This window comes from Exiguobacterium sp. FSL W8-0210 (genome assembly GCF_038006045.1).
Classification (GTDB): domain Bacteria; phylum Bacillota; class Bacilli; order Exiguobacteriales; family Exiguobacteriaceae; genus Exiguobacterium_A.
Map to the genome: position 1 here is coordinate 97,672 of NZ_JBBOUK010000001.1, position 54,829 is coordinate 152,500.

At 47.2% G+C, this 54,829-nt stretch carries 72 protein-coding genes and 2 other annotated features (2 of these 74 running past the window's edge); of the genes, 71 read left to right on the plus strand and 1 reads right to left on the minus strand.

All coding sequences use genetic code 11. The annotated features are described in order from the left end of the window. The 68 genes from clpC to istB form a co-directional block, all read left to right on the plus strand. Positions 1–815, plus strand: partial view of an ATP-dependent protease ATP-binding subunit ClpC gene (gene clpC / locus MKY22_RS00540; RefSeq protein WP_023466588.1) — the end only. 1,633 nt of this gene lie to the left of the window's left edge; 815 of the gene's 2,448 nt are visible here — the last part of the coding sequence; its start codon lies off the left edge, out of view; the stop codon is at positions 813–815. Between the two features lie 76 nt (positions 816–891). After that, entirely contained in the window at positions 892–2,268 is a 1,377-nt protein-coding gene (gene radA, locus MKY22_RS00545) for a DNA repair protein RadA (protein ID WP_029343076.1), read from the plus strand. A 127-nt stretch (positions 2,269–2,395) separates the two neighbouring features. Continuing rightward, positions 2,396–3,481 (plus strand): PIN/TRAM domain-containing protein, encoded by a 1,086-nt coding sequence (locus MKY22_RS00550; protein ID WP_290780721.1) that lies wholly within the window; start codon positions 2,396–2,398, stop codon positions 3,479–3,481. Between the two features lie 132 nt (positions 3,482–3,613). Beyond that, positions 3,614–4,297 (plus strand): 2-C-methyl-D-erythritol 4-phosphate cytidylyltransferase, encoded by a 684-nt coding sequence (gene ispD / locus MKY22_RS00555; RefSeq protein ID WP_290780718.1) that lies wholly within the window; start codon positions 3,614–3,616, stop codon positions 4,295–4,297. A 2-nt stretch (positions 4,298–4,299) separates the two neighbouring features. Then, positions 4,300–4,782: a 2-C-methyl-D-erythritol 2,4-cyclodiphosphate synthase gene (gene ispF / locus MKY22_RS00560; protein ID WP_214856806.1), complete on the plus strand. Its 483-nt coding sequence runs from the start codon at positions 4,300–4,302 to the stop codon at positions 4,780–4,782. A gap of 43 nt (positions 4,783–4,825) precedes the next feature. Further along, the gene (gene gltX / locus MKY22_RS00565) at positions 4,826–6,274 is read left to right on the plus strand and encodes a glutamate--tRNA ligase (protein ID WP_290780714.1); all 1,449 of its coding nucleotides are present in this window, start codon (positions 4,826–4,828) and stop codon (positions 6,272–6,274) included. Then, positions 6,274–6,492, plus strand: a binding site (T-box leader). It overlaps the preceding gene by 1 nt. A 27-nt stretch (positions 6,493–6,519) precedes the next feature. Then, complete coding sequence (gene epsC / locus MKY22_RS00570; protein WP_155960240.1) at positions 6,520–7,221, plus strand: serine O-acetyltransferase EpsC; 702 nt, start codon at positions 6,520–6,522, stop codon at positions 7,219–7,221. Further along, positions 7,175–8,572 (plus strand): cysteine--tRNA ligase, encoded by a 1,398-nt coding sequence (gene cysS, locus MKY22_RS00575; protein ID WP_290780712.1) that lies wholly within the window; start codon positions 7,175–7,177, stop codon positions 8,570–8,572. Before epsC ends, cysS begins: the two co-directional genes overlap by 47 nt. Beyond that, positions 8,569–8,973 (plus strand): Mini-ribonuclease 3, encoded by a 405-nt coding sequence (locus MKY22_RS00580; RefSeq protein WP_035413140.1) that lies wholly within the window; start codon positions 8,569–8,571, stop codon positions 8,971–8,973. The genes cysS and MKY22_RS00580 overlap by 4 nt, the downstream gene beginning before the upstream one ends. Positions 8,974–9,139: 166 nt before the next feature. Next, entirely contained in the window at positions 9,140–9,823 is a 684-nt protein-coding gene (gene rlmB / locus MKY22_RS00585) for a 23S rRNA (guanosine(2251)-2'-O)-methyltransferase RlmB (RefSeq protein WP_369792041.1), read from the plus strand. Further along, complete coding sequence (locus MKY22_RS00590) at positions 9,820–10,350, plus strand: NYN domain-containing protein (RefSeq protein WP_035413144.1); 531 nt, start codon at positions 9,820–9,822, stop codon at positions 10,348–10,350. The genes rlmB and MKY22_RS00590 overlap by 4 nt, the downstream gene beginning before the upstream one ends. A gap of 185 nt (positions 10,351–10,535) precedes the next feature. Further along, a complete protein-coding gene (gene sigH / locus MKY22_RS00595) occupies positions 10,536–11,177 on the plus strand; it encodes an RNA polymerase sporulation sigma factor SigH (RefSeq protein WP_341085843.1) in 642 nt (213 codons plus the stop codon). Between the two features lie 155 nt (positions 11,178–11,332). Next, on the plus strand, positions 11,333–11,479 hold the full coding sequence (gene rpmG / locus MKY22_RS00600) for a 50S ribosomal protein L33 (protein WP_023466603.1): 147 nt from the start codon (positions 11,333–11,335) through the stop codon (positions 11,477–11,479). 44 nt (positions 11,480–11,523) lie between these two features. Next, positions 11,524–11,694, plus strand: coding sequence for a preprotein translocase subunit SecE (gene secE, locus MKY22_RS00605; protein WP_023466605.1), 171 nt, complete (start codon positions 11,524–11,526; stop codon positions 11,692–11,694). A 19-nt stretch (positions 11,695–11,713) separates the two neighbouring features. Then, entirely contained in the window at positions 11,714–12,265 is a 552-nt protein-coding gene (gene nusG, locus MKY22_RS00610; protein ID WP_023466607.1) for a transcription termination/antitermination protein NusG, read from the plus strand. A 149-nt stretch (positions 12,266–12,414) separates the two neighbouring features. Continuing rightward, positions 12,415–12,840 carry a 50S ribosomal protein L11 gene (gene rplK, locus MKY22_RS00615; RefSeq protein ID WP_023466609.1) on the plus strand — a complete coding sequence of 142 codons (426 nt, stop codon included), beginning with the start codon at positions 12,415–12,417 and terminating at the stop codon, positions 12,838–12,840. 117 nt (positions 12,841–12,957) lie between these two features. Continuing rightward, entirely contained in the window at positions 12,958–13,644 is a 687-nt protein-coding gene (rplA, locus tag MKY22_RS00620; RefSeq protein WP_064300983.1) for a 50S ribosomal protein L1, read from the plus strand. 55 nt (positions 13,645–13,699) lie between these two features. Further along, positions 13,700–13,851, plus strand: a sequence feature (ribosomal protein L10 leader region). A gap of 50 nt (positions 13,852–13,901) precedes the next feature. After that, a complete protein-coding gene (gene rplJ / locus MKY22_RS00625; RefSeq protein WP_023466611.1) occupies positions 13,902–14,408 on the plus strand; it encodes a 50S ribosomal protein L10 in 507 nt (168 codons plus the stop codon). Between the two features lie 76 nt (positions 14,409–14,484). After that, on the plus strand, positions 14,485–14,853 hold the full coding sequence (gene rplL / locus MKY22_RS00630) for a 50S ribosomal protein L7/L12 (protein ID WP_341085850.1): 369 nt from the start codon (positions 14,485–14,487) through the stop codon (positions 14,851–14,853). Positions 14,854–14,935: 82 nt separating this feature from the next. Then, complete coding sequence (locus tag MKY22_RS00635) at positions 14,936–15,532, plus strand: class I SAM-dependent methyltransferase (protein WP_023466614.1); 597 nt, start codon at positions 14,936–14,938, stop codon at positions 15,530–15,532. Positions 15,533–15,763: 231 nt separating this feature from the next. Next, entirely contained in the window at positions 15,764–19,321 is a 3,558-nt protein-coding gene (gene rpoB / locus MKY22_RS00640; protein ID WP_064300988.1) for a DNA-directed RNA polymerase subunit beta, read from the plus strand. Between the two features lie 20 nt (positions 19,322–19,341). Beyond that, positions 19,342–22,941 carry a DNA-directed RNA polymerase subunit beta' gene (gene rpoC, locus MKY22_RS00645; RefSeq protein WP_035413153.1) on the plus strand — a complete coding sequence of 1,200 codons (3,600 nt, stop codon included), beginning with the start codon at positions 19,342–19,344 and terminating at the stop codon, positions 22,939–22,941. Positions 22,942–23,021: 80 nt separating this feature from the next. Beyond that, a complete protein-coding gene (locus MKY22_RS00650) occupies positions 23,022–23,273 on the plus strand; it encodes a ribosomal L7Ae/L30e/S12e/Gadd45 family protein (protein ID WP_023466620.1) in 252 nt (83 codons plus the stop codon). Between the two features lie 125 nt (positions 23,274–23,398). Then, positions 23,399–23,818 carry a 30S ribosomal protein S12 gene (gene rpsL / locus MKY22_RS00655; RefSeq protein WP_023466621.1) on the plus strand — a complete coding sequence of 140 codons (420 nt, stop codon included), beginning with the start codon at positions 23,399–23,401 and terminating at the stop codon, positions 23,816–23,818. A 49-nt stretch (positions 23,819–23,867) separates the two neighbouring features. Continuing rightward, on the plus strand, positions 23,868–24,338 hold the full coding sequence (gene rpsG, locus MKY22_RS00660) for a 30S ribosomal protein S7 (RefSeq protein ID WP_023466623.1): 471 nt from the start codon (positions 23,868–23,870) through the stop codon (positions 24,336–24,338). A gap of 124 nt (positions 24,339–24,462) precedes the next feature. Beyond that, a complete protein-coding gene (gene fusA / locus MKY22_RS00665; protein ID WP_195866121.1) occupies positions 24,463–26,541 on the plus strand; it encodes an elongation factor G in 2,079 nt (692 codons plus the stop codon). A 117-nt stretch (positions 26,542–26,658) separates the two neighbouring features. Continuing rightward, on the plus strand, positions 26,659–27,846 hold the full coding sequence (gene tuf, locus MKY22_RS00670) for an elongation factor Tu (RefSeq protein WP_341085854.1): 1,188 nt from the start codon (positions 26,659–26,661) through the stop codon (positions 27,844–27,846). Between the two features lie 316 nt (positions 27,847–28,162). Then, positions 28,163–28,471, plus strand: a complete 309-nt coding sequence (gene rpsJ / locus MKY22_RS00675; protein WP_029343090.1) for a 30S ribosomal protein S10 — start codon at positions 28,163–28,165, stop codon at positions 28,469–28,471. Between the two features lie 68 nt (positions 28,472–28,539). Then, positions 28,540–29,166: a 50S ribosomal protein L3 gene (gene rplC / locus MKY22_RS00680; RefSeq protein WP_058705174.1), complete on the plus strand. Its 627-nt coding sequence runs from the start codon at positions 28,540–28,542 to the stop codon at positions 29,164–29,166. 29 nt (positions 29,167–29,195) lie between these two features. Further along, positions 29,196–29,819, plus strand: a complete 624-nt coding sequence (rplD, locus tag MKY22_RS00685) for a 50S ribosomal protein L4 (protein WP_023466630.1) — start codon at positions 29,196–29,198, stop codon at positions 29,817–29,819. Continuing rightward, complete coding sequence (gene rplW / locus MKY22_RS00690; RefSeq protein WP_023466631.1) at positions 29,819–30,103, plus strand: 50S ribosomal protein L23; 285 nt, start codon at positions 29,819–29,821, stop codon at positions 30,101–30,103. Before rplD ends, rplW begins: the two co-directional genes overlap by 1 nt. A 32-nt stretch (positions 30,104–30,135) precedes the next feature. Then, the gene (gene rplB, locus MKY22_RS00695; RefSeq protein WP_023466632.1) at positions 30,136–30,966 is read left to right on the plus strand and encodes a 50S ribosomal protein L2; all 831 of its coding nucleotides are present in this window, start codon (positions 30,136–30,138) and stop codon (positions 30,964–30,966) included. A 63-nt stretch (positions 30,967–31,029) separates the two neighbouring features. Further along, positions 31,030–31,308 (plus strand): 30S ribosomal protein S19, encoded by a 279-nt coding sequence (gene rpsS / locus MKY22_RS00700; RefSeq protein WP_012369013.1) that lies wholly within the window; start codon positions 31,030–31,032, stop codon positions 31,306–31,308. A gap of 20 nt (positions 31,309–31,328) precedes the next feature. Beyond that, positions 31,329–31,661, plus strand: coding sequence for a 50S ribosomal protein L22 (rplV, locus tag MKY22_RS00705; RefSeq protein ID WP_012369014.1), 333 nt, complete (start codon positions 31,329–31,331; stop codon positions 31,659–31,661). A 12-nt stretch (positions 31,662–31,673) separates the two neighbouring features. Continuing rightward, positions 31,674–32,330, plus strand: a complete 657-nt coding sequence (gene rpsC / locus MKY22_RS00710) for a 30S ribosomal protein S3 (protein WP_023466633.1) — start codon at positions 31,674–31,676, stop codon at positions 32,328–32,330. A gap of 33 nt (positions 32,331–32,363) precedes the next feature. After that, complete coding sequence (gene rplP, locus MKY22_RS00715) at positions 32,364–32,801, plus strand: 50S ribosomal protein L16 (protein WP_012369016.1); 438 nt, start codon at positions 32,364–32,366, stop codon at positions 32,799–32,801. Then, positions 32,788–32,991 (plus strand): 50S ribosomal protein L29, encoded by a 204-nt coding sequence (gene rpmC / locus MKY22_RS00720; protein ID WP_012369017.1) that lies wholly within the window; start codon positions 32,788–32,790, stop codon positions 32,989–32,991. The genes rplP and rpmC overlap by 14 nt, the downstream gene beginning before the upstream one ends. A 31-nt stretch (positions 32,992–33,022) precedes the next feature. Then, a complete protein-coding gene (gene rpsQ / locus MKY22_RS00725; protein WP_023466634.1) occupies positions 33,023–33,286 on the plus strand; it encodes a 30S ribosomal protein S17 in 264 nt (87 codons plus the stop codon). Between the two features lie 48 nt (positions 33,287–33,334). Further along, a complete protein-coding gene (gene rplN, locus MKY22_RS00730) occupies positions 33,335–33,703 on the plus strand; it encodes a 50S ribosomal protein L14 (RefSeq protein WP_012369019.1) in 369 nt (122 codons plus the stop codon). 34 nt (positions 33,704–33,737) lie between these two features. After that, on the plus strand, positions 33,738–34,049 hold the full coding sequence (gene rplX, locus MKY22_RS00735) for a 50S ribosomal protein L24 (protein WP_012369020.1): 312 nt from the start codon (positions 33,738–33,740) through the stop codon (positions 34,047–34,049). Positions 34,050–34,080: 31 nt separating this feature from the next. Further along, a complete protein-coding gene (gene rplE, locus MKY22_RS00740; protein WP_023466635.1) occupies positions 34,081–34,620 on the plus strand; it encodes a 50S ribosomal protein L5 in 540 nt (179 codons plus the stop codon). A 14-nt stretch (positions 34,621–34,634) separates the two neighbouring features. Then, entirely contained in the window at positions 34,635–34,904 is a 270-nt protein-coding gene (rpsN, locus tag MKY22_RS00745) for a 30S ribosomal protein S14 (RefSeq protein WP_023466636.1), read from the plus strand. A gap of 31 nt (positions 34,905–34,935) precedes the next feature. Continuing rightward, a complete protein-coding gene (rpsH, locus tag MKY22_RS00750) occupies positions 34,936–35,334 on the plus strand; it encodes a 30S ribosomal protein S8 (RefSeq protein WP_012369023.1) in 399 nt (132 codons plus the stop codon). A 31-nt stretch (positions 35,335–35,365) separates the two neighbouring features. Then, positions 35,366–35,902 carry a 50S ribosomal protein L6 gene (gene rplF, locus MKY22_RS00755; protein WP_058705173.1) on the plus strand — a complete coding sequence of 179 codons (537 nt, stop codon included), beginning with the start codon at positions 35,366–35,368 and terminating at the stop codon, positions 35,900–35,902. 37 nt (positions 35,903–35,939) lie between these two features. Continuing rightward, complete coding sequence (gene rplR, locus MKY22_RS00760) at positions 35,940–36,290, plus strand: 50S ribosomal protein L18 (protein ID WP_023466638.1); 351 nt, start codon at positions 35,940–35,942, stop codon at positions 36,288–36,290. A 22-nt stretch (positions 36,291–36,312) separates the two neighbouring features. Further along, complete coding sequence (gene rpsE / locus MKY22_RS00765) at positions 36,313–36,813, plus strand: 30S ribosomal protein S5 (RefSeq protein ID WP_023466639.1); 501 nt, start codon at positions 36,313–36,315, stop codon at positions 36,811–36,813. A gap of 18 nt (positions 36,814–36,831) precedes the next feature. After that, complete coding sequence (gene rpmD, locus MKY22_RS00770) at positions 36,832–37,017, plus strand: 50S ribosomal protein L30 (RefSeq protein ID WP_023466640.1); 186 nt, start codon at positions 36,832–36,834, stop codon at positions 37,015–37,017. Between the two features lie 35 nt (positions 37,018–37,052). Then, positions 37,053–37,493, plus strand: coding sequence for a 50S ribosomal protein L15 (rplO, locus tag MKY22_RS00775; RefSeq protein WP_035399353.1), 441 nt, complete (start codon positions 37,053–37,055; stop codon positions 37,491–37,493). Continuing rightward, positions 37,493–38,782 (plus strand): preprotein translocase subunit SecY, encoded by a 1,290-nt coding sequence (gene secY, locus MKY22_RS00780; RefSeq protein WP_058705172.1) that lies wholly within the window; start codon positions 37,493–37,495, stop codon positions 38,780–38,782. Before rplO ends, secY begins: the two co-directional genes overlap by 1 nt. Positions 38,783–38,853: 71 nt before the next feature. Further along, positions 38,854–39,501 carry an adenylate kinase gene (locus MKY22_RS00785; protein ID WP_023466643.1) on the plus strand — a complete coding sequence of 216 codons (648 nt, stop codon included), beginning with the start codon at positions 38,854–38,856 and terminating at the stop codon, positions 39,499–39,501. Then, positions 39,501–40,253, plus strand: a complete 753-nt coding sequence (map, locus tag MKY22_RS00790; protein ID WP_023466644.1) for a type I methionyl aminopeptidase — start codon at positions 39,501–39,503, stop codon at positions 40,251–40,253. The genes MKY22_RS00785 and map overlap by 1 nt, the downstream gene beginning before the upstream one ends. A gap of 149 nt (positions 40,254–40,402) precedes the next feature. Beyond that, positions 40,403–40,621, plus strand: a complete 219-nt coding sequence (gene infA / locus MKY22_RS00795; RefSeq protein WP_012369032.1) for a translation initiation factor IF-1 — start codon at positions 40,403–40,405, stop codon at positions 40,619–40,621. Positions 40,622–40,654: 33 nt separating this feature from the next. Then, the gene (gene rpmJ / locus MKY22_RS00800; protein ID WP_003156543.1) at positions 40,655–40,768 is read left to right on the plus strand and encodes a 50S ribosomal protein L36; all 114 of its coding nucleotides are present in this window, start codon (positions 40,655–40,657) and stop codon (positions 40,766–40,768) included. Between the two features lie 20 nt (positions 40,769–40,788). Further along, positions 40,789–41,154 (plus strand): 30S ribosomal protein S13, encoded by a 366-nt coding sequence (gene rpsM / locus MKY22_RS00805; RefSeq protein ID WP_023466646.1) that lies wholly within the window; start codon positions 40,789–40,791, stop codon positions 41,152–41,154. A 16-nt stretch (positions 41,155–41,170) separates the two neighbouring features. Beyond that, positions 41,171–41,566: a 30S ribosomal protein S11 gene (rpsK, locus tag MKY22_RS00810; RefSeq protein ID WP_023466647.1), complete on the plus strand. Its 396-nt coding sequence runs from the start codon at positions 41,171–41,173 to the stop codon at positions 41,564–41,566. A gap of 137 nt (positions 41,567–41,703) precedes the next feature. After that, complete coding sequence (locus MKY22_RS00815; RefSeq protein WP_023466648.1) at positions 41,704–42,648, plus strand: DNA-directed RNA polymerase subunit alpha; 945 nt, start codon at positions 41,704–41,706, stop codon at positions 42,646–42,648. A 33-nt stretch (positions 42,649–42,681) separates the two neighbouring features. Further along, the gene (gene rplQ, locus MKY22_RS00820) at positions 42,682–43,053 is read left to right on the plus strand and encodes a 50S ribosomal protein L17 (RefSeq protein WP_023466649.1); all 372 of its coding nucleotides are present in this window, start codon (positions 42,682–42,684) and stop codon (positions 43,051–43,053) included. 98 nt (positions 43,054–43,151) lie between these two features. Continuing rightward, positions 43,152–43,982, plus strand: a complete 831-nt coding sequence (locus MKY22_RS00825) for an energy-coupling factor ABC transporter ATP-binding protein (RefSeq protein WP_029343095.1) — start codon at positions 43,152–43,154, stop codon at positions 43,980–43,982. Continuing rightward, positions 43,970–44,824 carry an energy-coupling factor transporter ATPase gene (locus MKY22_RS00830; RefSeq protein WP_341085877.1) on the plus strand — a complete coding sequence of 285 codons (855 nt, stop codon included), beginning with the start codon at positions 43,970–43,972 and terminating at the stop codon, positions 44,822–44,824. The genes MKY22_RS00825 and MKY22_RS00830 overlap by 13 nt, the downstream gene beginning before the upstream one ends. Further along, positions 44,821–45,612, plus strand: coding sequence for an energy-coupling factor transporter transmembrane component T family protein (locus MKY22_RS00835; RefSeq protein ID WP_029343097.1), 792 nt, complete (start codon positions 44,821–44,823; stop codon positions 45,610–45,612). The genes MKY22_RS00830 and MKY22_RS00835 overlap by 4 nt, the downstream gene beginning before the upstream one ends. Beyond that, positions 45,612–46,346 carry a tRNA pseudouridine(38-40) synthase TruA gene (truA, locus tag MKY22_RS00840; RefSeq protein ID WP_341085879.1) on the plus strand — a complete coding sequence of 245 codons (735 nt, stop codon included), beginning with the start codon at positions 45,612–45,614 and terminating at the stop codon, positions 46,344–46,346. Before MKY22_RS00835 ends, truA begins: the two co-directional genes overlap by 1 nt. Positions 46,347–46,514: 168 nt before the next feature. Continuing rightward, on the plus strand, positions 46,515–46,952 hold the full coding sequence (rplM, locus tag MKY22_RS00845) for a 50S ribosomal protein L13 (protein WP_023466654.1): 438 nt from the start codon (positions 46,515–46,517) through the stop codon (positions 46,950–46,952). A gap of 24 nt (positions 46,953–46,976) precedes the next feature. Continuing rightward, positions 46,977–47,369, plus strand: a complete 393-nt coding sequence (gene rpsI, locus MKY22_RS00850; protein ID WP_023466655.1) for a 30S ribosomal protein S9 — start codon at positions 46,977–46,979, stop codon at positions 47,367–47,369. Between the two features lie 232 nt (positions 47,370–47,601). Further along, positions 47,602–48,156: a hypothetical protein gene (locus MKY22_RS00855; protein WP_341085881.1), complete on the plus strand. Its 555-nt coding sequence runs from the start codon at positions 47,602–47,604 to the stop codon at positions 48,154–48,156. Beyond that, positions 48,153–48,848 (plus strand): hypothetical protein, encoded by a 696-nt coding sequence (locus tag MKY22_RS00860; RefSeq protein WP_341085882.1) that lies wholly within the window; start codon positions 48,153–48,155, stop codon positions 48,846–48,848. Before MKY22_RS00855 ends, MKY22_RS00860 begins: the two co-directional genes overlap by 4 nt. A gap of 9 nt (positions 48,849–48,857) precedes the next feature. Continuing rightward, positions 48,858–49,841 (plus strand): hypothetical protein, encoded by a 984-nt coding sequence (locus MKY22_RS00865; RefSeq protein ID WP_341085883.1) that lies wholly within the window; start codon positions 48,858–48,860, stop codon positions 49,839–49,841. A gap of 360 nt (positions 49,842–50,201) precedes the next feature. Continuing rightward, entirely contained in the window at positions 50,202–51,737 is a 1,536-nt protein-coding gene (gene istA / locus MKY22_RS00870; RefSeq protein WP_341085885.1) for an IS21 family transposase, read from the plus strand. Then, a complete protein-coding gene (gene istB, locus MKY22_RS00875; RefSeq protein ID WP_341085887.1) occupies positions 51,737–52,495 on the plus strand; it encodes an IS21-like element helper ATPase IstB in 759 nt (252 codons plus the stop codon). The genes istA and istB overlap by 1 nt, the downstream gene beginning before the upstream one ends. 28 nt (positions 52,496–52,523) lie before the next feature. Here istB and MKY22_RS00880 read toward each other — a convergent pair whose 3' ends face one another. Beyond that, the gene (locus MKY22_RS00880) at positions 52,524–52,754 is read right to left on the minus strand and encodes a hypothetical protein (RefSeq protein WP_341085888.1); all 231 of its coding nucleotides are present in this window, start codon (positions 52,752–52,754) and stop codon (positions 52,524–52,526) included. 96 nt (positions 52,755–52,850) lie between these two features. Between MKY22_RS00880 and MKY22_RS00885 the strand changes: the two genes are divergently transcribed. The 3 genes from MKY22_RS00885 to MKY22_RS00895 all read left to right on the plus strand — a co-directional run. Then, entirely contained in the window at positions 52,851–53,498 is a 648-nt protein-coding gene (locus MKY22_RS00885; RefSeq protein ID WP_341085889.1) for a M15 family metallopeptidase, read from the plus strand. Positions 53,499–53,642: 144 nt separating this feature from the next. Continuing rightward, the gene (locus tag MKY22_RS00890) at positions 53,643–54,674 is read left to right on the plus strand and encodes an Mrp/NBP35 family ATP-binding protein (protein ID WP_035413182.1); all 1,032 of its coding nucleotides are present in this window, start codon (positions 53,643–53,645) and stop codon (positions 54,672–54,674) included. Between the two features lie 2 nt (positions 54,675–54,676). After that, positions 54,677–54,829: the 5' portion of a KinB-signaling pathway activation protein gene (locus MKY22_RS00895; protein WP_341085891.1), read on the plus strand. It continues 450 nt past the right edge of the window; 153 of the gene's 603 nt are visible here — the first part of the coding sequence; it begins with the start codon at positions 54,677–54,679; the stop codon falls past the right edge of the window.

Consider the following 54,829-nt stretch of genomic DNA (forward strand, 5'->3'; position numbering starts at 1 on the left):
GTCCTACTGGGGTTGGTAAGACAGAACTTGCCCGTGCGGTTGCCGAAGCGATGTTCGGAGATGAGGATGCGATCATCCGGATCGACATGTCAGAGTACATGGAGAAACATGCAACGAGCCGTCTCGTCGGTTCACCTCCAGGATATGTCGGTTACGAAGAAGGCGGTCAATTGACGGAAAAAGTTCGTCGGAAACCATACTCGGTCATCTTACTTGATGAAATCGAGAAGGCGCACCCGGAAGTCTTCAACATTCTCTTGCAAGTACTTGATGATGGACGCTTAACAGACTCGAAAGGTCGGACGGTTGATTTCCGTAACACGATCATCGTCATGACATCGAACGTCGGTGCAAGTGCCCTTAAACGTAATAAATATGTCGGATTCGCTGTTTCTGAAGATACGGATCGCGAATACAAAGACATGAAAGATAAAGTCATGGAAGAACTCAAACGGGCGTTCCGTCCAGAGTTCTTGAACCGGATTGATGAAACGATCGTCTTCCACTCACTCGAGAAACAACACATCGAAGAGATCGTGAAGTTGATGGCGAAAACCCTTGAAAAACGTTTGGCTGAACAGGAAATTCATTTCGAATTGACACCAGCTGCCCTCTCGAAGATTGCCGATATCGGATACGATCCAGAGTACGGCGCACGTCCAATCCGTCGTGCCCTTCAACGGGAAGCGGAAGACCGGTTGTCAGAAGCATTGCTCGCAGGCGATATCCAAAAAGGAGAACGTGTTGCGCTTGATGTCGAAGAGAACGAATTCATCGTTCGCCGGAATCACGTAAGTTCTGCCGCAACGGAATAAGCACTGAGCACAGGGCCAGCTTTCGCACTTTCTGAGCGAAGCTGGTTCTTTTTTTGAAACAGAAAGGATGAATCGATTGGCTAAGTTAAAAACAAAATTCGTTTGTCAAAGCTGTGGGACCGAATCCCCGAAATGGATGGGACGTTGTTCCGGGTGCGGAGAATGGAACACGATGGTCGAAGAAGTCGTCGAAGAGAAAAAAGGGCGGCGCGGTGCTGCTTTCGTTCATACGACGACAAAACAATTGAAGCCAGAGCGCCTCGCGAACATCGTCTCGCAAGAAGAGAGTCGCGTCTTTACCGGAAGTGGTGAATTCGACCGTGTCCTCGGAGGCGGTATCGTTCCAGGTTCGATGGTGCTTGTTGGAGGAGATCCGGGGATCGGGAAGTCGACGATCTTATTGCAGACGAGCGCACGTCTTGCCCAACGCGGCGAAAAAGTGCTCTACATCTCAGGAGAAGAATCGCTCAAACAAACGAAATTGCGCGCGGAACGGCTTGGCTTACCGACACAGGATTTGTTCGTCCTGAGTGAGACGGACATGAACATGATTGAACGTGTCGTCGATGAAGAACAGCCACGTTTTTTAATCATCGACTCGATTCAAACCGTCTACATTGATGAAATCCAGTCCGCACCCGGGAGCGTGACACAGGTACGTGAATGTACGGCGATGCTGATGAAAATTGCGAAGAGTCGCGGTATTGCGATCTTCATCGTCGGTCACGTCACGAAACAGGGTTCGATTGCTGGACCACGTTTACTGGAGCACATGGTGGATGCTGTCTTGTATTTCGAAGGCGAACGTCACCATACGTTCCGGATTCTGCGTGCCGTCAAAAACCGATTTGGTTCAACGAATGAGATCGGAATTTTTGAGATGCGGGAGTCTGGTCTTGAAGAGGTCTTGAATCCGTCAGAAATTTTCCTCGAGGAGCGGACGTCCGGTGTATCCGGTTCGACGATCGTCGCTTCCATGGAAGGGACACGGACGGTCCTTGTCGAACTGCAAGCACTGATTTCACCGACGTCATTCGGAAATCCAAGACGGATGGCGACCGGAATCGATCAAAACAAGGTAGCCTTATTGATGGCTGTGCTTGAGAAACGGTCGGGTCTTCTCCTTCAGACACAAGATGCGTACCTCAAGGCAGCCGGTGGTGTGAAGCTTGATGAACCGGCGATTGACTTGGCCGTTTGTGTGGCAATTGCTTCTAGTTTCCGTGACAAGCCGACGCGTCCGACGGATGTCGTCATTGGTGAAGTCGGATTGACAGGTGAGGTTCGCCGTGTATCGCGGATTGAACAACGTGTAGCAGAAGCAGCTAAACTCGGTTTCACGAGGGCGATCATTCCGAAAAACAACTTGGGTGGTTGGACGTATCCGGACGGGATTACGGTCGTCGGTGTCGAGAGTGTGGATGAAGCATTACGTGAAACGATTCCGTTTTAAGCTGGAATGACGCAAAAAATGGGGGAACTGTAATGGATATGTAAACAGTTTCCCCTCCTTCCGGCGTAGGTAGTTCAAATCAGTACATGTTACAATGAACTTAAAATAAGCAAAGGAGGTGAGAAGATTGAAAATCGTCATTCGGGTATTTTTTGCATTACTCGGACTTGCCCTCGGGATCTTGTTGCTTCCTCAGTTCTTCCAATTAATTGAAACGGCAACGAATACGACATTCCCCTCGTGGTTGATGAGCGAATACGTAACTGGAACGATTGGTGCACTCATATTCTTATTAATTGGATTATTCATTACGGATTCGGTAATTCGACTTCTCCGATTTTTAGAAGAACGGCTCGTCAAAGCCCCAGTGGCAGATCTCTTTTTTGGAACATTTGGTTTGTTGATTGGGTTGGTACTGGCTTTCCTCGTCAGTACATTGATTGATTTGGTAGGTATTCCTGTCCTCAGTAATGTCTTAACGATCTTCGTGACCGCGTTATTCGGATATCTCGGCTTTACAGTCGGGTATCGTAAACGTCATGAATTGACGAAAATCTTCTTACGTAGCAACCAAAGTGAGAAAAAGACGGCACCTGAAGTCGTCGCCCCAGTTAAGTCAAACAGTAAGGTACTCGATACGAGCGTCATCATCGACGGGCGGATCACGGATATCACGAAGACCGGTTTCGTCGAAGGAAAGCTGATCGTTCCGCAATTCGTCATTGGGGAGTTGCAGTACATCGCCGATTCTTCGGACACGTTGAAACGAAACCGTGGACGTCGTGGACTCGATGTCTTAAAAGAGTTACAAGAGATTCCCGGTGTTGAGGTCGAAATTTACGATGGCGACTTCGAGGATGTACCGGAAGTAGACATCAAACTGATTAAACTCGCGGAACTCGTCAAAGGGATCGTCGTCACGAACGACTATAACTTGAACAAAGTCTGTGAAGTCCGACATGTTCCTGTTCTTAACATCAATGACCTGGCGAATGCCGTCAAACAAGTCGTCATTCCAGGAGAAGAGATGACCGTTCTTGTCATCAAGGAAGGAAAAGAACAAAAACAGGGCATTGCCTATCTCGAAGATGGGACGATGGTCGTCGTCGAAGGCGGAAAACACCTCATTTCGAAAACGATTGGCGTTGTCGTCACGAGTGTCTTGCAGACGTCAGCTGGACGAATGATTTTTGCGAAACCACAAGAAAAATGAGACACTATGCCTAGAGAGACATCGAGAGGCATTCGGATAGACCCCGCAACGGATTCGATTTCATGATCGAGTCCGTTTTCGGTGTGATGGAATGGATCACGATGATCAGTGAGAGAGAAAAGAGGGAATGGGATGTCTACAGCCACATATCGCGTCGTCATCCCCGCTGCCGGTGCCGGTAAGCGGATGGGCGCAGATCGTAATAAATTGATGCTTGAACTAAGAGACCGTCCAATCATTGCTTGGACACTGGATGTCTTCGAGGCAGATCCGGCATGTACGGAAATCGTCCTCGCGATCAATCCACTAGAACAGGAATGGTTTACAAGTATTATCGCGTCTTATAAGACATCGATTAGACTTGTCGCGGGTGGTACCGAACGTCAGGAAAGTGTGCTCCGTGGTCTTGAAGCGTTAGAAGGCGAAGGAATCGTTCTGATCCATGATGGGGCCCGACCGTTTATTTCACAAGCAGCGATTCATGCGGTCGTCCAGGCGGCTGTCCTAGATCAGGCAGCGATTCTTGCCGTGCCGATCAAAGACACCGTCAAACGGGTTGAAGCGAACCATATCAGCGAGACCGTCCCGCGGGAACACCTGATGGCAGCGCAGACACCACAAGCGTTTGATCTTGCGACGATTCGCACGGTTCACGAAAAAGCGACAACGAAATACCTAGGAACCGATGATGCAAGTTTGATAGAATGGGACGGAGGAAAAGTAACGATCGTCCACGGTCACTACGAAAATATCAAGATGACGACACCGGACGATCTATGGTTCGGTGAAGCGATTCTAATGAAACGAGGGAAATGACGATGATTCGAATTGGACAAGGTTTTGATGTACATGCCTTTGCAGAGGATCGGAAATTGATTTTAGGCGGCATCGAGATTCCGCACACGAAAGGATTGCTCGGTCATTCGGATGCAGACGTCTTGTTACATACGATTGCCGACGCGGCACTTGGTGCAATCGCAGCAGGAGATATCGGAAAACATTTTCCGGACACGGATCCGGAATTCAAGGATGCCGATTCAGCAAAATTGCTGCAGCATGTCTACGCGCTCGTTAAACAACAGGGCTACGCGCTTGGCAACCTAGATGCGACAGTCATCGCACAGGCACCAAAGCTTCGTCCGTACATCGACACGATGCGTGCGCGAATCGCGGAATTACTCGAAGCGGACATTGAACAGATCAATGTCAAGGCAACGACAACGGAATGGTTAGGTTTTACGGGGCGAGAAGAGGGAATCGCTTGTCAAGCAGTGATTCTACTGAAACGAATCGAAGAATAAGGTATACTAGATAAGCGAATTTTAGTCGAAGGAGTGATTGGCAATGGCAGAAGTACGAGTACGTTATGCCCCAAGTCCAACAGGACACTTGCATATCGGGAATGCCCGGACTGCATTATTTAACTATCTGTTTGCGCGCCACTTAGGCGGTAAGATGGTATTACGAATCGAGGATACGGACCAAAAGCGGAACATCGCAGGCGGTGTCGAGAGTCAAATGAAGAACCTCGAGTGGCTCGGTGTCGATTGGGACGAAGGTCCAGATCGCGGTGGCGAGTACGGTCCTTATTCACAAATGGAGCGTCTCGATATCTATCAAAAGTACACGGACGAGTTACTTGAAAAAGGACTTGCTTACCGTTGCTACATGACATCGGAAGAGCTCGAAGCAGAACGCGAAGCACAAATCGCACGTGGAGAAGCACCACGTTACTCAGGGGCACACCGTAACCTGACAGCAGAACAAGAAGAAGCGTTCCGCGCAGAAGGTCGCACACCGTCCATTCGGATTCGTGTACCGGAAGATGTCACGTATACATGGAATGATATCGTTAAAGACGACGTCTCATTCGAATCAAAAGACTTCGGTGACTGGGTCATCGTCAAAAAAGACGGCATTCCGACGTATAACTTTGCCGTCGTCATCGACGATCACTTGATGGCGATCAGTCATGTTCTTCGTGGGGATGATCATATTTCGAACACACCGAAACAGATGATGATCTATGATGCGTTCGGTTGGGAATACCCGACGTTCGGTCACATGACATTGATCGTCAACGAATCACACAAGAAACTCTCGAAACGTGATCACTCGATCATTCAGTATATCGAGCAGTATAAAGAGCTCGGTTATCTCCCGGAAGCATTGCTCAACTTCATCACGCTTCTCGGTTGGTCACCAGTCGGCGAACAAGAGATCTTCACAAAAGAAGAGTTCATCGAAATCTTTGACGCGGATCGTCTATCGAAGAGTCCAGCTGTCTTTGACCAAAACAAATTGGCTTGGATCAATAGCCAGTACATGAAACATCAATCGTTCGAAGAAGTATTCGAAGCCAGTCTTCCGTTCCTACAAGAAGCAGGTCGCATCGAAGCGTCACCTTCAGAAGAAGAGCTCGCTTGGGCACGTGATCTCGTCGCGTTATACCGCGAACAGATGACGCATGGCGCGGAAATCGTCAAGCTTTCAGAGATGTTCTTTGAGGACGAAGTGGTGTATGATGAAGAGGCAAACACTGTCTTGAGTGGCGAGACGGTTCCGACTGTACTTGCAGAATTCGCGAACCAGTTACGTGCTCTCGAAGAGTGGACACCAGAAGCAATTAAAGCATCGATCAAAGCGACGCAAAAAGCGACTGGTCAAAAAGGAAAGAACTTATTCATGCCAATTCGTGTCGCGACGACAGGACAGACGCATGGTCCAGAACTCCCGAACACGATTCATTTACTAGGAAAAGACCGTGTGCTTGCACGGCTTGAAGCAGAATAACGAAAGCGTAGACGAGGAAAGTAACGATGAGTCTTCTTCTCCAGAGACAAGCTCGAATGGTGCGAGGGCTTGAAGAAGCGAATCATGAAATGCCCCTCTGAGTGCTGCCCGAAATCCGTGAGAGTAGGCGCAGACGTATCTCCGGCGTTAACGGACGTCGAGAGGGACGAGTCAATCGTCCAAACAGAGTGGGACCGCGCTTCGTTAGCGTCTCTGTGCAGCAATGCATGGAGGCGCTTTTTCTTATGGAAAGGAGAACGTATATGACACGGATGCGAGAAGATATCCGCAATGTGTTTGAGCAAGATCCAGCTGCCCGCAGCACGTTAGAAGTCATTTTGACATACCCGGGCTTACATGCGATTTGGATGCATCGCCTGGCCCATCGGCTCTGGAACGCGAAGTTTCGCTTGCTCGGTCGATTGATTTCGCAATTCAGTCGCTTTTTGACAGGCATCGAGATTCATCCAGGAGCGACGATTGGACGCCGATTCTTTATTGACCATGGGATGGGTGTCGTCATTGGTGAGACGACGATCATTGGCGATGACGTCACGTTGTTTCAAGGCGTGACACTCGGCGGAACGGGGAAAGAAACAGGAAAGCGTCATCCGACGATTGAAGACGGCGTACTTGTCTCTGCCGGTGCTCGTGTCCTAGGTGATATCACGATCGGGGCATACTCAAAAATCGGTGCCAGTTCCGTCGTCTTAAAACACGTTCCTCCAAATGCGACCGTCGTCGGCATTCCGGGACGTGTCGTCATTCAAGACGGCATGAAGGTCGAAGCACCACTTGATCATCGTTTCCCGGATCCGGTCAGCGAATGCCAAGAGCGGATTGAAATGGAACTAGAAGTATTAAAACAAGAAATTGAACGGATTAAAGGAGGGCGACGTCATGATTCAACTGTACAACAGCATGACCGGAAAAAAGGAACCATTTAAACCATTAGAAGAAGGAAAGGTCAAGATGTATGTCTGTGGTCCGACGGTTTACAACTACATTCATATCGGCAATGCACGTCCAGCGATCGTCTTCGATACAGTCCGTCGCTACTTCACATACCGCGGATATGAGGTCAAATACGTCTCGAACTTCACGGACGTCGACGATAAGATCATCCGGACAGCAAACGAACTCGGAGAAGATTATCATGCGTTGACGAAACGTTTCATTGAAGCTTATCACGCGGATACGGGCGCCTTGAATGTCCAAAAAGCGGACATCCATCCACTCGTCACGGAAACGATGGACGATATCATCGCATTCATCGAAGTCCTTGTTGAAAAAGGCAATGCCTACGCTTCAAGCGGGGATGTCTACTTCCGGACGCGTAGTTTCAAGGATTACGGACAATTAAGCCAACAGTCGATCGACGAGTTGCGTGCAGGTGCACGAATCGAAGTCGGAGAGAAAAAAGAAGATCCGCTTGATTTCGTGCTCTGGAAAGCAGCAAAACCAGGCGAGCCGGCATGGACGAGTCCGTGGGGCGAAGGGCGACCAGGCTGGCACATCGAGTGCTCGGCGATGGCGAAGAAATACCTCGGAGAGACGATCGATATCCATGCCGGTGGACAAGACTTGAAGTTCCCGCACCATGAGAATGAGATCGCTCAGTCGGAAGCATGCAATTCTCAGAAGTTCGCGAACTACTGGATGCATAACGGGTTCTTGAACATCGAAAATGAGAAGATGTCGAAGTCGCTCGGTAACTTCCTGACGGTCCATGAAGCAATCCAAGCGGTCGATCCGATGGTGTTACGATTCTTCATGTTGTCGGTTCAATATCGTCATCCGATCAACTACAGTCGTGAACTGATCGACCAAGCAGCGAATGGTCTCGCACGGATCCGGGAGTCGGTCGCAAACATTGAACACCGACTTGACATGACGGCTGATCTCGGAACAGGTGAAGAGAAGTGGTTGAATCGTCTAGCGGCAATCAAGGAACACTTCATCACATCGATGGATGATGATTTCAATACAGCGAACGCGGTGACGGATTTGTTTGATCTCTCGAAAGAAGCCAACCTATACCTCGGAGAAGCGCATGTATCGAAACAGGTTCTCGAACAGTTCCTCGCACTCTTCTCGGAATTATCAGGCGTCCTAGGTGTGACGTTGACAGTTGATAAAGGCTTACTCGATGAAGAAGTCGAACAGTTGATCGAAGAGCGGAACACAGCCCGTCAAAATCGTGACTTCGCACGAGCGGACGCAATCCGCGACCAACTACGTGACCAAGGCATTCTGCTCGAAGATACAGCACAAGGGATGCGGTGGAAGCGCGGATGAAGAACTACAAACAACTGAATGCACTCGCGTTAGCGTACATGGGCGATGTCGTCTATGAGATTCGTGTGCGGGAGCGATTGCTCGAACAAGGTTATGTGAAGCCGGGCGAGTTGCACAAAGCAGCTGTCCGGTACGTTCGGGCACAAGCACAAGCGACGGTCGTGACGCACTGGTTGAACACGGATGCGTTGACGGAAGAAGAGGCAGCGGTCGTCCGGCGCGGGAAGAACGCGAAATCCGGTTCCATCCCGAAGAGTACAGACGTCCACACGTATCGCTACGCGACAGCATTTGAAGCATTACTCGGTTATATTTATCTTTCAGAAGGAGGGGATCGCCTTGAAGAACTCATCGGACAAGCGTTCGAATTACTCGAAGCCGAAAAAACAGACGAATCCTAAGGCTACAAGCGCGAAGCCAAAAACGAAGGCACAGCGTCCAGCACAAGAGAAACGAAAAGCCGCTCCGGTCAAGGAACAGCCAGTCGCGATCGAACCGCTCGAAGAAGGACAAGATTTCTTGTCGGGTCGAAATCCGGTTCTAGAAGCATTACGGAGCGGACGAGAGATGAACAAGCTGTTTCTGCAGGAAGGACAACAAAAAGGACCACTTGCCGTCATCCACGCGATGGCGCAGGAAGCAGGGATTCAAATCCAGCTCGTCCCGCGTTCGCGGTTAACGGGTTTAGCCGGAACGGAAAATCACCAAGGTGTCGTCGCAGCGGTAGCGGCGTATGAGTACGCCGAGATGGAAGACATCTTTGAGCTCGCGCGTCAAAAGGACGAAACACCGCTCTTGATCCTACTCGATGAACTCGAGGATCCGCATAATCTCGGATCAATCTTGCGGACAGCAGATGCTGTCGGGGCACACGGGATCATCATTCCGAAGCGTCGATCAGTCGGATTGACGCAAGTCGTCGCAAAAGCATCAACAGGCGCGATCGAACATATTCCTGTCGTTCGCGTGACGAACCTTGCGCGGACGATGGAGGATCTAAAGAAACAAGGCATCTGGTTCGTCGGAACGGATGCGCGCGAAAGTGATGACTACCGGACACTTGATGGGACGATGCCACTCGGAATCGTCATTGGAAGTGAAGGAAAAGGAATGAGCCGGCTCGTCCGTGAGAAATGTGATTTCCTCGTCCACCTCCCGATGGCGGGACATGTCACATCGCTCAACGCATCGGTTGCTGCTTCGTTATTACTATATGAAGTCTACCGGACTAGAAAGCCGTATGCGCGATGAAATATGATCGTCTCATCGTAGATGGCTATAATATCATTGGCGCATGGCCAGAATTTCGGACGTTGCGGGAGCAAGATTTTGAATTGGCACGGGAACGGCTGATTCATGCGATGGCGGAATACCAAGCTGTCACAGGTCTCAGCGTTACGATCGTCTTCGATGCCTATCTTCAACCGGGACGTGAATCCCGGATGCAAAAAAGCGGGATTGATATCGTCTACACACGGGAGAACGAGACGGCAGATGAATGGATTGAAAAGACAGCTGCTGATTGGCTACAAGATATCCGGGTCAAGTTAACGGTAGCGACGAATGATTATACGGAGCAGTGGGTCATCTTCACGCTCGGAGCACTCCGCATATCGGCGCAAGAGCTCCGGCGAGAGTGGAAAGCGGCAGTCGCTGTCATCAAACAACAGACGACGTCTGCGAAGACGACGGCTCAACCGCGCTCGAAGATTGATTTACCAGAAGACGTCGTCGCACGTTTAGAAGCGATCCGTCGTCGAAAGAATTCAGATACATGATATGAACCATTCGCATGAGCAAATCACCGTTTTTCCTACTTTGGAAGAACGGTGTTTTTTATGAAAAGATACATTTTGGATACAACAAAAGAGGTCATGCCAATTTTCATTGTCGTGCGACAGGTAATTATTGTATAATTAAAAACAATTGAACTATTCGTCAATGATGCTTGGAGGGATACAGGATGAGTTTGGTTTCGTTCGACCAGTTTGGGTGCATGACCGATGAAGCGCTTGTAGAACAAGCGAAAGAGTTCGACAACAGCGATGCGCTCGAATTTTTGATCGAGCGGTATCGAAATTTCGTGCGCGCCAAAGCCCGTTCTTACTTTTTGATCGGGGCAGACCGCGAAGACATCATTCAAGAAGGAATGATCGGTCTCTATAAGGCGGTACGGGATTACCGAACGGATAAGCTTGCCTCGTTTAAAGGATTTGCCGAATTATGCATTACGAGACAGATGATCACTGCGATCAAGACGGCGACACGTCAGAAACATATCCCGTTGAACTCTTACATCTCACTCGATAAACCGATCTATGACGATGAATCGGAGCGGACGTTACTCGATATCATTACGTCGACAGCACCTTCTGACCCACAAATCTTGATCGTCAACCGGGAAGAATATGCAGACATTGAATCGAAGATAGATGAAATTTTAAGCGACCTTGAACGCAAAGTCCTCGCGCTCTATCTTGACGGACGGACGTATCAGGAAATCTCTGACGACCTCGATCGTCATGTCAAATCGATCGACAATGCCTTGCAACGCGTCAAGCGCAAGCTTGAGCGTTATCTCGAAGCACGAAAGATGACGGTCTAACAGAGAGGTAGATTGACCGTAATCCCTTCCTATGCTACTGTATAACTAGCGCCTTACTAGCGAGACGCCGCTCATAGGCGTTTTTTTTTACGCTCTTTTTCGGAAGGAAAGTACCTCAACAGAAGAGAAGAGTGGCAAAGAAGGAGGACTTTGAGATGGCGAAGAAAGTAGGCCTTGCTTGTGATAATTGCGGTGCCCGCGACTATACGACGATGAAAAAAGAGGACGTCACTGTCCGCTTGGAATTGAAGAAATTCTGCCGTCGTTGTAACGCGCATACGATTCATAAAGAAGCGAAATAAGGCTTCATCTGTCCCGATTTATTACATCCTGGAGGGAAAGTACGATGAAATTTTTGCGTGACGTATGGAATGAATTGAAAAAGACGAGCTGGCCAAAACGGAAAGAGCTGACGAAATACACATTGACGGTCATCGGTATGGTGATCTTCATGGGTGTCTTCATCTTCGGCGTCGATTCAGGGCTTAGCGCATTGATGAGCTGGTTGATTAAGTAAAAAGAAGAGGTGGCCTACCATGGAGAAACAATGGTTTGTCGTCCAAACGTATTCCGGATTCGAAAATAACGTCAAGGCGAACCTTGAACGTCGGATTGAATCCATGAACATGGACGAAAAAATCTTCCGTGTACTCGTTCCGATTGAAACGGTACAAGAAGAAGTAACGAACAAAAAGGGAGAAACGAAAATCAAGGAACGTGAAGTCAAGATCTTCCCGGGGTATGTCCTCGTTGAGATGGTCATGACGGATGATTCCTGGTATGTCGTCCGGAATACTCCGAACGTCACGGGCTTCCTCGGATCAGTCGGCGGCGGTTCAAAACCGACACCGCTCCTTCCGGAAGAAGCAGAAAACATCCTTGGATCAATGGGTCTCGTCGATCTGAAGAGCCGTTACGACTTCTCACTCGGACAAATCGTCCGAATCAAAGAAGGAGCTTTCGAAAATCTCGAAGGTACGATCGAGGAGCTTGATACAGATGCTGAGAAAATGAAAGTCTCTGTTGATATGTTCGGTCGCGAAACGAAGGTCGAGCTTGATTTCGCACAGGTCGATAAAATCGATTAAGTTTCCTATTGCGAATGTTTTGTTTTAATGATACAATTTTTCGTGTTTGATGTTGTGCTTATTTCGATAAATAACTCGTCGAATAGAATGAGTGGGAGGACGCGCAACGTCCAATTAAACCACATTAAAGAATTAAGGAGGTGTGTCTCGTGGCGAAGAAGGTTATGAAACTCGTAAAACTTCAAATTCCTGCGGGCAAAGCAAACCCAGCTCCACCAGTTGGACCGGCACTCGGTCAAGCAGGTGTGAACATCATGGGCTTCTGTAAAGAGTTCAACGCTCGTACACAAGACCAAGCCGGCTTGATTATCCCTGTAGTCATCACGGTTTTTGAAGATCGTTCATTCACATTCATCACTAAAACTCCTCCAGCAGCAGTTCTCTTGAAGAAAGCAGCTGGAATTGAGAGTGGTTCAGGTGAACCGAACCGTAAGAAAGTAGCGACTGTCAAACGTGACAAAGTTCGTGAAATCGCTGAAACAAAAATGCCAGACCTTAACGCATCATCTGTTGAAACAGCAATGTTGATGGTTGAAGGTACTGCACGTTCTATGGGTATCGTAATCGAAGACTAATGTCTTTTTGATTACCATGAACAACGATGAGGGTCGCAGGCGGATAGTTTCTTGAAGCCTGCTACCCTTTCATTATGTGGGAGGATTTTCCGCACAACCACAAAGGAGGAACCTAAAATGGGTAAGAAGTACAAAGAAGCTGCTAAGCTTATCGATCGTACGGTTTCATACGAACTCGCAGAAGCTGTAGATTTGACTAAAAAATCTGCAACTGCGAAATTCGATGAGACTATCGAATTGGCTGTTCGTCTCGGAGTAGATCCGAAGAAAGCAGACCAACAAATCCGTGGAGCAGTCGTATTGCCACACGGTACTGGTAAAACACAAAAAGTTCTCGTCTTCGCGAAAGGTGAGAAATTAAAAGAAGCGGAAGCTGCTGGAGCAGATTACGCTGGTGATGCTGAGTACATCAACAAAATCCAACAAGGATGGTTCGACTTCGACGTTATCGTCGCGACACCAGACATGATGGGTGAAGTTGGTAAACTTGGTCGCGTTCTCGGACCAAAAGGCCTCATGCCAAACCCGAAAACAGGTACAGTTACATTTGACGTCACAAAAGCAATCAACGATATCAAAGCTGGTAAAGTTGAGTACCGTGTCGACAAATCAGGTAACATCCACGTTCCTGTCGGTAAAAAATCATTCGATAACGAGAAACTCGTTGATAACATCAACACAGTTATCGAAACTCTCGTAAAAGTTAAGCCTGCTACTGCTAAAGGTGTATACCTTAAGAACATCGCGATCGCTTCTACAATGGGTCCTGGTGTAAAAGTATCTTCAGCTGACTTCGCGAAATAATTTCGTCTAAAACGAACTTGACAACGTTCTAAGAACGCTGTTACAGTATAAAACGTTGATATATTTCGACATACCGTAGACAGAAGGTGCTCACATGGGCATAAATCCTTCCGAGGTGTTCTTGCTCAGAGAGCCTGTTTGTTCAGGTATCCTTTTTGACGATTACGCCTCCTCTGCTCTGCAGACGGAGGCTTTTTATTTGAAATCGAGCAGCCCCTCGCACCGGTACATTTCATCTACCAGGAGGTGCAACAGAAATGGCAAACGAAAAAGTTATCGCTGTCAAAGCGGATCTCGTATCTGAGATCGCTGAGAAACTCCAAGCGAGCGCAGGAACAGTTGTCGTCGACTACCGTGGTCTCACAGTAGAAGAAGTCACTGAACTTCGTAAACAACTCCGCGAAGCGGGCGTTGAATTCAAAGTTTACAAAAACGGTCTCCTCCGCCGCGCGGCAGTTCAAAGCAACCTCGAAGGTCTTGATGAAGTCTTCACAGGTCCTAGTGCGATCGCCTTCAGCAATGAAGACGTTATCGCGCCAGCTAAGATCTTGAACGACTTCGCTAAAACGCACAAGGCTCTCGAACTTAAAGGTGGTATCATCGAAGGCAAAGTCACTTCAGTAGAAGATGTCAAAGCCCTTGCGGAACTTCCATCACGCGAAGGTCTCCTTTCGATGCTCCTCAGCGTGCTTCAAGCGCCAATCCGTGGACTCGCGGTGGCAACGAACGCAATCGCAGAGCAAAAAGAAGAACAATCTGCTTAATTTCTGCTTAGCGGGATAGGCAACCAACACAATTTTCACACCCCAACGTGGGCTAAATCAAAGGAGGAAAACCATAATGGCTTTCAACAAAGAGCAATTTATCGAAGACCTCAAGGGCATGACTGTTCTTGAACTTAACGAACTCGTAAAAACAATCGAAGAAGAATTCGGCGTATCAGCAGCAGCTCCAGTAGCAGTTGCAGGTGCTGGCGCAGGCGCAGCAGCTGAAGAGCAAACTGAATTCGACGTTATCCTTACTAACGCTGGATCTGGTAAAATCAACGTCATCAAAGCAGTTCGCGAATTGACTGGTCTCGGTCTTAAAGAAGCGAAAGCTCTCGTAGACGGAACTCCAGCACCAGTTAAAGAAGGCGTTTCGAAAGAAGACGCTGAAGCAATGAAAGCTAAGCTTGAAGAAGTTGGCGCTACTGTAGAAGTTAAGTAATTTTCTTCTTCCGTAGAAACAAGAGAAGCTCGCATTGCGAGCTTCTTTTGTTTTCATCTTTTACATGAGAGGGGAAGGAAACATGGCGGATCATTATTATACGAATGACCCTTCATCGAAACGAGATCCGAAGACGTGGGAATATGTCCTGCGTGGTCAGACGCTCCGCTTTACATCGGACCATGGTGTCTTTTCGAAGAACGGAATCGATTTTGGTTCCCGTCTGTTGATCGAGGCATTCACGGAACCGGCTGTAGCGGGAGACATCTTGGATGTCGGTTGCGGATACGGACCGATGGGCATCGCGCTTTCGAAGTCGACGGGTCGTCCGGCGCACTTGATCGATGTCAATGAACGGGCGCTCGAACTAGCGGCAGACAATGCGCGCGCGAACGGTGTTTCCGTGACGACCGGTGTGAGTGACGGGTATGATGGGGTAGGCGAATCGACATTCGCAGCGATCGTGACGAATCCACCGATTCGGGCGGGAAAAACGGTCGTTCATCGTATTCTCCGGGAAGCGTATGATCACCTTGTCGTCGGCGGCGAGCTTTGGGTCGTCATTCAAAAGAAACAAGGTGGACCATCAGCGAAGAAATTGATGGAAGACGTATTCGGTATGTGTGAGACAGTTACCCGCGATAAAGGGTACTCGATATTTAAATCAATTCGGTCTTGACAAATCGAAGGATTTGTCGTTGACCGCATGTTGTGTCTATGATAGTATTATAAAATGCCATTGGAGTGATTTTTGGATAAGATGTTTGAAAGCAGCTGGCGTTCTCGACTACAGATGATTGAGTAGACAAGACGTCGCTTTTTTGCGCTTATCAATCAAAAAATGGCTTCAATGTTCGATATTACACCCGTCCTTCTCTATAAGAAGAAGTGGGTCTGAGAGGTGAATCAGTTGACTGGTCAACTTGTTCAGTACGGTCGTCACCGTCAGAGAAGAAGCTATGCACGTATCAGCGAAGTATTGGAACTTCCAAACTTAATCGAGATTCAAACGAATTCGTATGAGTGGTTCCTGCGGGAAGGTCTTCGTGAGATGTTTCATGACATTTCGCCGATTTCCGATTTCACAGGGAATCTCGTATTAGAATTCATCGACTACTCGCTCGGAGAGCCGAAGTATTCGATCGATGAATCGAAAGAGCGCGACGTGACCTATTCGGCACCACTACGCGTTAAAGTCCGTCTTCAAAATAAAGAGACGGGTGAATTGAAAGAACAAGAAGTCTTCATGGGTGACTTCCCGCTTATGACGGAGTCGGGAACATTCATCATCAATGGAGCGGAGCGCGTAATCGTTTCGCAGCTTGTTCGTTCGCCAAGTGTTTATTACAACAATAAGTTAGATAAGAACGGTAAGCGTGGATTCTCCGCGACAGTCATCCCAAACCGTGGTGCATGGCTCGAGCTCGAGACAGACGCGAAAGACATCGTTTATGTTCGCATTGATCGCACGCGTAAGATTCCAGTAACGGTTCTTTTACGTGCTCTTGGTTTCGGTACGGATCAGGAAATCATCGATCTTCTCGGTGATGATGAGTACCTCCGGAATTCACTTGAAAAAGATAATACGGAATCAACGGAAAAAGCCCTCATCGAGATTTATGAGCGTCTACGTCCGGGAGAGCCGCCGACAGTCGAAAACGCAAAAGCGTTGCTCGTGTCGCGCTTCTTTGACCCGAAACGTTATGATTTGGCAAACGTTGGTCGTTATAAAATCAATAAAAAGCTTCATCTTAAGAACCGTCTCTTCGGTCAAAAACTCGCGGAAACGCTTGTTGATCCTGAGACAGGTGAAGTCATCGCGGAAGCAGGAACGGTCCTTGATCGTCGTATGCTCGATAAAGTCCTTCCATTCCTCGAAGGATCCGTTGGTTACATCGAAGCGACGCCTACAGGCGGCGTGACGCAGGGTGAGGCTTTCAACTTACAGTCAATCAAGGTGTTCGCACCGGACGATGCTGAAGGTGAACGCATCATCAATATCATCGGTAACGGTAACATCGATCGTGACATCAAGCACATCACGCCTGCTGACATGATTGCTTCCATCAACTACTTCTTTAACTTGTTGCATGAAGTCGGTACGACAGACGATATCGACCACCTCGGTAACCGTCGTCTTCGTTCAGTCGGTGAGCTGCTCCAGAACCAATTCCGGATCGGTCTCTCACGGATGGAACGTGTCGTTAAGGAACGGATGTCGATTCAGGATCAGAATGCGATCACGCCACAGGCATTGATCAACATTCGTCCAGTTATCGCATCGATTAAAGAGTTCTTCGGTAGCTCGCAGTTGTCTCAGTTCATGGACCAAACGAACCCGCTTGCGGAATTGACGCACAAACGTCGTCTTTCAGCACTCGGACCTGGTGGTTTGACACGTGAGCGCGCTGGTTTCGAAGTTCGTGACGTACACTACTCGCACTATTCCCGTATGTGTCCGATCGAAACGCCAGAGGGACCAAACATCGGTTTGATCAACTCGTTGTCTTCGTACGCGAAGGTCAATGAGTACGGCTTCATCGAAGCGCCATATCGTCGTGTCGATCCGGAAACGGGCGTCGTCACGGATGAAATCCACTACATGACTGCTGACGAAGAGGATCTCTACGTCGTCGCACAGGCAAACATGTTGTTGACGGAAGAGAAGACGTTTAAAGATTCACACGTCCTTTCACGTTTCCGTGGACAAAACTTGTCTGTCGAACCAGCACGTGTCGATTACATGGACGTTTCACCGAAGCAGGTTGTATCTGCCGCAACGGCTTGTATCCCGTTCCTTGAGAACGATGACTCGAACCGTGCCCTCATGGGAGCGAACATGCAACGTCAGGCCGTCCCACTTCTGAACCCGGAATCTCCGATTGTCGGTACAGGAATGGAGTACGTGTCTGCGAAAGACTCAGGAGCCGCTGTCGTTGCGAAGCACGCAGGGATCGCTGAGCGTGTCACGGCGCGTGAAATCCTTGTCCGTCGTACGACGGAAGTCGATGGCAACATCGTTGAAGGGGAACTCGACCGTTACAAGATTCAAAAATTCATCCGTTCTAACCAAGGAACGTGTTATAACCAAAAACCAATCATCAAAGCAGGCGACCCAGTCGATAAAGGCGAGATCCTTGCAGATGGTCCATCGATGGACGGTGGGGAACTTGCGCTTGGTCGTAACGTACTCGTCGGTTTCATGACATGGGATGGTTACAACTATGAGGATGCTGTCATCATGAGTGAGCGTCTTGTCAAAGACGACGTCTACACATCGATCCACATCGAAGAATACGAATGTGAGTCGCGTGATACGAAACTCGGACCGGAAGAAATCACACGTGATATTCCGAACGTCGGTGATGATGCCTTGAAAAACCTCGACGATCGCGGAATCATCCGCGTCGGTGCGGAAGTCAAGGACGGCGATATCCTCGTCGGTAAAGTTACGCCGAAGGGTGTAACGGAATTGACAGCGGAAGAACGTCTTCTTCATGCAATCTTCGGTGAAAAAGCACGTGAAGTCCGTGATACATCTCTCCGTGTACCACACGGTGGTGATGGAATCATCCTCGACGTCAAAATCTTCGACCGCGATAATGGGGACGAGCTCTCACCTGGTGTCAACCAGTTGATCCGTGCTTACATCGTTCAGAAGCGTAAGATTCACGAGGGTGACAAAATGGCGGGTCGTCACGGTAACAAAGGTGTTATCTCGCGTATCCTTCCAGAAGAAGACATGCCGTACATGCCAGACGGTACGCCAATTGACATCATGTTGAACCCACTTGGGGTTCCATCACGGATGAACATCGGGCAGTTGCTCGAGCTTCACCTCGGGATGGCAGCACGTCAACTCGGCATCAAAGTCGCATCACCGGTATTCGATGGTGCGCGTGAGGAAGATGTTTGGGCAACGATTGAAGAAGCAGGTATGGATCGCGACGCGAAGACTGTCCTTTATGATGGTCGTTCGGGTGAAGCGTTCGATAACCGCATCTCTGTCGGTGTCATGTATATGATTAAACTTGCTCACATGGTCGATGATAAACTTCACGCACGTTCGACAGGACCATACTCACTCGTTACACAACAACCGCTCGGTGGTAAAGCCCAGTTCGGTGGTCAGCGTTTCGGTGAGATGGAAGTATGGGCACTTGAAGCATACGGCGCAGCCTACACACTCCAAGAGATCCTTACAATCAAGTCGGATGACACGATCGGTCGTGTTAAAGCATACGAAGCAATCGTCAAAGGTGAGAATGTACCACAACCGGGCGTACCGGAATCGTTCCGAGTCCTCATTAAAGAGCTTCAATCACTCGGTATGGACGTCAAGATGATGTCTGCTGATGATGAAGAAATCGAAATGCGCGACGAAGACGAGGACAATATCCCGAACGCGACTCCAGCACTCGAAGAAGTTCAAGCGCCTGTCGCACCAGTTGTTACTGAAGAGGAATAAGCGAAAGGGAGGTCCACCCCTTGGTAGATGTTAATAGATTTGAATATATGCAAATCGGCCTCGCTTCCCCCGAAAAGATCCGTTCATGGTCTTTCGGGGAAGTGAAAAAGCCGGAGACGATCAACTATCGTACACTCAAACCGGAGAAAGACGGTTTGTTCTGTGAACGTATCTTTGGTCCAACAAAAGACTGGGAATGTTACTGTGGTAAATACAAACGGATCCGCTATAAAGGAATCATTTGTGACCGCTGTGGCGTTGAAGTCACGAAGTCGAAAGTCCGTCGTGAGCGCATGGGTCACATCGAGCTCGCAGCACCGGTTTCGCACATCTGGTACTTCAAAGGAATTCCTAGCCGTATGGGACTCGTCCTCGACATGTCACCGCGTGCGTTAGAAGAGATCATCTACTTCGCGTCGTACGTCGTCACAGATCCAGGCGAATCGACACTTGAGAAGAAACAACTCCTTTCAGAGAAAGAATACCGTGCCTATCGTGAGAAGTTCGGTCGTTCGTTCACTGCTGAAATGGGTGCGGAAGCAGTTCGTAAATTGCTCCGTGACGTAGAACTCGATAAAGAAGTCGCTGCATTACGTGAAGAGCTTCGTATGATTCAAGGACAACGTCGTACGCGTGCGATCAAACGCCTTGAAGTCCTCGATGCGTTCCGTAACTCAGGCAACAATCCAGAATGGATGGTGCTTGAAGTACTTCCAGTCATCCCACCGGAACTTCGTCCGATGGTTCAACTCGATGGCGGACGTTTCGCAACGTCTGACTTGAACGACTTGTACCGCCGCGTCATCAACCGTAACAACCGTCTCAAGCGTCTTCTTGACCTTGGCGCTCCGAACATCATCGTTCAGAATGAAAAACGGATGCTTCAAGAAGCAGTCGATGCTTTGATCGATAACGGTCGTCGTGGTCGTCCAGTCACTGGACCAGGTAACCGTCCACTTAAATCACTTTCACACATGTTGAAAGGGAAACAAGGACGTTTCCGTCAAAACTTGCTCGGTAAACGTGTCGACTACTCTGGTCGTTCGGTTATCGTCGTTGGTCCAAACCTGAAGATGTATCAATGTGGTCTTCCAAAAGAAATGGCCCTTGAGCTCTTCAAACCGTTCGTCATGAAAGAACTCGTCTCTCGTGGCATCGCACCGAACATTAAGAGTGCGAAACGGAAAATCGAGCGCGTTCAACCTGAAATCTGGGATGTCCTCGAAGAAGTCATCCGTGAGCATCCGGTTCTCTTGAACCGTGCACCGACACTTCACCGTCTCGGTATCCAGGCATTCGAACCAACGCTCGTCGAAGGACGCGCGATTCGCCTTCACCCACTCGTATGTACGGCGTACAACGCCGATTTCGATGGTGACCAAATGGCGGTTCACGTACCACTTTCAGCAGAAGCACAAGCAGAAGCACGTCTTCTCATGCTCGCTGCACAAAACATCTTGAACCCGAAAGACGGTAAACCTGTTGTTACACCATCGCAGGATATGGTCCTCGGTAACTACTACCTCACGCTCGAGCGCGAAAACGCGATCGGCGAAGGTAAAATCTTCTCGACAGTGAATGAAGCGCTCATCGCTTACCAAAATGGTTATGCGCACTTCCATACACGTGTTGCGATTCCAGCCGGCGTTCTCAAGAACCCGACATTCACGGAAGAGCAAAACGAGAAATTATTGATTACAACAGTCGGTAAGTTGATCTTCAACGAGATCCTCCCAACGACGTTCCCTTACTTGAACGAACCAACGATGACGAACCTTCAAGAAGCGACGCCGGACAAGTACTTCCTTGAAAAAGGAACAGATGTCGCGGCAGAACTGAAGAACCGTCCGATCATCGACCCATTCAAAAAAGGATTCCTTGGAAATGTCATCGCGGAAGTCTTCAAACGGTTTGAGACGACAGAAACAAGCCGCATGCTCGACCGCATGAAAAACCTCGGATTCAAACACTCGACTCGTGCCGGTATCACGGTAGGGATCGCGGACATCATCGTTCTTCCAGATAAACAAGAAATTCTTGTTGAAGCGCAGGACAATGTCGACCGCGTCATGAAATCGTACCGTCGTGGTCTCATCACAGAAGACGAGCGCTATGAGCGCGTCGTTAAATCGTGGAATGATGCGAAGGATGAAATTCAGTCTCGTCTGATGAAATCCCTCAACCGTCTCAACCCGATCTTCATGATGAGTGACTCCGGTGCCCGTGGTAACGCGTCGAACTTCACGCAGCTCGCTGGTATGCGTGGACTCATGGCCGCTCCAAGTGGACGGATCATCGAGCTCCCGATCAAATCATCGTTCCGTGAGGGTCTAACGGTACAGGAATACTTCATCTCGACACACGGTGCACGTAAAGGTCTTGCCGATACAGCCTTGAAAACGGCTGACTCGGGTTACCTGACTCGTCGTCTCGTTGACGTTGCTCAAGACGTCATCATCCGTGAAGATGATTGTGGAACGGATCGTGGTATCCGCGTCACAGCACTCCGTGAAGGAACGGAAGAAATCGAAAGCCTCTACGACCGCCTCGTCGGCCGTACGGCATTCGAAAACGTCGTTCACCCTGAAACAGGAGAAGTCCTCGTTTCAACGAACGAACTCATCGATGAAGACATCGCGCGTGTCATCACTGACGCTGGTGTCGATAACGTTGAGATCCGTACTGCCTTCACATGTAACACAAGCCATGGTGTCTGTAAGAAATGTTACGGACGCAACTTGGCAACAGGCAACGACGTCGAAGTCGGCGAAGCTGTCGGTATCATCGCGGCACAATCAATCGGTGAGCCAGGAACGCAGCTTACGATGCGTACCTTCCACACAGGTGGGGTTGCCGGAGACGATATCACACAAGGTCTTCCGCGTATCCAAGAGTTGTTCGAAGCGCGTAACCCGAAAGGTCAAGCGGTCATCTCGGAAATCGATGGTCAAGTCATCGACTTCACGGAATCGCGTGACAAACGTGAATTGACGGTCCAAGGACTCAGCGAAACACGCACATACACGATCCCATTCGGTTCGCGTCTACGTGTTCAGCTCGGGGACGAGGTCAAAGCTGGTCAAGTCTTCACGGAAGGTTCGATCGATCCGAAAGAACTCTTGAACGTTAAAGGTGTATCCGGCGTTCAGAACTACTTGCTTCAAGAAGTTCAAAAAGTATACCGGATGCAAGGGGTTGAGATCGGTGACAAACACGTCGAGGTCATGGTTCGCCAAATGATCCGTCGCGTACGTGTCATCGAGTCTGGTGAGACTTCACTCTTACCAGGTTCGCTCGTCGATATCAGCACGTTCAAGGAAGCTTGTAAAGAAGCGCTCCGTAACGGGAAAGCTCTCGCTTCGGCGAAACCAGTTCTTCTCGGTATCACGAAAGCGTCACTTGAAACAGATTCATTCCTATCGGCTGCGTCGTTCCAAGAAACGACTCGTGTCCTTACGGATGCAGCGATTAAAGGGAAGAGCGACTACCTTCGCGGCTTGAAAGAGAACGTCATCATCGGTAAGTTGGTTCCAGCTGGTACTGGGATGTCACGTTACCGTCAGATCGATCTCGAAGTAGCTGGCGAAGCACCTGTAGAAGCCGATTCTCCGGTAGAATAAAACGCCTTGACACGCCGGTATGGCGGTGCTACTATGATATAGTGTTGCCAACCGGCTGTGTTATTTTGGAGGATATCTTCATGTCTTACAAAAAAGTAGTCGGCGCAGATTTGAAGTTTGTCGGTCAAAAGCAAACGCTCAAAGCATTGCGATCTGGCAAGGCGTCGGAAGTGATCATTGCGGATGACGCAGATGAACACGTAAAACAAGCATTGCTCGATGCGGCGAAACAAGCAAACGTTCCAGTCGTGAATGTTCCTTCTAAGCAAGAGCTTGGAAAAGCTTGTGGAATCGATGTCGCAGCAACCGCTGTTGCCATTAAGAAAGTTTGATAATGCGTTTTGTGTGGCGATGGAATGCCTGAGCCACGCAAAACGTTTCATTATGACTTTCGATGAACCACCCGGCTCGGTGGTTTTGAAATTTGTCATGAATTCAGGAAGGGAGGATCTCAAAGATGCCTACTATCAACCAATTAGTCCGTAAAGGACGTCAATCAAAAGTTGTGAAATCAGATTCGCCAGCGCTGAACAAAGGGTACAACAGCTTCATTAAAGCTCGTACTGACATCAGCTCACCACAAAAACGTGGTGTTTGTACTCGTGTAGGTACAATGACTCCGAAGAAACCGAACTCGGCTCTTCGTAAATACGCACGTGTACGTTTGACGAACACAATGGAAGTAACAGCTTACATCCCAGGTATCGGCCACAACCTTCAAGAGCACAGTGTTGTTCTTATCCGTGGCGGCCGCGTAAAAGACTTACCAGGGGTACGTTACCACATCGTTCGTGGTGCGCTTGATACAGCTGGTGTTGACGGCCGTATGCAAGGTCGTTCGAAATACGGTACTAAACGTCCTAAAGTTAAAAAATAATTTAGATATCTTAAGATATCACCTCACTATATGAAAGGAGGGACTCGGAATGCCACGTAAAGGTCAAGCAGAACGTCGTGATGTAATGGCTGATCCGATCTACAACTCTAAACTCGTTACCCGCCTTATCAACCGTCTTATGTTAGATGGTAAAAAAGGTACTGCTCAACAAATCTTATACAAAGCTTTCGAAACTATCGCTGAACGTTCAGGTCGCGATGCAATGGAAGTCTTTGAAGAAGCGATGAACAACATCATGCCAGTTCTTGAAGTTAAAGCACGCCGTGTAGGTGGAGCTAACTATCAAGTTCCTGTCGAAGTTCGCCCAGAGCGTCGTACGACACTCGCACTTCGTTACCTCGTGAACTACTCACGTCTCCGTAACGAAAAAACTATGGATGCGCGCCTTGCTAACGAAATCATGGACGCTGCAAACAACACTGGTGCTTCTGTTAAGAAGCGCGAAGATATGCACAAAATGGCGGAAGCGAACAAAGCGTTTGCTCACTACCGCTGGTAATTCCGAAAATCACCACCTCATGCATGCCATTTTTAATGGAATTATGAGGTGGCTTTCGGGTATAGTCATGACGTGTGGCAACACACGACCACTAAACTAAAATGCGAAAGGAGAATGTTTAAAGATGGCAAGAGAATTCTCCCTTAAGAACACTCGTAACATCGGGATCATGGCTCACATCGATGCTGGTAAAACAACAACGACTGAGCGTATCCTGTATTACACGGGTCGTATCCACAAGATTGGTGAAACGCACGAAGGTGCTTCACAAATGGACTGGATGGAGCAAGAGCAAGAGCGTGGGATCACGATTACATCGGCAGCAACAACTGCTCAATGGAAAGGTAACCGCGTAAACATCATCGATACACCTGGACACGTAGACTTCACTGTTGAGGTTGAACGTTCACTTCGCGTACTTGATGGTGCGGTAGCAGTACTTGACGCTCAGTCTGGTGTTGAGCCACAAACTGAGACAGTATGGCGCCAAGCTACAACTTACGGCGTACCACGTATCGTTTTCGTTAACAAAATGGATAAAATCGGTGCAGACTTCTTGTACTCGGTCGGAACGCTTCGCGAACGCCTCCAAGCGAACGCACACGCGATCCAACTTCCAATCGGTGCGGAAGATGAATTCAAAGGAATCATCGACCTCGTCGAACAGAAAACATATATGTACGGTAACGATCTCGGAACTGACATCGAAGTGACTGACGGTTTCCCAGCTGATCTTGCTGATCAAGCTGAAGAACTCCGTGGATCATTGATCGAAGCAGTTGCGGATTATGAAGAAGAATTGATGATGAAATACCTCGAGGGTGAAGAAATCACAATCGACGAGTTGAAAGCGGCTATCCGTAAAGCAACTCTGACAGTTGACTTCTATCCTGTACTCGTAGGTTCGGCATTCAAGAACAAAGGTGTTCAGCTTATGCTTGACGCAGTTCTCGATTACCTCCCATCACCAATCGACGTAAAAGCGATCTCAGGTATCGACATGGATACGGATGAAGAAATCGTACGTGAGTCTTCGGACGACGCACCATTCTCTGCACTCGCGTTCAAAGTCATGACTGACCCTTACGTCGGTAAATTGACATTCTTCCGTGTGTACTCTGGTACAGCTTCGGCAGGATCGTACGTTAAAAACTCAACAAAAGGCAAACGTGAGCGTCTTGGACGTATCCTTCAAATGCACGCAAACAGCCGTGAAGAGATCCCGATGGTATACGCGGGTGACATCGCTGCAGCTGTAGGTTTGAAAGATACGACTACTGGAGATACGCTTTGTGCAGAGAAAGACAACGTCGTTCTCGAATCAATGACATTCCCAGAACCAGTTATCTCGGTCGCTATCGAACCAAAAACGAAAGCTGACCAAGATAAAATGGGTCAAGCCCTCGCTAAGCTTGCTGAAGAGGATCCAACGTTCCGTACTGAAACAAACCCAGAGACTGGTCAAACGATCATCTCAGGTATGGGTGAGCTTCACCTCGACATCATCGTTGACCGTATGCGTCGCGAGTTCAAAGTCGAAGCAAACGTTGGTGCTCCACAAGTAGCTTACCGTGAAACGATCCGCCAAGCGGCGAAGATCGATTCGAAGTTCGCTCGTCAATCTGGTGGTCGTGGTCAGTATGGTCACGTCGTCGTAGAATTCGAGCCGAACGAAGAAGGCGCTGGCTTCGAGTTCAACAACAAAATCGTCGGTGGTGTTGTTCCACGTGAATACATCCCAGCGGTTGAGAACGGAATCGAAGAAGCACTTCAAAACGGTATCCTTGCTGGTTATCCGGTCGTTGACGTAAAAGCTTCACTCGTCTTCGGATCGTACCACGATGTCGACTCAAACGAGATGGCATTTAAAGTTGCGGCTTCAATGGCAGTCAAACAACTCAAAGATAAGAGCGGTGCTGTTATCCTTGAGCCAATGATGAAAGTTGAAATCGTCATCCCAGACGAATACATGGGAGACATCATGGGTGATGTTACATCACGCCGTGGTCGCGTAGAAGGTATGGAAGCACGCGGTAACGCTCAAGTTGTCCGTTCAATGATTCCACTTTCTGAAATGTTCGGATACGCTACTGGTCTTCGTTCACGCACACAAGGTCGCGGAACGTACTCGATGCACTTCGATCACTACGAAGAAGTACCGAAATCAGTTGCGGAAGAAATCATCAAAAAAGCGAACGGCTAATCCTTCACAGGTTGTCACGCTTTTATGATTAGTGTAAGCTAAGGAAGGTGTACGTTATCTTACGACTCACCTTCCTAGTTATAAAAAATTATTAGACACATAGAGGAGGAATTCAGAATGGGTAAGGAAAAATTCGACCGTTCTAAACCGCACGTTAACGTTGGTACAATCGGCCACGTCGACCACGGTAAAACAACTTTAACAGCAGCTATCTCAGCTGTACTTGCAAAAGCACAAGGTAAAGCTGCAACTAAGTTTGACCAAATCGATGGTGCTCCAGAAGAGCGCGAGCGCGGTATCACAATCGCAACAGCTCACATCGAGTACGAAACAGAAAAACGCCACTATGCACACGTTGACTGCCCAGGTCACGCTGACTATGTTAAAAACATGATCACTGGTGCTGCACAAATGGACGGCGCGATCCTCGTTGTTTCTGCAACAGATGGTCCAATGCCACAAACACGTGAACACATCTTGCTTTCACGTCAAGTAGGTGTTCCTTTCATCGTAGTATTCATGAACAAAGTTGACATGGTTGACGACGAAGAGCTTCTTGAGCTCGTCGAAATAGAAATCCGTGAGCTTCTTTCTGAGTACGACTTCCCAGGTGATGACCTCCCAGTTATCCAAGGTTCTGCTCTTGGCGCGCTTAACGGCGAAGCTAAATGGGAAGAAAAAATTCTTGAACTCATGGCAGCTGTCGATGAGTACATCCCAGAACCAACTCGTGACACTGAAAAAGACTTCATGATGCCAGTTGAGGATGTCTTCTCAATCACTGGTCGTGGTACAGTTGCTACTGGCCGCGTTGAGCGTGGAGTTCTTAAAGTCAACGACGAGATCGAAATCGTTGGTCTTCACGAAGAAACTAAAAAATCAGTATGTACTGGTGTAGAGATGTTCCGTAAGCTTCTTGACTATGCTGAAGCTGGCGACAACATCGGTGCTCTTCTCCGTGGTGTATCACGTGACGACATCGAGCGTGGACAAGTTCTCGCGAAACCAAACACAATCACACCACACAAAAAGTTCAAAGCGCAAGTTTACGTTCTTTCTAAAGAAGAGGGTGGCCGTCACACGCCATTCTTCGCGAACTACCGCCCGCAGTTCTACTTCCGTACAACTGACGTAACTGGTATGGTTCAACTTCCAGAAGGTACTGAAATGGTTATGCCTGGGGACAACATCGAAATGACTGTTGAACTCATCGCACCAATCGCTCTTGAAAAAGAAACTCGTTTCTCAATCCGTGAAGGTGGCCGTACAGTAGGCGCTGGATCAGTTACAGAAATCGTTGAGTAATTTTTAAGATAAAGGTCTTCCGTCTCCCGTGGCGGAAGACCTTTTTTCATTTCTTTGAAAACAGTCTTGCAACATGGTCTGACATCTTATATACTGAGGAAAGTGTTTGTGCGAGTGGTGAGAGACTTGAATACATATTCTATTTTATTAGTGCTTGCATTCTTGCTGGTGATTCAGTATGATAGAATATGTTGGTCACAAACACAACGCGATGAAGCGGGAGGTTATGACACACCAGGCGGCATTGCCATGGCTAGTGTGGAAATTTCCGCGGAGAATGTCTATTTACGAAATAGGCGAAAAGGAGGGAAATAACATGGCAAATGAAAAAATTCGGATCCGTTTGAAAGCATACGATCACCGCGTGCTTGATCAATCGGCTGAGAAGATTGTCGACACAGCAAAACGTTCAGGTGCTACTGTATCTGGTCCGATCCCACTCCCAACGGAGAAAGCGGTCTACACAGTACTTCGTGCCGTTCACAAGTACAAAGATGCTCGTGAGCAGTTCGAAATGCGTACACACAAACGTTTGATCGACATCGTTAACCCAACACCGAAAACTGTTGATGCGCTTATGCGTCTCGAACTTCCATCGGGCGTTGACATCGAAATCAAACTTTAATTTTTCTTCTATAGATAGTTGATACTAGCCAGAAGATCAAAATCATTCAATATTAGGAGGTGTATCTCATGGCTAAAGGAATCTTAGGAACTAAACTCGGTATGACACAAATCTTCAACGAGTCAGGCGAAGTCGTCCCTGTTACTGTCGTTTCAGTCGAAGGTAACGTTGTTCTTCAATTGAAAACAACGGAAGTTGACGGTTACGAAGCAGTCCAACTCGGCTTTGGTGATATCAAAGAAGGTCGTCAAAACAAACCGCAAAAAGGTCACGCTGCGAAAGCAAACGCGACACCTAAGCGCTTCATTAAAGAAATCCGTACATCAGTAGCAGATTTCGAAATCGGTCAAGAGATTAAAGCAGATACTTTTGCTGCAGGCGAAATGGTTGATGTAACAGGTACGTCGAAAGGTAAAGGTTTCGCTGGTGCAATCAAGCGTCACAACCAATCACGTGGTCCAATGGCTCACGGTTCGCGTTATCACCGTCGCCCAGGTTCAATGGGTCCTGTTGCTCCTAACCGTGTATTCAAAGGGAAATTGCTCCCTGGACGCATGGGTGGAGAGCAAATCACTGTTCAAAACCTTGAAATCGTAAAAGTTGATGCAGAACGCGGCTTACTCCTCGTCAAGGGTGCTATCCCAGGCGCACGTAAGAGCCAAGTTGTCATCAAATCTGCGGTTAAAGGCAACTAATCCGTTTGCAAGGAAAGGAGGAATAACGAATGCCTAAAGTAGCTTTGCTTAACCAAACAGGTACACAAGTTGGAGACATCGAGCTCGCAGATGCCGTTTTCGGAATCGAGCCAAATGAAGCAGTCGTATACGATGCAATCGTCATGCAACAAGCTTCACGTCGCCAAGGTACACATGATACAAAAGGTCGCTCGGAAGTTCGCGGTGGCGGCCGTAAACCATGGAAACAAAAAGGTACTGGTCGTGCACGCCAAGGTTCGATCCGTTCGCCACAATGGGTTGGCGGTGGAACAGTCTTCGGTCCAACACCACGTTCGTACGCTTACAAACTTCCTAAAAAGGTTCGTCGTCTCGCACTTCGTTCAGCACTTTCTTCGAAAGTCGCTAACAACGAGTTCATCGTTCTTGAAGGATTGACAATCGATGCTCCTAAAACTAAGGACATGATCGCAGTATTCGCTGCTCTTTCAATCGAACGTAAAGTTCTCGTCGTTACTGCTGATTACAACGAGTCAGTCGTTCTTTCAACACGCAACATCCCAGGTGTCACAGTCGTTGACGCTGCAGGTGTAAACGTCCTTGATCTTGTCGCTCATGACAAAGTCATCATTACGAAGGACGCTGTTGCGAGAGTAGAGGAGGTGCTTGCATAATGGCACACACACACGACATTATCAAACGTCCTGTCATTACTGAACGTTCAGTAAACCAAATGGCTGAGAAAAAGTACACATTCGAAGTAGACGTGAAGGCATCTAAGACTCAAATCAAAGATGCAGTTGAAGCGATCTTCGGAGTGAAAGTTGACAAAGTCAACACATTGATCTCAAAACCAAAAGCAAAACGCGTAGGTCGTCACGCTGGTTACACAGCACGCCGCAAAAAAGCGGTCGTCACGCTTACTGCAGATAGCAAAGAACTCGATTACCTCGGTTAATCGGAACTCTGTAGAAAAGGAGGGAACTCTCGATGGGAATTAAAAAGTTTAAACCGACCACTAACGGTCGTCGTAATATGACTGCACTCGACTTTGCTGAGATTACGGCTTCACGTCCTGAAAAATCGTTAACTGAAAAGCTTTCGAAAAAGGGCGGACGTAACAACCAAGGTCGCTTGACAGTACGTCACCAAGGTGGCGGACACAAACGTAAATATCGTATCATCGACTTCAAACGGAACAAGGATGGCATCGCTGGTCGTGTCGCTACAATTGAGTACGATCCAAACCGCTCTGCTAACATCGCATTGATCCACTACATCGATGGTGAAAAACGCTACATCCTCGCACCGAAAGGCTTGAAAGTAGACATGCAAGTCATGGCTGGACCAGAAGCTGACATTAAAGTCGGTAATGCTCTTCCACTTTCAAACATCCCAGTCGGTACGTTGATCCACAACATCGAACTTAAGCCAGGTAAAGGTGGTCAGCTCGTTCGCGCAGCTGGTACTTCTGCTCAGCTTCTCGGTAAAGATGGTAAATACGCAATCGTTCGTCTTCAATCAGGCGAAACTCGTATGATCCTTGCTACTTGCCGTGCAACAGTCGGCGCTGTCGGTAATGAAGAGCACGAGCTCGTCAATATCGGTAAAGCTGGTCGTTCACGCTGGCTCGGAAAACGTCCTACAGTTCGTGGTTCTGTCATGAACCCAGTCGATCACCCACACGGTGGTGGTGAAGGACGTGCTCCAATCGGTCGTTCGGGCCCACTTACTCCTTGGGGTAAACCGGCACTCGGCTACAAAACTCGTAAGAAAAACAAAGCGAGCGATAAATATATCGTCCGTCGTTCTAAAAAATAATTACATGATTTCTGGACGGTTCGTAGGAACCGTTCCTGAATCATGCCAAAGGGAGGTACAACTATGGGTCGCAGCTTGAAAAAAGGTCCATTCGCAGATCACCATCTGCTCGCTAAGGTTGATAAAGCCAACGAAGCTGGTGACAAACATGTCATCAAAACTTGGTCACGCCGCTCGACAATCTTCCCAGAGTTCATCGGTCACACGATCGCTGTCTACGATGGTCGTAAACACGTACCGGTTTACGTGACAGAAGATATGGTCGGTCACAAACTTGGTGAATTCGCTCCAACACGTTCTTACAAAGGACATGCTGGAAACGATAAGAAAACGAAACGTTAATCTGAGGGGAGGTACTCATTATGCAATCAAAAGCATCGGCTAATATGGTTCGCATTGCTCCTCGTAAGGCACGTCTCGTAGTAGACTTAATCCGCGGGAAGCAAATCGGCGAAGCACTTTCGATTCTTGCTTACACGAACAAGGCAGCAACGCCAATCGTTGAGAAAGTATTGAAATCGGCAATCGCGAACGCTGAGCACAACTTCGACATGAACATCGAAAACCTCGTAGTCACTGAGGCTTACGTAAACGAAGGTCCAACGCTCAAACGTTTCCGCCCACGTGCAATGGGTCGCGCAAGCCGCATCAACAAACGTACGAGCCACGTTCACATCGTGGTATCTGAAAAATAAGGAGGGATTACCGTGGGTCAGAAGATTAACCCAACTGGTCTTCGCGTAGGTATCATCAAAGACTGGGAATCACGTTGGTTCGCAGATAAAGACTATGCTGATCTCCTTCATGAAGACTACGTAGTTCGTGAATATATCGAAAAACGTCTTAAAGACGCTAGTGTCTCTAAAGTAGAAATCGAGCGCGCAGCTAACCGCTTGAACATCTCACTTCACACTGCTAAGCCTGGTATGGTTATCGGTAAAGGCGGTTCTGAAATCGAAACACTTCGTAAAGACATCACTAACCTTGCAAAAGGCAAACGCGTTCACGTTAACGTCGTTGAAGTGAAAAACCCGGATGCAGTTGCTAAGCTCGTCGCTGAGAACATCGCTCGCCAACTTGAAGGTCGCGTATCGTTCCGTCGTGCTATGAAGCAATCAATCCAACGCTCAATGCGTTCTGGTATCAAAGGAATCAAGACTGAAGTTTCTGGTCGTCTTGGTGGCGCTGATATCGCTCGTTCTGAGAAGTATTCGGAAGGAACAGTTCCACTTCATACACTCCGTGCAGACATCGATTACGGTACTGCAGAAGCTGATACAACTTACGGCAAAATTGGCGTAAAAGTATGGCTCCACCACGGTGAAGTGCTTCCTACGAAAAAAGCAGCAGCAAACGAAGAATAATCCACATCCGTCTAGGGAAGGAGGCAACACAACATGTTGTTACCAAAACGTGTAAAATATCGTCGTGTTCACCGCGGCAACATGCGTGGTAAAGCGAAACGTGGTACTACAGTACACTTCGGCGAGTTCGGTATCCAAGCTCAAGAAGCTAGCTGGATCACTAGCCGTCAAATCGAATCAGCGCGTATCGCGATGACTCGTTATATGAAACGTGGTGGTAAAGTGTGGATCAAGATCTTCCCACACAAGCCATACACTAAAAAACCTCTTGAAGTCCGAATGGGTTCAGGTAAAGGTGCTCCGGAGGGCTGGGTAGCAGTCGTCAAACCGGGTAAAGTAATGTTCGAAATCGCAGGAGTATCGGAAGAGATCGCACGCGAAGCTCTCCGTCTTGCATCACACAAACTTCCAGTAAAATGTAAGTTCGTAAAACGTGAAGAAAATGGTGGTGATACGAATGAAAGCAACTGATCTCCGTCAGCAAACAACTGAAGAGCTTAACGGTAAAGTCGGTTCGTGGAAAGAAGAGTTGTTCAACCTTCGTTTCCAACTCGCGACTGGTCAGCTTGAGAACCCTGCTCGTATCCGTGAAGTGCGCAAGTCGATTGCACGCGCGAAAACCGTTCTTCGTGAACGCGAACTCGGCATCAACAACGCATAATTCACTCGGATTCTGAGAGGAGGAACACTCAATGGAACGCACTAACAACCGCAAAGTGTTAACTGGACGCGTCGTTTCTGACAAAATGGACAAAACGATCGTAGTTACAGTTGAAACAAAAGTAAAGCACAAGCTTTACGGCAAACGCGTAAACTACTCTAAAAAGTACAAAGCGCATGATGAAAACAACACAGCTAAAATCGGTGATGTTGTACGCATTCAAGAAACACGTCCATTATCTAAGGACAAACGTTTCCGTCTCGTAGAAGTCATTGAAGAAGCAGTAATCATCTAAACTCTAATTAGTTCGGGTGAATAAACATCCGGAGGGAGGTACAATCGTATGATTCAACAAGAATCTCGCTTAAAAGTAGCAGACAACTCAGGAGCTCGTGAAGTCTTGACGATCAAAGTCCTCGGTGGTTCTGGTCGTAAAACTGCTAACATCGGTGACGTTATTGTTTGTACAGTAAAACAAGCAACACCAGGTGGCGTTGTCAAAAAAGGTGAAGTTGTACGCGCAGTAGTCGTTCGTACTAAACGTGGCGTTCGTCGTAAAGACGGTTCGTACATCCGTTTTGACGAAAACGCAGCAGTCATCATCAAAGATGACAAAAGCCCACGTGGCACACGTATCTTCGGACCAGTCGCACGCGAACTTCGTGAAAAAGACTTCATGAAGATCGTCTCGTTGGCACCGGAAGTACTTTAATTCCAAAGAATTCCTACAAGGAGGTGCTCTAACGATGCATGTCAAAAAAGGTGATAAAGTTCAGGTTATGACTGGTAAAGATAAAGGCAAACAAGGCGTTGTCCTTACAGCTATGCCTAAAAAAGATCGCGTAATCGTCGAAGGCGTTAACATGATCAAAAAACACTCAAAACCTTCTCAACTCAACCCGCAAGGCGGAATTGTCGAGAAAGAAGCACCGATTCACGTATCGAACGTTATGCTCATCGACCCTAAGACAGGTAACCCAACACGCGTTGGTTTCACTGTGGTTGACGGCAAGAAAGTACGTATCGCTAAAAAATCGGGCGAAGCTTTAGATAAATAAGAAGATTTAAAGAAAGGAGGTCCACTTTCTGATGAACCGTTTAAAAGCGAAATACCAAGACGAAATCGTCAAAGTAATGATGGAGAAATTCAATTACAGTTCTGTAATGCAAGCGCCGAAAGTCGATAAAATCGTAATCAACATGGGTGTTGGTGACGCTGTTACGAACTCTAAGGCACTTGACATGGCAGTTGAAGAGCTTCAGCTCCTCACTGGTCAGAAACCACTCATCACGAAAGCTAAGAAATCAATCGCTGGTTTCAAACTTCGTGAAGGTATGCCAATCGGTGCGAAGGTTACACTTCGTGGCGAGCGCATGTACGAATTCCTCGACAAGTTGATCAACGTGTCACTTCCACGTGTACGTGACTTCCGTGGCGTATCGAAAAAATCTTTCGATGGCCGTGGTAACTACACGCTAGGCGTGAAGGAACAATTGATCTTCCCAGAGATCGACTACGATCGCGTATCGAAAGTCCGTGGTATGGACATCGTTATCGTAACTACTGCTAACACGGATGAAGAGTCACGTGAGCTTCTCACAGCACTCGGCATGCCATTCCAAAAATAAGGGAGGTCGACAACATGGCTAAGAAATCAATGATCGCACGTGAAGTAAAACGTCAAGCACTCGTTGAGCGCTACGCTGAAAAACGCGCAGAATTGAAAGCACAAGGCGACTACATCGGCTTGAGCAAACTCCCACGTAACTCTTCAGCGGTTCGTTTACACAACCGTTGTAGTATCACTGGCCGTCCACACGGTTACATTGGTAAATTCGGTATCAGCCGTATTAAGTTCCGTGATCTTGCTCATAAAGGTCAAATCCCTGGTGTTAAAAAAGCAAGCTGGTAATTCATTAAAGTTGTGAAAGGAGGTACATCGCATGGTTATGACAGATCCGATTGCAGATATGCTTACACGCATTCGTAATGCAAACATGGTTCGCCATGAGAAGTTGGAAATGCCAGCTTCTACAATCAAACGTGAAGTCGCTGAAATCCTCAAACGTGAAGGTTTCATCCGCGATGTTGAATATCTCGAGGACAGCAAACAAGGTACGCTCCGCGTATTCCTTAAATACGGCGCAAGCAACGAGCGCGTCATCACTGGACTCAAACGTATCTCGAAACCAGGTCTTCGCGTTTACGCGAAAGCTGATGAAATCCCGAAAGTACTCGGTGGTCTCGGAATCGCTATCGTTTCAACATCTAAAGGTGTAATGACTGACAAAGAAGCTCGCCAACAAAAAGTCGGCGGCGAAGTGATCGCATACATCTGGTAATACACGCATAAAAAGAACGGAGGTGTCTTAAATGTCACGTATTGGTAAAAAGCCAGTCGTCATCCCAGCAGGCGTTACAGTAACAGTTGAAAACAACACGGTTACGGTAAAAGGTCCTAAAGGGGAACTCTCACGCGAGTTCAGCCCAGCTATGGCGATTAACGTAGAAGGTAATGAATTGACTGTCACTCGTCCGAACGACGAGAAAGCAAACCGTACGATCCACGGAACGACTCGTGCGCTTATCGCGAACATGGTCGAAGGTGTAAGCAACGGTTTCGCTAAGACACTCGATATCCAAGGTGTTGGTTACCGTGCACAAAAGCAAGGTAACAAAATCGTACTCAACCTCGGTTACTCACACCCAATCGAGTACACTCCGGAACAAGGCATCGAAGTCGAAGTTCCTACGAATACGCAACTCATCGTTCGCGGAATCAGCAAAGAACGTGTTGGTCACGTCGCTGCATTGATTCGTTCGTACCGTCAACCTGAGCCGTACAAAGGTAAAGGTATTCGTTACAGTGATGAAGTCGTTCGTCGTAAAGAAGGTAAAACAGGTAAGTAATTCGCGAATGCGAATTGACCGGAAAGGAGTGGCATAAATGATCTCAAAGGCAGATAAAAACGCTACGCGTAAAAAACGTCATGGTCGTGTCCGTCGTACAATCATCGGGACTGCAACACGTCCACGTATGAACGTATTCCGTTCGAACAAGAACATTTACGTACAAGTCATTGACGATGCAACACATGCAACACTCGCATCTGCATCATCACTCGACCTTGAAAAAGGCAACACGACTGACGCTGCGGCAGCAGTTGGTAAGCTCGCAGCTGAGCGCGCTCTTGAAAAAGGTATCGAAACAGTCGTTTTCGACCGTGGAGGATATCTCTATCATGGACGTATCAAAGCTGTAGCTGAAGCAGCTCGTGAAGCTGGTCTCAAATTCTAATAGAAAAGGAGGGAACCTCTACATGCGCCAGTTAGAAATTAACATGGATCAACTCGAAGAACGCGTTGTTACCGTAAACCGCGTCGCGAAAGTAGTAAAAGGTGGCCGTCGCTTCCGTTTTGCTGCCCTCGTCGTCGTTGGTGACAAGAATGGTCACGTAGGTTTCGGTACGGGTAAAGCTCAGGAAGTGCCTGAAGCGATCCGTAAAGCAATCGAAGATGCTAAGAAAAACATGGTTAACGTTCCAATCGTTAACACAACAATTCCACACGAAGTCAACGGTGTATTCGGTGCAGGTCACGTCTTCTTGAAGCCTGCTTCTGAAGGTACTGGAGTCATCGCTGGTGGTCCAGTTCGTGCGGTTCTCGAATTAGCGGGAATCAACGACATTCTTTCAAAATCACTTGGATCAAGCACTCCAATCAACATGGTTCGTGCGACTGTCGAAGGTCTCACATCACTCAAACGTGCTGAAGAAGTTGCGAAACTCCGCGGTAAAACCGTCGAAGAACTTCGCGGTTAAGAAAGGGAGGGAAAACAGATGGCGAAACTCGCAGTTACCCTCACACGCAGCATGATCGGTCGTCCGGAGAACCAACGCGTTACTACTCGTACGCTTGGTCTCCGTAAGATGCACCAGACTGTTGTCGTACCTGACAACGCTGCTATGCGTGGGATGATTAACCACGTGTCACACTTAGTGACAGTAAAAGAAATTCAAGAGTAATAGTTCGATATAATTTTATGAGGAGGTGCCCCACTATGAAACTCCATGAATTGAAACCAGCTGCTGGTTCACGTTCAGAACGCAACCGTGTAGGTCGCGGTATGTCTTCTGGTAACGGTAAGACTTCTGGCCGTGGTCACAAAGGTCAAAAAGCTCGTTCAGGCGGTGGTGTTCGTCCAGGTTTCGAAGGTGGACAAAACCCACTTTACCGTCGTTTACCAAAACGCGGCTTCAACAACCCAACTCGTAAAGAGTTCGCGGTCATTAACCTTGACACACTCAACCGTTTTGAAGAAGGAACTGAAGTCACTCCAGAACTTCTTGTCGAGACTCGTGCAGTCAAAGGCATGAAAGACGGCGTGAAAATTCTTTCTAACGGTAAGATCGAAAAGAAACTAACAGTCAAAGCTCATAAGTTCTCCGACGCTGCGAAGCAAGCAATCGAAGCTGCCGGCGGTACGGTTGAGGTGATCTAATGTTTCAAGCGATCTCCAATATGTGGCGCGTAGCTGACATTCGTCGGCGCATTCTCTTTACCTTGGCATTGGTTATCGTGTTCCGGATTGGAGCACATATCCCGGTGCCGATGGTAAACACGGAAGTGTTCAAGATTGACCAGAATGGTATTCTTGGTTTCTTGAACTCGTTCGGCGGGAATGCTTTGCAGAATTTCTCACTCTTTGCGATGGGAATCATGCCGTATATCACGGCCTCGATCGTTGTCCAACTCTTACAGATGGACGTTGTTCCAAAGTTTGCCGAATGGGCAAAACAAGGAGAGGCGGGCCGTAAGAAGTTAGCAACGGTAACGCGCTATGGAACGATCGTACTCGGCTTAGTCCAAGCGTTTGGAATCGCGCTTGGATTTAACCGTATCTACCCAGGTCTTGTCGACGAACAGTTCGGCACCTGGACATACGTTATGATTGCACTCGTATTGACAGCGGGAACAGCATTCTTGATGTTCCTCGGTGAACTCATCACGGAGAAGGGCATTGGTAACGGGATATCAATGATCATCTTCGCTGGGATCGTCGCGGGCTTCCCGAATGCATTCCGCCAGATTTACGAAACGAAGCTCCAAAATGCAGGGGATGCTTTGTTTGTAAACGTGCTTTATATCGTACTCTTGCTTTTAATCATCATCGCGGTCATCGTCGGAGTCATTTATGTTCAGCAAGCTGCACGTAAGATTCCGATTCAGTACGCTAAGCGTACGGTGAACCGGACACCAGTTGGCGGTCAATCGGCACACTTGCCGATCAAATTGAACGCTGCCGGTGTTATTCCAGTCATCTTCGCGGTGTCGTTCATGGTGACGCCACCAACGATTGCGAGTTTCTTTGCAAGTCCGGAGACGGCAACGAAGATCCGTGACATCTTCGACTACACGAGTCCAATTGGTATGTCGATCTATGTGGCACTGATCATCGCGTTCTCGTACTTCTACACATTCGTTCAGGTTAACCCGGAACAAATGGCAGAGAACCTTCAAAAACAAGGCGGATACATTCCTGGTATTCGTCCTGGTAAGCAAACGGAGCAGTACATCACGAAGATTCTATACCGTCTGACATTCTTCGGTTCACTCTTCCTCGCTGTCATCGCGGTGACGCCGACATTCTTTATTAAGTTTGCTGGCTTACCGAACTCGGTGCAGATTGGTGGAACGAGCTTGTTGATCGTCATCGGTGTAGGACTAGAGACGATGAAACAGATTGAAAGTCAATTGGTTAAACGACACTACAAAGGCTTTATCCGATAAGGCGGGAGGAAGGGGACCATCCCTTTCCTTTCTGTTGTGTCTATAGAGCTATAGAAGTGGAGGCTACCGACATGAATCTAGTATTGATGGGTTTGCCGGGTGCTGGTAAAGGAACGCAGGCTGCGAAAATCATCGAAGACTATGCGATTCCCCACATCTCGACAGGCGACATGTTCCGCGCGGCGATCAAAGATTCAACGCCACTCGGACAAGAAGCGAAATCATACATGGATAAAGGGGAACTCGTTCCGGACGAAGTCACAATCGGCATCGTACGTGAGCGTCTCGCCAAAGAAGACTGTGCAAATGGTTTTCTCCTTGACGGTTTCCCACGCACAGTGAAACAAGCAGATGCTCTTGAAGCATTACTTGAAGATCTGGGCAAACAAATTGATCACGTCATCCACATCGGTGTAGACCCGGAGAAACTTGTCCCTCGTTTGACAGGTCGCCGGATTTGCCCAACTTGCGGAGCAACGTATCATGTTCTCTACAACCCACCAAAAGTGGAGGGGATCTGTGATATCGACGGATCAGCACTTGTACAACGTGAAGATGACCAAGAGGAGACAGTACGTCGTCGCTTGGAAGTCAACGTCGCTCAAGCGCAACCTTTGATTGACTTTTACGCAGAAAAAGGGTATCTTCGTAATTTGGACGGTGATCGTCCAATCAACGATGTATATTCCGATGTTCAGGCACTCCTTGGTGATCAGTAATGATCATCACGAAAGCGCCGCGTGAAATCGACATCATGCGTAAAGCAGGACAAATCGTCGCCCGGACGCATAAGGAGCTTCAAGCTCACATTCGCCCAGGTATCACGACGGGGCAACTCGACGCGATCGCTGAACGCTATATTCGAAGTCAAGGGGCAACACCATCGTTTAAAGGGTATAATGGTTTCACGGGTAGCATCTGTGCTTCCGTGAACGAAGAGCTTGTCCATGGTATTCCGGGAGATCGTGTACTTCAGGACGGTGACATCATCTCGATTGACATCGGAGCAGAGTACAATGGGTATCACGGAGATTCAGCCTGGACATATCCGGTAGGTACAATCTCTGAAGAGACGAAGCGGTTACTTGACGTAACTGAAGAATCTCTGTATAAAGGATTGGAGCGCGCCAAAGCTGGCGTGCACCTGACAGATATTTCGCATGCGATTCAGTCACATGTTGAAGCTGCGAATTTTTCTGTAGTCCGCGAATATGTGGGCCACGGCGTGGGACAAAATTTGCATGAAGATCCGCAAATTCCACATTATGGACCACCGGGGAAAGGGCCGCGCCTGAAAACCGGCATGACACTGGCAATTGAGCCAATGGTCAATGTCGGGAAACGCTATGTTCGCACACTATCCGACAATTGGACGGTAGTGACGGTGGACGGTAGCATGTGCGCCCACTTTGAGCACACCATCGCCATCACAGACGACGGCTACGAGATCTTAACGGTCGATGCAGAGTGAGCTGTGCGCGTTATTGGTGTCACCTTTCTATAAGCCAGTATCCACTCGTGTTTGTGACCGATGATCTCTCAATGGCTCTTGTAGAAAGCCCCTAGCGCTACAAATCGTCTGGGCTCCCAATCAACTTTATAGAGAAAGGGGTATAATTGATGGCGAAACAAGATGTAATCGAAGTGGAAGGTACGGTTATCGAGCCGCTTCCAAACGCGATGTTTAAGGTGGAGTTAGAAAACGGCCACACGGTCCTCGCGCACGTCTCAGGAAAAATTCGGATGCACTTCATTCGGATCTTGCCAGGAGATAAAGTAACGGTTGAGTTGTCACCATACGACTTGACTCGCGGACGGATCACATACCGTTTCAAATAAAAACTCCGATTTTTTCAGGAGGAGGTATTCACAATGAAAGTAAGACCTTCGGTTAAACCGATCTGTGAAAAATGTAAAGTTATCCGCCGTAAAGGCAAAGTAATGGTTATTTGCGAAAACCCTAAGCATAAACAAAAACAAGGGTAATTAAACAAGGAGGTGCACACATGGCACGTATTGCTGGTGTAGATATTCCACGTGAGAAACGCATCGTCATCTCACTCACTTACATCTATGGTGTTGGTAAAACGACTGCTCAAAAAGTCTTGAAAGAAACTGGTATCTCTGAAGATACTCGTACTCGCGACTTGACTGAGGAACAATTGAACCAACTTCGTGATGGTTTAGACAAAATCAAAGTTGAGGGTGACCTTCGTCGTGAAATCTCACTCAACATCAAACGTTTGATCGAAATCGGTTGCTACCGTGGTGTTCGTCACCGTCGTGGTCTTCCAGTTCGTGGTCAAAACACTAAAAACAACTCGCGTACTCGTAAAGGCCCACGCCGTACAGTAGCGAACAAGAAGAAGTAAGGGAGGGTAAACTAAGATGGCAAAACGCAAACAGAACGTTCGTAGTAAACGTAAAGTCAAAAAGAATATTGAATCTGGTATCGTGCATATCCGTTCAACATTCAACAACACGATCGTTACGATCACTGATATGCAAGGGAATGCAATCTCTTGGGCAACTGCAGGTAACATGGGCTTCAAAGGCTCACGTAAATCGACTCCTTTCGCTGCACAAATGGCATCTGAAACAGCTGCTAAAACAGCAATGGATAACGGTATGCGTACTGTAGAAGTTAACGTTAAAGGTCCTGGTGCAGGTCGTGAAGCAGCTATCCGTGCTCTTCAAGCAATCGGTCTCGAAGTCACTGCAATCCGTGACGTTACTCCAGTACCACACAACGGTTGCCGCCCTCCAAAACGTCGTCGCGTGTAACCCGTCTTGTACTGCAGAGCGGGGATTCGAGTAGACTTTTGTTGATCGTTTGACCAAGCAAGGCAGTAGAAACGTACACAAGGCGGTTGGCGATTGAACGCGATGGCCAACATGACGATATTCAAGGAGGGGTTCAGATGATCGAAATCGAAAAACCGAAGATTGAAACGATCGAGTTAAGCGAGAATGCTACGTTTGGTAAATTCGTAGTTGAGCCGCTTGAGCGTGGATTCGGTACAACGCTTGGTAACTCATTGCGTCGTATCCTATTGTCTTCACTTCCGGGTGCTGCAGTCACTGCAGTCCAAATCGATGGCGTTCTTCATGAGTTCTCGACGATTGATGGCGTTGTAGAAGACGTTACCCAAATCATCTTGAACCTTAAGAAACTCGCCCTCAAAGTGTACTCGGAAGAAGAGAAAACGCTTGAGATCGATATTCAAGGCGCTGGTGTTGTCACTGCTGCGAACATTACGCATGACAGCGACGTCGAAATCCTCAACCCAGAACTTCACATCGCAACGCTTGCAGAAGGTGCATCACTTCATATGCGTCTTACAGCACGCCGTGGTCGTGGGTATGTTCAGGCTGAAGATAACAAACGGGACGATATGCCAATCGGTGTAATCCCAATCGACTCGATTTACACGCCAATTCAACGTGTAAATTATCAAGTTGAAAAAACACGTGTCGGTCAAGATGCGAGCTTCGATAAGTTGACGCTTGATGTTTGGACGGACGGTTCAATCCGCCCTGAAGAAGCAGTGTCACTCGGTGCGAAAATCATGACAGAACACTTAAACATCTTTGTTGGTCTTACGGACGAAGCGCTCCATGCTGAAATCATGGTCGAAAAGGAAGAAGATCAAAAAGAAAAAGTACTCGAAATGACGATCGAAGAACTCGATCTCTCAGTTCGTTCGTACAACTGTTTGAAACGCGCTGGTATCAACACGGTTCAAGAACTCGCGAACAAGAGCGAAGACGAGATGATGAAAGTCCGTAACCTCGGACGTAAATCACTCGAGGAAGTTCAAGCGAAACTCGACGAACTCGGACTAGGCTTGCGCAAAGAAGACTAATACTATTAATTGCACGAAGGAGGGAATCCATCCATGGCATACTCGAAATTAGGCCGTACAAGCTCACAACGTAAGGCACTTTTGCGTGACCTTGCGACTGATCTCATCATCAATGAGCGTATCCAAACTACAGAACAAAAAGCGAAGGAACTTCGTCCAGTCGTAGAGAAACTCATCACTTTAGGTAAACGCGGTGATCTCCACGCTCGTCGTCAAGTTGCATCGTTCGTTCGCCGTGAAGCTGCTGGTCAAAACGCAGAGGGCAAAGCACAAGACGCGATCCAAAAATTATTCGCTGATGTGGCTCCACGTTTTGCTGAGCGTCAAGGTGGTTACACACGCATCATGAAAATGGGACCACGTCGTGGTGACGGCGCAGAAATGGTCATCATCGAACTCGTTTAATCCTCATTAAATGATTCGCCATAAAAGGGCAGTGCGTATCCCGCTTCTGCCCTTTTGCTACAAAATGAAAGTATTGATTTGATGAAGGAGGAGAGATCATGGACAAGCTGATTGAACTGGAACAGGTCACCTATCGGTATCCGGAACAGGAGCAAGCAGCCCTACACGAGGTCTCTCTGACGATTCGTTCAGGTGAATGGGTCGCCATCGTTGGTCACAACGGCTCTGGAAAATCAACGCTGACGAAATTGTTTAATGGATTGTTGTTACCGGAGACAGGGACCGTTACGGTTGCTGAGCGCTTTTCAAGTGCGAATCCGGAGCAACTGTGGGAGATGCGCCGAGCAATCGGCATCGTCTTCCAAAATCCAGATAATCAATTCGTTGGCACGACCGTGCGCGACGACGTGGCATTTGCTCTAGAAAACTGGGGTGTGCCACGCGAGGAAATGGTTCGTCGTATCGACGACAGTCTAGCGCGCGTTGGCCTTACGGATTTTGTTGATCGGGAACCCCATCAACTATCCGGCGGACAGAAGCAGCGTGTCGCAATCGCTTCGGCGCTTGCGATGCGCCCTGATGTTCTCGTGCTCGATGAAGCTACATCGATGCTTGATCCATTAGCACGACAAGAGGTCATGTCGACCGTTCAGGAACTCCATGCGACTCACCCAATGGCGGTCATCGCGATTACACACGAATTAGACGAAGTATTACGGGCTAGTCGTGTCATCGTCATGGATGCCGGGAAAATCGTATTAGAAGGATCCCCTCAGGAAGTCTTTCGTCATGCATCGTTCTTAGAAGACATCGGACTCGATGTTCCATTCGTTGTTCGGGTACAAGAACGTTTACGGGCGCAAGGTCTCTCACTCGAGGAGACGATACTAGATGAAAGAGAATTGGTGAACCGTTTATGCCAATCTTAATCCAGGAATTAAATTATACGTATCAACTCAATAGTCCGTTCGAACGAGTCGCGCTACGTGATGTGAATCTTGAGATTCCGTCAGGGGCGCTTGTTGCGTTTGTAGGGCATACCGGATCCGGGAAATCGACGCTCGTGCAGCACATCAATGGGTTGCTCAAGCCGACAGCGGGGAAGGTACAAGTCGATGACATCATCGTCGAACCGAAGAAAAAACAGGACCTCAAGCCATTAAGACGTCGCGTCGGGCTTGTTTTTCAATATCCGGAATATCAATTGTTCGAAGAGACGGTCTTAAAGGATGTCATGTTCGGTCCGATGAACTTCGGTCATGATGCCGCGATGGCTGAGCAATTAGCGAAAGAGGCATTACGGACTGTCGGACTCGATGAAGTCTTTTGGAGTCGTTCGCCGTTTGACCTGTCTGGTGGGCAAATGAGGCGTGTTGCAATTGCCGGCGTACTCGCTAGTCAACCAGACGTGTTGATCGTCGATGAGCCGACGGCAGGACTCGATCCGCAAGGGCGCAAGCATATGCTGAGTCTGTTTGCCCGGCTCCATGCTGAAACCGGTATGACGTTGCTCCTGATCACGCACGACATGGATCAGGTGCTTGAGTATGCTGAGCGTGTGATCGTCATGGAAGACGCCCAGGTGGCGTTTGACGGGCTACCGCTTGATCTGTTTAAAGAAGAGACATTGCTCGAGCAATTCCATCTCGATCTCCCGCACGTCTTATCGCTTGCCTGGCAAGTCGCCGATCAGCGTGAGCTGGAACGTCCGGACATCCGGACGGAAACCGAATTGATCGACTGGTTGATGACGAAGGGGGTGAGCGAATGATCGTTGGACAACATATTCCCGGTCAGTCGTACTTGCATCGGTCGTCGGCACTTGCGAAGATCATCTTTGCTTTCTGCTTCATTCCGCTCGTCTTTCTCGCAAACAATGCAGCAACGAACATCTTTTTACTCATCTTTACGTTCTTAGCACTCATGAGTAGTCGCTTACCGCTTCGTTATGTTCTAAAGGGACTGCGACCGATTCTTTTCCTGATCGTCTTTACGTTCGTCATCCAGCTGTTCTTTACACGTGAAGGGGCTGTCCTCTTTGAGTTCGGCTGGCTCCGGATCTATGAAGAAGGATTGCGACTCGCGATCATCGTCTCATTACGTTTCTTCTATCTTGTCTCGATCACGACACTCGTCACGCTGACGACCTCACCGATCGAATTGACAGATGCGATTGAGTTGTTGTTAAAGCCGTTCAAGGTCGTCCGTGTCCCGACGCATGAGATCGCGCTCATGTTATCGATCTCGCTTCGGTTCTTACCAACCTTAGCGGAGGAGACGGAGAAAATCATGAAGGCACAGCAAGCACGTGGTGTTGATTTATCGGCAGGACCAATCAAGGAACGTTTACGGGCGATCATTCCGTTATTGATTCCGTTGTTCATCTCCGCCTTTAAGCGGGCAGAGGATCTTGCGACAGCAATGGAAGCGCGGGGATACCGTGGAGGAGAGGGACGGACACGTCTACGGGAATCCAAGTGGACGATGCGGGATACAGGTCTGATGATCCTACTCGTCCTCCTGACGATCAGTTTAGTAGGATTGCGAGGGATCGGTTAATGCGTCGTTTAAAATGTACGATTCAGTATGACGGAACCGGCTATGCCGGGTATCAGGTGCAACCAAACGGATTGACGATTCAAGAAGTGATTGAAACGACACTTGCGCGGATGCACAAACATCCCGTCAAGATCATCGGGTCGGGACGGACGGATGCGAGGGTGCATGCCTACGGGCAAGTCATTCATTTTGATACGGAACTAGCGATTCCACCGGAGAACGTCGTCAAGGCACTGAATACGCTCTTACCAGCGGATATTCGTGTCCGGAGCTGCGAGGAGGTCGAACCGACCTTTGAAGCGCGTTACGATGTCGTAGGGAAGGAATACCGCTATTTCGTCCGCCGTGAAGAAAATGCGTTTCGTCGGAATCTATCGGTTCATATTCCGTATCCGCTCGATCTCGAGCGCATCCGTCAAGGGATGGCACATCTCGTCGGTACGCACGATTTCAGTTCGTTCTGTGTCGCAAAGACGGAAACGGATAACCGAATCCGGACGATTTACGAGGCAGAGTTGATGACAGTCGGTGACGAACTCGTCTTTCGGTTCCAGGGCAGTGGGTTTCTCTATAATCAAATTCGGATCATGGTCGGGACGTTACTTGACGTCGGACGCGGTCGTTTTGCACCAGAGGACATCAAAAAAATGTTGCTGGCAAAGGACCGGAACGTTGCAGGCGTGACGGCGCCTCCCCATGGACTCTATCTATGGGAAGTTTTCTATCCGGAGTGAAAAAAGGCAATTGACATTAGCTATTAAAAAACATACAATGTTTATTGGCATTTCATTTATTATGAAACCACAATCTTAGCCCCGTACACCTAAGATTATGATAGATTCACCTAGTGAATAAATGAAAAATCAAAAACAGAACTTTTAATTCCTTAGGAGGTATTTTACATGCGCACAACTTTCATGGCGAAAGCTACTGATGTAGAACGCAAATGGCTCCTTATCGACGCTGAAGGTAAAACACTCGGTCGCCTTGCGAGCGAAGTTTCATCACTTCTCCGTGGTAAGCACAAGCCTACGTTCACACCACACGTTGACTGTGGGGATAACGTTATCCTCATCAACGTTGAGAAAATCGTTTTAACTGGTAACAAACTCGACAAAAAAGTCTACTACCGTCACTCTGGTCATCCAGGCGGCTTGAAGCAGACTGTTGCACGCGATATGCTTGCTAACAAACCTGAGCGCATGCTTGAACTCGCGATCAAAGGGATGCTTCCAAAAGGTAGCCTCGGTCGTCAAATGTTCAACAAACTCCACGTCTACGCTGGAGCTGCACACAAGCACGAAGCACAACAACCAGAAGTTTACGAACTTCGCGGTTAATACGAATTTAGGAGGAACTACACGATGGCAGATGTACGTTACTACGGCACTGGTCGCCGGAAACACGCGGCAGCGCGCGTTTTCCTCGTTGCTGGAGACGGTAAAGTCACAGTTAACGGTCGCGATATCAGCGAATACTTCGGTTATGAGACATTGATCATGACTGCAAAAGAACCACTCGTAATCACAGAAACAGAAGGCAAGTACGATGTAATCGTAACGGTCAAAGGCGGCGGCTTCACTGGTCAAGCAGGCGCTATCCGTCACGGTATCTCACGTGCTCTTCTTCAAGCGGATCCAGAATTCCGCGGCGCACTCAAAGCGAAAGGCTTCTTGACTCGTGATGCTCGTATGAAAGAGCGTAAAAAATACGGTCTTAAAGCAGCTCGTCGTGCACCACAATTCTCGAAACGTTAATCGAGTTACTGATATACCAACGAAAATTAAGTTTTCTTGGTTCAAGTTGGTTCAATCAGCTAATTTAATCACAACGTATTTAAGAGATTTAAAGCATCAGCATCTTGCTGGTGCTTTTTTTTGACAAATATATTAGAAAAGTCTTAGCGTACTAACACATAAAAAAAATAGAACTATTAACTACGGTAAGGTATAATTTACATAATATAAAAATTTGAAAGGAGAATAGAGTATGAAAACTTATAAGGCAATTCATTTATTAAATGAAAAGGCAGTGAATGAATTAAAAAATATTTCTTCTCTATTCTCTGAAAAAGAAAGGCTTATCTTCGTTGAAAGTAAGCCTTATGTTTGTGTCTCGTTCACTCCGGATGTTTACTTTAAAAACATACACGAAAATAATAGCTATTTTATAAGTAATTATTTTAAGCCTCTTATTATGACTAATTACAAGTTTTTATCTTTATTACTTGAAATTTCTGAGGATCCAAACTACAAATTTATAGATTTTTCTTTTAGACAAGATGGAGATGAAGGAGATCAGGAAAAAGAATTTGTAGAAGAAATAATTTCTAGAGAAAGAAATGTTCAAGCATCATTTGATTTCTTAGAAAGTAAAGATCAAACCATAAAATATATAGATTTAATTGTATGTGACTCTAAGCATCCTATTAGAATTGATTCTAGTGGAAATATTTCAGTACCGAACAATTTTTCAGAGAAATACTCCCCATATATTATTAATCTCATCGAATATTTATTTACAGGACATATTAACAAATTATGAAAGAAAAATTAAAAACTAAACTTCCAGATTTTTTACTGACTCTTTTAAGTAGTTTAATAGCTCTTTTTTTATTAGTAAAAAGCAATGCAACTGTCGAGAGTTATCTCTTAGAAACTTTAGAAGTACCCAAAGATAGAATTGCGCTCGTGATTGGAACGTATTTTTCTCTTATGGTCACGTTAATCTTCATAATAATTTTATCGATATTAACAATAATTGAAAAGTTGCTTATGTTTTTCTCGCGACCCAAAGTGGTCATTACCTTTTACGACAAGAAAGGTAAAATTGCACACGAAATTGATTTCAAAGAATCTCCAGGACAACCAAAGTACCTTAAAGTAGCTTTGACTACAAAATTTTCATCTTTTCAGCTGTACGCATTAAAAAATTTGCTTCAAGCTAAGATGTTGATAAGCTTGAATCCTAATATGTGTGCTATAGAACTTCACAATGGATTTATCGGTAATAGTAAATATTACAAGGTTGTAGACGGAGCTCTAGAATGCGACATCTTTTCTTTGTTTCAAGCTTCTGATGAAGAACAACGACTTGACATAGATCTCTCTTTACTCTTAATGAATTCTGCTCAAGGAGAGGTTAAGGCTAATTTGAGCTTTTCTAATTCTTTTTCAAATTTACTACTGAAGAGATACTGCAAATTCAAAGTTTCCACTATTAATTTAGAGGGGTAGATGAATTAAATGAGCTATTTGAGTAAGAGCCAAAGATATACTTTATTAAAGCTGAAAACAAGCTTTACTAGCATTGAAGATGTTCAGCAAAGAATTTTAACAAGGGATCACGATGAACCATTGACTGTAAAAAATATACCGTCAGATGCAAATCAAGATGAGTTAACATTTAAGTACGAATGGAATAATGCATCTGATCCAAGTCAAATTAAATTTGAAAACGCTAACCAAGAGTTTAAATACCTCAAAGTAACCGCGTCATGTGAATTTAGTACAAGGAGAGTCTTTGACCCTACTGATGGTAAAAATTTATTACCGAAAAGTGAAAGATTAAATATCGCATTAATTGAAGTCCTTTTTGTAGAGATTTCGAACGAAATACATGTTGTAATTTTTTCAAATGAATTTTATGGTTTAAGAAGGGTGAAAATATTAATCGGAGAAAATTCAATAGAACCTTTGACTGCAACTCATAACATTCACTCAGATCTATTTCATTGGCTTTTCTTCAAATATATAAAAGAAGACTATGAGTTAGATGGAAACATATCGATAGATAACATAAACGGATTTACTGGAATGGTAATAAATCAAGATCATATGTTTGAAGGAAACAGCTCTCAAACTGCAGAATTGATCATCACTAAGGCATTTATAACGAATGGTCATCCTATCACGTCTATAAAAGTAGATTTACAGATTTCTGATGCTTCTATCAATTTTTATTTAAGTGAAATCTCTGAAGGTAAAGAGTTAGGAATAGTTGTAGAGAAAAGATCAAGCATAACTAGTATTATGAACAATGAAGAAATAGAGTATGTTGTTCCTATGTACATATTCTTTTATTTAATCCCTACTGTTCTAAGTTTATACAAAGCTGACGAAAGAGAATTTCTCTCGACTGTTAAAACAGATTTTTCTAAAGAAATTGGGATAGAAGTCATAAAAACTATTATGGCTAAAAATAACATCAGTGTTAGTGAGCTTGGCTAATATTACGAAGACTATGTCGCTCAATTAAATTAGCATAAAGAGAGATAAAAAGTTAATTCTTTTCGAATCCCTCTCACCCTTGTGGTGGGAGGTTTTTTTGTGCACTAAAAAACCGCTCTCCTGACGAAGTGTCAGAACAGCGATTCAAGTCAAGTCGACGTAGTAGAGCGTAATCGGTGCAATATCGTCAGAAGAATATAGAGGATGACGATCGTCAGCGGGATGCTTGTAACCGCTAGAATTTAGTTGACGGTTTTTGCTCGATGACGCTTTACACTTTTGCTCAATTTATTTAGAACTCTAGTAAAATAGTGATTGTCATTATTTGATCTGGAGGGAAAAACGTTGGAGGAAAAGTTAATGCTACATATCAAAATCCATCAGTTATATCAAAAAAAATTTAAGATTGCTCAAATTGCAAAAGAACTTAAAATCTCAAGACCTACGGTCTATAAGTATTTGAACATGACTTTCGAAGAAGTGAAAAGTCATTCAGAAGAGTTATCGCAATCGAGGGTCAAAAAGTTGGATCCGTACAAAGACTGGATAGTAGCCTGGTTAGAGGAGTTCCCACACCTCAGCAGCGCTCAAATCCATGATTGGTTACTGGAAAGATATCCGGAACTTCTAGTCGGTGGAAGCACCGTCAGGACGTATGTCAGAGAAATACGCGAAGTAAATCAAATCGATAAAAAACGGAAGGTACGCCAATACGAGGCGATTCCTGAACAACCGATGGGAAAACAACTCCAAGTTGACTGGGGAGAAACGAAGCAAAGAACGAAGAGTAACAAAGAAATCAAGTTATACTTCATCGCTTTCGTGCTCGCTCACTCTCGCATGAAGTATATGGAGTGGCAGAACAGACCATTCACGACACGAGACGCTATACGTTGTCATGAGAATGCCTTCCAGTTTTACGGCGGACGGACAACCGAAATTGTCTACGATCAAGATCATCTGATTGCGGTCAGTGAAAATGCAGGTGAACTCCTATTGACCTCTGAATTCCAACAATATGTGCAGCAAAGAAAATTCAACGTCCATTTGTGCAGGCGTGCGGACCCAGAATCTAAAGGAATGATCGAGAACGTCGTCAAGTATATCAAAGGAAACTTTGCGGATAGCCGTGTGTATTCGAACATCGAAGATTGGAATCGACGGGCGTCGCAGTGGCTAGCACGGACAGGAAATCATAATGTCCATCAGACAACGAAAAAAAGACCAGCTGAAGTGTTCTCCTTCGAAAAACAACACTTACAACCGGTCCGTTCGTTACTCTCATATGAAAGTACCCATGTGTCGAGTATAGCAAGGAACGTTAGCAAGGACAATACGATTCGATACCGTTCCAACCGTTATTCAGTCCCTCTCGGGACCTATTCTTCCTATGCGGCCAACACCGTCTTTATCGAGTTGACTGACGCTAACCGACTGCTCATCCGGACACAGCCGGAAGGGAAAGTGATTGCGGATCATCCCGTCAGTTCAGAAAGAGGGAAATTGATTCAGAGCCGTCATCATCTAAGGGATCGTTCACATGGCATCGACGAGCTTAAACAACATCTGACCGGCCACTTTACGGATGAGGAAAAAGCCACGCATTACTTGGAAGAACTCTGCAAAAAATTTCCGCGCTACAAGCGTGAGCAGTTAGCGATCATCGAAAATGTCATCCATGACTATGGTCCGCAATTGGACCAGTCACTCGAGAAATGTACACAGGAGAAGCTATACAGCGCGAATGACTTTCGAGACGTCGCACGTTACCTGAGTTCGAATACGAGTCCGATCGCGGAATCACGTGTCCATTCCATCGGAAAACATGTTTCTGATATCCAAGTGAACACACGTCCGTTAAGTACGTATGTCAGTATCTTGAGAGGAGACGTGTGATGAATCAGACCGTGACAGACTTACAACAGCAGTTCAGACAGTTGAGATTGGCGGAGACCGCCGATGCGCTTCCACAGATTTTACGAGAAGCTGAGAAATCATCTTGGACGTATCTAGAGTTTCTCGAAGCCATCACACGTCATGAACGGGAGAAACGAGAAGCGAAGAGCTTAGAAAGACGTATGAAATGGGCTCGCTTCCCTTTTTTGAAGCCATTATCAGAATTTAAAATTGATGAACAAACGGCCCTGACGGGCCGACAATTGAAGCAGTTGATCGAATTGAGTTGGCTCGAGCAGCATTATAACTTAATCCTACTCGGTCCGCCTGGCGTCGGCAAAACGTTTTTAGCAGTCGGCTTGGGATTAGAAGCTGTCCAACGTGGATACAGAGTATTTTTCGTTACGATGGGTGAGTTGATTCACTTATTGAAATCGGAGGAGTTTTCTAATAAGTCTAAAGTTCAACTAAAGCGTTTGAGAGAATCCGATCTCGTCATCGTTGACGATTTGATGTATATGGCGATGGATCAGAGAGAAGCTAATCTATTCTTCCATCTTATCAATCATCTGTATGAACGAAGCTCAATTATTCTAACCTCGAATAAAAGTCCGGATCAATGGGGCGAACTAATTGGTGATCAAGGAATCACAACTGCAATATTAGACCGTCTCTTACATCGTGTCGAAGTGATTCATAGCGATGACGACAGTCATCGCATGAGAAATCGTAAGAATTTATTTTCAACAGAAGTGTAAATATCAATCGAGCAGAAAACGTCAATTTCTACTTGACGTCGACAATGCTCCAAAGAAAGAGAGATTGTATGAATGCGATAGGTGTATGTGCCGTCGTTTGACCGACATGTCCCGTAAAAGAGATTTCTTCACTCAAGACGGTCGCATTGTTCAGTAACTTCGTCTCGGTAGCTACAGTCGGTTTCAGCGTCAAGTAAAGGACGAAGCTAAGGTGTAAGAGACAGGTGACGCTAAGTGTCCACATGATACGTTTTTTCATAGGATGCTCCTTTTGATATGAGTTAAAATCATTCTGCATTCCATAAGTATAGCGGATTTTGTTTTCGGGAACAGGAGACAAAGGGAGTGAGCATAGATGGCATTATCAATCAGTTGGTTACTCGAGCGAGCGAATCGGAAGTTGAATGCTGCGGGACTGTCACGAGAAGTCGCCAAACGGACGCAAGAGGTCATTCGGGAGATGCATGCGCAAGGGATTTATGTAGGCGTCGCACAAGGGTACCGATCCATCGCGGAACAGAATCGGTTGTACGCACAGGGACGGACACTACCGGGACCAATCGTAACGAATGCACGTGGGGGACAATCGAGTCATAACCGCGGCATTGCCGTCGACCTCTTTCAATATTCCCAAGACGGTACACAAGCGCTGTTTCGAAACGACCAAAGCTTTCAAAAGATTGTTACTGCGATGAAACGACGTGGCTTTTCTTGGGGTGGGGACTGGACGAGCTTTAAGGATTATCCACATTTTGAATTACTAGGAGTGTCTGAAGAAACGCCGAAAGAGAGTACAATCGTTCCGTATCCAGGTCGTCCGTTGTATCAAGGGGCAGCTAATATGAATCCACGGGATATTGAGCGGATCCAACGTGCAGTCAAAGCGGCGGTGACCCGGCGCTTTGATGCAGAGACGGCTCAGAAGGTGCGTGCCTATCAAACACGTCAAGGACTTGATGTCGATGGTGTCGTGGGTCCTGGTACATGGAACCGAATGTTCTAAAACGAGCGAATGATCGAGTAAAATGATGAAAACCGATACTGGACATGGAAAAGTCATCCTTTCCGGTGTCGAAATGTGCAAGCGCTCTCTTATTTTTGTTATACTAATAAGGATTAAATCGAACGTTTTCAGGGGGAAGGCACTATGTTGAATGAACAAGAAATTCGCGAGGTAGTCGGAACGCTCGTCGATCCGACGATTGACCGCCCGCTTGCAGATACGAACGGCATTCGTGACGTCCGGATTAAAGGTGATTATGTCAGTCTGAAAATCGCTTTAGCACAATCCGGTTCTGGAGAGCAACTCGTGCTCCAACAGCAAATCGTCAAGGAACTGAAAGAAAAAGGATTCAAGACGGTGGGACTCCGTTTTGAGGCACTCGGTGATCACGGGATCCAAGCAGCGACGACACCGTCAATTCTCAAACCGGAATCCGGTACGACGTTCATCGCGATCGCTTCCGGTAAAGGCGGCGTCGGGAAATCAACGGTTTCCGTCAACTTAGCAGTCGCCCTCGCACGAGCAGGGAAGAAGGTTGGCTTGATTGATGCCGATATCTACGGCTTTAGTGTCCCGGACATGATGGGAATCGAAACACGTCCGACTGTCGTGAACGACCGAATCGTTCCACCAGAACGCTTTGGCGTTAAGGTCATCTCAATGGGCTTCTTCGTCGAAGATAATGCACCAGTCATCTGGCGGGGACCAATGCTCGGGAAGATGCTCAACAACTTCTTCGCGGACGTCGAGTGGGGCGACCTTGATTACTTGTTGCTTGATCTTCCACCGGGGACAGGAGATGTCGCGCTCGATATCCATTCGATGCTCCCAAGCTGTCAGGAAGTCATCGTCACGACACCTCACGCAACAGCCGCTTTTGTTGCAGCACGTGCAGGGGCGATGGCGATCAAAACAAACCATCGTCTCCTCGGAATCGTTGAGAACATGGCGTACTTTGAAAGCAAAGTGACAGGCGAAAAAGAATATGTCTTCGGTAGTGGTGGCGGAGAGAGGTTGTCAGAAGCATTAAAAACCGATATTCTAGCTAAGATTCCACTTGGACAACCATATGCGAATGATGCGGACTTCGCTCCATCCATTTATCGCGATGATCATCCATTTGAGACATACTATAATGAACTCGCCACGCGTGTCATCGAAAAAGTAGAGGGATAAGAATGAAGATTAAAGGATTTTTGAAGCTGTTTTGGATGACGCTCCTAATCGGAACGCTCGCCGGCTTCGCGTTTAACTTGGTAGCGGAACCTGGATATATCCGAAATCAATCGATTAGCGGATATGTGACGGCTCTCTCCTACAGTAGTACGTGG

What these genes read in the sequence shown, in the direction of transcription:
- MKY22_RS00650 (WP_023466620.1), top strand. Translation starts at nt 23,022, where the DNA reads ATGTCTTACAAAAAAGTAGTCGGCGCAGATTTGAAGTTTGTCGGTCAA.
- rplR (WP_023466638.1), top strand. Translation starts at nt 35,940, where the DNA reads ATGATCTCAAAGGCAGATAAAAACGCTACGCGTAAAAAACGTCATGGT.
- MKY22_RS00835 (WP_029343097.1), top strand. Translation starts at nt 44,821, where the DNA reads ATGATCGTTGGACAACATATTCCCGGTCAGTCGTACTTGCATCGGTCG.
- secE (WP_023466605.1), top strand. Translation starts at nt 11,524, where the DNA reads ATGAAATTTTTGCGTGACGTATGGAATGAATTGAAAAAGACGAGCTGG.
- rplP (WP_012369016.1), top strand. Translation starts at nt 32,364, where the DNA reads ATGTTGTTACCAAAACGTGTAAAATATCGTCGTGTTCACCGCGGCAAC.
- istB (WP_341085887.1), top strand. Translation starts at nt 51,737, where the DNA reads ATGAATCAGACCGTGACAGACTTACAACAGCAGTTCAGACAGTTGAGA.
- rpsN (WP_023466636.1), top strand. Translation starts at nt 34,635, where the DNA reads ATGGCTAAGAAATCAATGATCGCACGTGAAGTAAAACGTCAAGCACTC.
- rpsL (WP_023466621.1), top strand. Translation starts at nt 23,399, where the DNA reads ATGCCTACTATCAACCAATTAGTCCGTAAAGGACGTCAATCAAAAGTT.
- rplV (WP_012369014.1), top strand. Translation starts at nt 31,329, where the DNA reads ATGCAATCAAAAGCATCGGCTAATATGGTTCGCATTGCTCCTCGTAAG.
- MKY22_RS00825 (WP_029343095.1), top strand. Translation starts at nt 43,152, where the DNA reads ATGGACAAGCTGATTGAACTGGAACAGGTCACCTATCGGTATCCGGAA.
- rpmC (WP_012369017.1), top strand. Translation starts at nt 32,788, where the DNA reads ATGAAAGCAACTGATCTCCGTCAGCAAACAACTGAAGAGCTTAACGGT.
- rplW (WP_023466631.1), top strand. Translation starts at nt 29,819, where the DNA reads ATGGCACACACACACGACATTATCAAACGTCCTGTCATTACTGAACGT.
- rplJ (WP_023466611.1), top strand. Translation starts at nt 13,902, where the DNA reads ATGGCAAACGAAAAAGTTATCGCTGTCAAAGCGGATCTCGTATCTGAG.
- MKY22_RS00635 (WP_023466614.1), top strand. Translation starts at nt 14,936, where the DNA reads ATGGCGGATCATTATTATACGAATGACCCTTCATCGAAACGAGATCCG.
- rpsI (WP_023466655.1), top strand. Translation starts at nt 46,977, where the DNA reads ATGGCAGATGTACGTTACTACGGCACTGGTCGCCGGAAACACGCGGCA.
- rpmD (WP_023466640.1), top strand. Translation starts at nt 36,832, where the DNA reads ATGGCGAAACTCGCAGTTACCCTCACACGCAGCATGATCGGTCGTCCG.
- ispD (WP_290780718.1), top strand. Translation starts at nt 3,614, where the DNA reads ATGTCTACAGCCACATATCGCGTCGTCATCCCCGCTGCCGGTGCCGGT.
- rpsM (WP_023466646.1), top strand. Translation starts at nt 40,789, where the DNA reads ATGGCACGTATTGCTGGTGTAGATATTCCACGTGAGAAACGCATCGTC.
- MKY22_RS00590 (WP_035413144.1), top strand. Translation starts at nt 9,820, where the DNA reads ATGAAATATGATCGTCTCATCGTAGATGGCTATAATATCATTGGCGCA.
- MKY22_RS00885 (WP_341085889.1), top strand. Translation starts at nt 52,851, where the DNA reads ATGGCATTATCAATCAGTTGGTTACTCGAGCGAGCGAATCGGAAGTTG.
- rpsS (WP_012369013.1), top strand. Translation starts at nt 31,030, where the DNA reads ATGGGTCGCAGCTTGAAAAAAGGTCCATTCGCAGATCACCATCTGCTC.
- tuf (WP_341085854.1), top strand. Translation starts at nt 26,659, where the DNA reads ATGGGTAAGGAAAAATTCGACCGTTCTAAACCGCACGTTAACGTTGGT.
- rplL (WP_341085850.1), top strand. Translation starts at nt 14,485, where the DNA reads ATGGCTTTCAACAAAGAGCAATTTATCGAAGACCTCAAGGGCATGACT.
- fusA (WP_195866121.1), top strand. Translation starts at nt 24,463, where the DNA reads ATGGCAAGAGAATTCTCCCTTAAGAACACTCGTAACATCGGGATCATG.
- rpsK (WP_023466647.1), top strand. Translation starts at nt 41,171, where the DNA reads ATGGCAAAACGCAAACAGAACGTTCGTAGTAAACGTAAAGTCAAAAAG.
- MKY22_RS00890 (WP_035413182.1), top strand. Translation starts at nt 53,643, where the DNA reads ATGTTGAATGAACAAGAAATTCGCGAGGTAGTCGGAACGCTCGTCGAT.
- MKY22_RS00815 (WP_023466648.1), top strand. Translation starts at nt 41,704, where the DNA reads ATGATCGAAATCGAAAAACCGAAGATTGAAACGATCGAGTTAAGCGAG.
- rplA (WP_064300983.1), top strand. Translation starts at nt 12,958, where the DNA reads ATGGGTAAGAAGTACAAAGAAGCTGCTAAGCTTATCGATCGTACGGTT.
- istA (WP_341085885.1), top strand. Translation starts at nt 50,202, where the DNA reads ATGCTACATATCAAAATCCATCAGTTATATCAAAAAAAATTTAAGATT.
- truA (WP_341085879.1), top strand. Translation starts at nt 45,612, where the DNA reads ATGCGTCGTTTAAAATGTACGATTCAGTATGACGGAACCGGCTATGCC.
- MKY22_RS00880 (WP_341085888.1), bottom strand. Translation starts at nt 52,754, where the DNA reads ATGAAAAAACGTATCATGTGGACACTTAGCGTCACCTGTCTCTTACAC.
- rlmB (WP_369792041.1), top strand. Translation starts at nt 9,140, where the DNA reads ATGAACAAGCTGTTTCTGCAGGAAGGACAACAAAAAGGACCACTTGCC.
- secY (WP_058705172.1), top strand. Translation starts at nt 37,493, where the DNA reads ATGTTTCAAGCGATCTCCAATATGTGGCGCGTAGCTGACATTCGTCGG.
- nusG (WP_023466607.1), top strand. Translation starts at nt 11,714, where the DNA reads ATGGAGAAACAATGGTTTGTCGTCCAAACGTATTCCGGATTCGAAAAT.
- MKY22_RS00580 (WP_035413140.1), top strand. Translation starts at nt 8,569, where the DNA reads ATGAAGAACTACAAACAACTGAATGCACTCGCGTTAGCGTACATGGGC.
- MKY22_RS00785 (WP_023466643.1), top strand. Translation starts at nt 38,854, where the DNA reads ATGAATCTAGTATTGATGGGTTTGCCGGGTGCTGGTAAAGGAACGCAG.
- ispF (WP_214856806.1), top strand. Translation starts at nt 4,300, where the DNA reads ATGATTCGAATTGGACAAGGTTTTGATGTACATGCCTTTGCAGAGGAT.
- rpsQ (WP_023466634.1), top strand. Translation starts at nt 33,023, where the DNA reads ATGGAACGCACTAACAACCGCAAAGTGTTAACTGGACGCGTCGTTTCT.
- rplX (WP_012369020.1), top strand. Translation starts at nt 33,738, where the DNA reads ATGCATGTCAAAAAAGGTGATAAAGTTCAGGTTATGACTGGTAAAGAT.
- rpmG (WP_023466603.1), top strand. Translation starts at nt 11,333, where the DNA reads ATGGCGAAGAAAGTAGGCCTTGCTTGTGATAATTGCGGTGCCCGCGAC.
- rplQ (WP_023466649.1), top strand. Translation starts at nt 42,682, where the DNA reads ATGGCATACTCGAAATTAGGCCGTACAAGCTCACAACGTAAGGCACTT.
- rplB (WP_023466632.1), top strand. Translation starts at nt 30,136, where the DNA reads ATGGGAATTAAAAAGTTTAAACCGACCACTAACGGTCGTCGTAATATG.
- sigH (WP_341085843.1), top strand. Translation starts at nt 10,536, where the DNA reads ATGAGTTTGGTTTCGTTCGACCAGTTTGGGTGCATGACCGATGAAGCG.
- rplF (WP_058705173.1), top strand. Translation starts at nt 35,366, where the DNA reads ATGTCACGTATTGGTAAAAAGCCAGTCGTCATCCCAGCAGGCGTTACA.
- cysS (WP_290780712.1), top strand. Translation starts at nt 7,175, where the DNA reads ATGATTCAACTGTACAACAGCATGACCGGAAAAAAGGAACCATTTAAA.
- rpmJ (WP_003156543.1), top strand. Translation starts at nt 40,655, where the DNA reads ATGAAAGTAAGACCTTCGGTTAAACCGATCTGTGAAAAATGTAAAGTT.
- rpsH (WP_012369023.1), top strand. Translation starts at nt 34,936, where the DNA reads ATGGTTATGACAGATCCGATTGCAGATATGCTTACACGCATTCGTAAT.
- gltX (WP_290780714.1), top strand. Translation starts at nt 4,826, where the DNA reads ATGGCAGAAGTACGAGTACGTTATGCCCCAAGTCCAACAGGACACTTG.
- MKY22_RS00830 (WP_341085877.1), top strand. Translation starts at nt 43,970, where the DNA reads ATGCCAATCTTAATCCAGGAATTAAATTATACGTATCAACTCAATAGT.
- rplM (WP_023466654.1), top strand. Translation starts at nt 46,515, where the DNA reads ATGCGCACAACTTTCATGGCGAAAGCTACTGATGTAGAACGCAAATGG.
- map (WP_023466644.1), top strand. Translation starts at nt 39,501, where the DNA reads ATGATCATCACGAAAGCGCCGCGTGAAATCGACATCATGCGTAAAGCA.
- MKY22_RS00865 (WP_341085883.1), top strand. Translation starts at nt 48,858, where the DNA reads ATGAGCTATTTGAGTAAGAGCCAAAGATATACTTTATTAAAGCTGAAA.
- MKY22_RS00860 (WP_341085882.1), top strand. Translation starts at nt 48,153, where the DNA reads ATGAAAGAAAAATTAAAAACTAAACTTCCAGATTTTTTACTGACTCTT.
- MKY22_RS00855 (WP_341085881.1), top strand. Translation starts at nt 47,602, where the DNA reads ATGAAAACTTATAAGGCAATTCATTTATTAAATGAAAAGGCAGTGAAT.
- rpsG (WP_023466623.1), top strand. Translation starts at nt 23,868, where the DNA reads ATGCCACGTAAAGGTCAAGCAGAACGTCGTGATGTAATGGCTGATCCG.
- rplD (WP_023466630.1), top strand. Translation starts at nt 29,196, where the DNA reads ATGCCTAAAGTAGCTTTGCTTAACCAAACAGGTACACAAGTTGGAGAC.
- rpsE (WP_023466639.1), top strand. Translation starts at nt 36,313, where the DNA reads ATGCGCCAGTTAGAAATTAACATGGATCAACTCGAAGAACGCGTTGTT.
- infA (WP_012369032.1), top strand. Translation starts at nt 40,403, where the DNA reads ATGGCGAAACAAGATGTAATCGAAGTGGAAGGTACGGTTATCGAGCCG.
- rpsJ (WP_029343090.1), top strand. Translation starts at nt 28,163, where the DNA reads ATGGCAAATGAAAAAATTCGGATCCGTTTGAAAGCATACGATCACCGC.
- rplE (WP_023466635.1), top strand. Translation starts at nt 34,081, where the DNA reads ATGAACCGTTTAAAAGCGAAATACCAAGACGAAATCGTCAAAGTAATG.
- rplC (WP_058705174.1), top strand. Translation starts at nt 28,540, where the DNA reads ATGGCTAAAGGAATCTTAGGAACTAAACTCGGTATGACACAAATCTTC.
- rplN (WP_012369019.1), top strand. Translation starts at nt 33,335, where the DNA reads ATGATTCAACAAGAATCTCGCTTAAAAGTAGCAGACAACTCAGGAGCT.
- rplO (WP_035399353.1), top strand. Translation starts at nt 37,053, where the DNA reads ATGAAACTCCATGAATTGAAACCAGCTGCTGGTTCACGTTCAGAACGC.
- epsC (WP_155960240.1), top strand. Translation starts at nt 6,520, where the DNA reads ATGGAAAGGAGAACGTATATGACACGGATGCGAGAAGATATCCGCAAT.